46 protein-coding genes and 1 pseudogene (1 of these 47 cut by a window edge) are annotated in these 57,671 nt (G+C 70.2%); 23 read left to right on the forward strand and 24 right to left on the reverse strand.

Annotation, left to right across the window (positions count from 1 at the left end):
• The 3 genes and pseudogenes from ACIRD7_RS35010 to ACIRD7_RS35020 form a co-directional block, all read right to left on the reverse strand.
• A pseudogene (locus ACIRD7_RS35010) lies at positions 1–2,695 on the reverse strand (hypothetical protein); the annotation flags it as partial.
• Positions 2,692–4,260: a hypothetical protein gene (locus ACIRD7_RS35015; RefSeq protein ID WP_403459856.1), complete on the reverse strand. Its 1,569-nt coding sequence runs from the start codon at positions 4,258–4,260 to the stop codon at positions 2,692–2,694. The pseudogene ACIRD7_RS35010 and the gene ACIRD7_RS35015, both read right to left, overlap by 4 nt.
• A 212-nt stretch (positions 4,261–4,472) precedes the next feature.
• Positions 4,473–6,140, reverse strand: a complete 1,668-nt coding sequence (locus tag ACIRD7_RS35020; protein ID WP_403459857.1) for a fumarate hydratase — start codon at positions 6,138–6,140, stop codon at positions 4,473–4,475.
• A gap of 187 nt (positions 6,141–6,327) precedes the next feature.
• On the opposite strand from ACIRD7_RS35020, the gene ACIRD7_RS35025 reads away from it, so the two are divergent.
• Together ACIRD7_RS35025 and ACIRD7_RS35030 are read left to right on the forward strand one after the other, a co-directional pair.
• Positions 6,328–7,011, forward strand: coding sequence for a DUF1707 domain-containing protein (locus ACIRD7_RS35025; protein ID WP_403459859.1), 684 nt, complete (start codon positions 6,328–6,330; stop codon positions 7,009–7,011).
• Positions 7,012–7,186: 175 nt separating this feature from the next.
• Positions 7,187–7,564 carry a WhiB family transcriptional regulator gene (locus tag ACIRD7_RS35030; RefSeq protein WP_403459860.1) on the forward strand — a complete coding sequence of 126 codons (378 nt, stop codon included), beginning with the start codon at positions 7,187–7,189 and terminating at the stop codon, positions 7,562–7,564.
• A gap of 210 nt (positions 7,565–7,774) precedes the next feature.
• Here ACIRD7_RS35030 and glpX read toward each other — a convergent pair whose 3' ends face one another.
• The gene (glpX, locus tag ACIRD7_RS35035; RefSeq protein ID WP_403459861.1) at positions 7,775–8,812 is read right to left on the reverse strand and encodes a class II fructose-bisphosphatase; all 1,038 of its coding nucleotides are present in this window, start codon (positions 8,810–8,812) and stop codon (positions 7,775–7,777) included.
• A gap of 127 nt (positions 8,813–8,939) precedes the next feature.
• On the opposite strand from glpX, the gene ACIRD7_RS35040 reads away from it, so the two are divergent.
• Positions 8,940–9,461: a DUF4245 domain-containing protein gene (locus ACIRD7_RS35040; RefSeq protein WP_403459862.1), complete on the forward strand. Its 522-nt coding sequence runs from the start codon at positions 8,940–8,942 to the stop codon at positions 9,459–9,461.
• Between the two features lie 160 nt (positions 9,462–9,621).
• On the opposite strand, the gene ACIRD7_RS35045 is transcribed toward ACIRD7_RS35040, so the two are convergent.
• From ACIRD7_RS35045 to xseA, 3 genes are all read right to left on the reverse strand, one after another.
• Positions 9,622–10,212 (reverse strand): malonic semialdehyde reductase, encoded by a 591-nt coding sequence (locus ACIRD7_RS35045; protein WP_403459864.1) that lies wholly within the window; start codon positions 10,210–10,212, stop codon positions 9,622–9,624.
• A gap of 189 nt (positions 10,213–10,401) precedes the next feature.
• The gene (locus ACIRD7_RS35050; protein ID WP_403459865.1) at positions 10,402–10,653 is read right to left on the reverse strand and encodes an exodeoxyribonuclease VII small subunit; all 252 of its coding nucleotides are present in this window, start codon (positions 10,651–10,653) and stop codon (positions 10,402–10,404) included.
• A gap of 9 nt (positions 10,654–10,662) precedes the next feature.
• Entirely contained in the window at positions 10,663–11,907 is a 1,245-nt protein-coding gene (gene xseA, locus ACIRD7_RS35055; RefSeq protein ID WP_403459866.1) for an exodeoxyribonuclease VII large subunit, read from the reverse strand.
• A 232-nt stretch (positions 11,908–12,139) separates the two neighbouring features.
• Between xseA and ACIRD7_RS35060 the strand changes: the two genes are divergently transcribed.
• Both ACIRD7_RS35060 and ppgK read left to right on the forward strand, forming a co-directional pair.
• Positions 12,140–13,165 (forward strand): 4-hydroxy-3-methylbut-2-enyl diphosphate reductase, encoded by a 1,026-nt coding sequence (locus ACIRD7_RS35060; RefSeq protein WP_403459867.1) that lies wholly within the window; start codon positions 12,140–12,142, stop codon positions 13,163–13,165.
• A 29-nt stretch (positions 13,166–13,194) separates the two neighbouring features.
• Positions 13,195–13,944, forward strand: a complete 750-nt coding sequence (ppgK, locus tag ACIRD7_RS35065; protein ID WP_403459869.1) for a polyphosphate--glucose phosphotransferase — start codon at positions 13,195–13,197, stop codon at positions 13,942–13,944.
• Between the two features lie 69 nt (positions 13,945–14,013).
• On the opposite strand, the gene ACIRD7_RS35070 is transcribed toward ppgK, so the two are convergent.
• Positions 14,014–14,409: a DUF6542 domain-containing protein gene (locus tag ACIRD7_RS35070; RefSeq protein WP_403459870.1), complete on the reverse strand. Its 396-nt coding sequence runs from the start codon at positions 14,407–14,409 to the stop codon at positions 14,014–14,016.
• A gap of 680 nt (positions 14,410–15,089) precedes the next feature.
• On the opposite strand from ACIRD7_RS35070, the gene ychF reads away from it, so the two are divergent.
• Positions 15,090–16,178: a redox-regulated ATPase YchF gene (gene ychF / locus ACIRD7_RS35075; protein ID WP_403459872.1), complete on the forward strand. Its 1,089-nt coding sequence runs from the start codon at positions 15,090–15,092 to the stop codon at positions 16,176–16,178.
• A gap of 117 nt (positions 16,179–16,295) precedes the next feature.
• On the opposite strand, the gene ACIRD7_RS35080 is transcribed toward ychF, so the two are convergent.
• Entirely contained in the window at positions 16,296–18,554 is a 2,259-nt protein-coding gene (locus ACIRD7_RS35080; protein ID WP_403459874.1) for a peptidoglycan recognition protein, read from the reverse strand.
• A gap of 257 nt (positions 18,555–18,811) precedes the next feature.
• On the opposite strand from ACIRD7_RS35080, the gene ACIRD7_RS35085 reads away from it, so the two are divergent.
• A complete protein-coding gene (locus tag ACIRD7_RS35085; RefSeq protein WP_403459875.1) occupies positions 18,812–19,333 on the forward strand; it encodes an SMI1/KNR4 family protein in 522 nt (173 codons plus the stop codon).
• Between the two features lie 122 nt (positions 19,334–19,455).
• Positions 19,456–21,663 (forward strand): DEAD/DEAH box helicase, encoded by a 2,208-nt coding sequence (locus ACIRD7_RS35090; RefSeq protein WP_403459876.1) that lies wholly within the window; start codon positions 19,456–19,458, stop codon positions 21,661–21,663.
• A gap of 72 nt (positions 21,664–21,735) precedes the next feature.
• On the opposite strand, the gene ACIRD7_RS35095 is transcribed toward ACIRD7_RS35090, so the two are convergent.
• Positions 21,736–22,641, reverse strand: a complete 906-nt coding sequence (locus tag ACIRD7_RS35095) for a LysR family transcriptional regulator (RefSeq protein ID WP_403459877.1) — start codon at positions 22,639–22,641, stop codon at positions 21,736–21,738.
• Between the two features lie 85 nt (positions 22,642–22,726).
• Between ACIRD7_RS35095 and ACIRD7_RS35100 the strand changes: the two genes are divergently transcribed.
• On the forward strand, positions 22,727–23,557 hold the full coding sequence (locus ACIRD7_RS35100) for an oxidoreductase (RefSeq protein ID WP_403459878.1): 831 nt from the start codon (positions 22,727–22,729) through the stop codon (positions 23,555–23,557).
• Positions 23,558–23,738: 181 nt separating this feature from the next.
• Positions 23,739–25,316, forward strand: coding sequence for a S8 family peptidase (locus tag ACIRD7_RS35105; RefSeq protein WP_403459879.1), 1,578 nt, complete (start codon positions 23,739–23,741; stop codon positions 25,314–25,316).
• Between the two features lie 20 nt (positions 25,317–25,336).
• Here the strand turns inward: ACIRD7_RS35105 and ACIRD7_RS35110 are convergent, their stop codons facing one another.
• Both ACIRD7_RS35110 and ACIRD7_RS35115 read right to left on the reverse strand, forming a co-directional pair.
• Complete coding sequence (locus ACIRD7_RS35110; protein ID WP_403459880.1) at positions 25,337–25,705, reverse strand: serpin family protein; 369 nt, start codon at positions 25,703–25,705, stop codon at positions 25,337–25,339.
• Between the two features lie 401 nt (positions 25,706–26,106).
• On the reverse strand, positions 26,107–26,403 hold the full coding sequence (locus ACIRD7_RS35115) for a hypothetical protein (protein WP_403459881.1): 297 nt from the start codon (positions 26,401–26,403) through the stop codon (positions 26,107–26,109).
• Positions 26,404–26,495: 92 nt separating this feature from the next.
• Here ACIRD7_RS35115 and ACIRD7_RS35120 point away from each other — a divergent pair, with 92 nt between their 5' ends.
• From ACIRD7_RS35120 to ACIRD7_RS35145, 6 genes are all read left to right on the forward strand, one after another.
• Positions 26,496–27,722 (forward strand): DUF4190 domain-containing protein, encoded by a 1,227-nt coding sequence (locus tag ACIRD7_RS35120; protein ID WP_403459882.1) that lies wholly within the window; start codon positions 26,496–26,498, stop codon positions 27,720–27,722.
• 159 nt (positions 27,723–27,881) lie between these two features.
• A complete protein-coding gene (locus ACIRD7_RS35125) occupies positions 27,882–28,634 on the forward strand; it encodes a GntR family transcriptional regulator (RefSeq protein ID WP_403459883.1) in 753 nt (250 codons plus the stop codon).
• Between the two features lie 372 nt (positions 28,635–29,006).
• The gene (locus ACIRD7_RS35130) at positions 29,007–29,198 is read left to right on the forward strand and encodes an SPOR domain-containing protein (RefSeq protein WP_328423875.1); all 192 of its coding nucleotides are present in this window, start codon (positions 29,007–29,009) and stop codon (positions 29,196–29,198) included.
• Between the two features lie 30 nt (positions 29,199–29,228).
• On the forward strand, positions 29,229–29,627 hold the full coding sequence (locus ACIRD7_RS35135; RefSeq protein WP_403459884.1) for a (deoxy)nucleoside triphosphate pyrophosphohydrolase: 399 nt from the start codon (positions 29,229–29,231) through the stop codon (positions 29,625–29,627).
• 146 nt (positions 29,628–29,773) lie between these two features.
• On the forward strand, positions 29,774–30,214 hold the full coding sequence (locus tag ACIRD7_RS35140; protein ID WP_403459885.1) for an ATP-binding protein: 441 nt from the start codon (positions 29,774–29,776) through the stop codon (positions 30,212–30,214).
• Between the two features lie 257 nt (positions 30,215–30,471).
• Positions 30,472–33,165, forward strand: a complete 2,694-nt coding sequence (locus ACIRD7_RS35145; protein WP_403459886.1) for a SpoIIE family protein phosphatase — start codon at positions 30,472–30,474, stop codon at positions 33,163–33,165.
• A gap of 32 nt (positions 33,166–33,197) precedes the next feature.
• On the opposite strand, the gene ACIRD7_RS35150 is transcribed toward ACIRD7_RS35145, so the two are convergent.
• From ACIRD7_RS35150 to ACIRD7_RS35170, 5 genes are all read right to left on the reverse strand, one after another.
• Positions 33,198–34,784: a hypothetical protein gene (locus tag ACIRD7_RS35150; protein ID WP_403459887.1), complete on the reverse strand. Its 1,587-nt coding sequence runs from the start codon at positions 34,782–34,784 to the stop codon at positions 33,198–33,200.
• 135 nt (positions 34,785–34,919) lie between these two features.
• Positions 34,920–35,693: a succinate dehydrogenase/fumarate reductase iron-sulfur subunit gene (locus ACIRD7_RS35155; protein ID WP_403459888.1), complete on the reverse strand. Its 774-nt coding sequence runs from the start codon at positions 35,691–35,693 to the stop codon at positions 34,920–34,922.
• Positions 35,690–37,630, reverse strand: coding sequence for a fumarate reductase/succinate dehydrogenase flavoprotein subunit (locus ACIRD7_RS35160; RefSeq protein ID WP_403459889.1), 1,941 nt, complete (start codon positions 37,628–37,630; stop codon positions 35,690–35,692). The genes ACIRD7_RS35155 and ACIRD7_RS35160 overlap by 4 nt, the downstream gene beginning before the upstream one ends.
• A gap of 21 nt (positions 37,631–37,651) precedes the next feature.
• Positions 37,652–38,473: a hypothetical protein gene (locus tag ACIRD7_RS35165; protein WP_403459890.1), complete on the reverse strand. Its 822-nt coding sequence runs from the start codon at positions 38,471–38,473 to the stop codon at positions 37,652–37,654.
• A 31-nt stretch (positions 38,474–38,504) separates the two neighbouring features.
• Positions 38,505–38,795 (reverse strand): hypothetical protein, encoded by a 291-nt coding sequence (locus tag ACIRD7_RS35170; protein ID WP_403459891.1) that lies wholly within the window; start codon positions 38,793–38,795, stop codon positions 38,505–38,507.
• Positions 38,796–39,149: 354 nt separating this feature from the next.
• Between ACIRD7_RS35170 and ACIRD7_RS35175 the strand changes: the two genes are divergently transcribed.
• The 7 genes from ACIRD7_RS35175 to ACIRD7_RS35205 all read left to right on the forward strand — a co-directional run bounded on the left by ACIRD7_RS35175 (position 39,150) and on the right by ACIRD7_RS35205 (position 50,404).
• A complete protein-coding gene (locus tag ACIRD7_RS35175; protein WP_403459892.1) occupies positions 39,150–41,420 on the forward strand; it encodes an ABC transporter substrate-binding protein in 2,271 nt (756 codons plus the stop codon).
• A gap of 330 nt (positions 41,421–41,750) precedes the next feature.
• Positions 41,751–43,667, forward strand: coding sequence for a translational GTPase TypA (gene typA, locus ACIRD7_RS35180; protein WP_403459893.1), 1,917 nt, complete (start codon positions 41,751–41,753; stop codon positions 43,665–43,667).
• Positions 43,668–44,122: 455 nt separating this feature from the next.
• On the forward strand, positions 44,123–45,157 hold the full coding sequence (locus tag ACIRD7_RS35185) for an ABC transporter permease (protein ID WP_403459894.1): 1,035 nt from the start codon (positions 44,123–44,125) through the stop codon (positions 45,155–45,157).
• 131 nt (positions 45,158–45,288) lie between these two features.
• Positions 45,289–47,097 (forward strand): ABC transporter substrate-binding protein, encoded by a 1,809-nt coding sequence (locus ACIRD7_RS35190; RefSeq protein WP_403459895.1) that lies wholly within the window; start codon positions 45,289–45,291, stop codon positions 47,095–47,097.
• Between the two features lie 87 nt (positions 47,098–47,184).
• Complete coding sequence (locus ACIRD7_RS35195) at positions 47,185–48,165, forward strand: ABC transporter permease (RefSeq protein ID WP_403459896.1); 981 nt, start codon at positions 47,185–47,187, stop codon at positions 48,163–48,165.
• 33 nt (positions 48,166–48,198) lie between these two features.
• Positions 48,199–49,260, forward strand: coding sequence for an ABC transporter ATP-binding protein (locus ACIRD7_RS35200; protein ID WP_403459897.1), 1,062 nt, complete (start codon positions 48,199–48,201; stop codon positions 49,258–49,260).
• Between the two features lie 13 nt (positions 49,261–49,273).
• Positions 49,274–50,404 carry an ABC transporter ATP-binding protein gene (locus ACIRD7_RS35205; RefSeq protein WP_403459898.1) on the forward strand — a complete coding sequence of 377 codons (1,131 nt, stop codon included), beginning with the start codon at positions 49,274–49,276 and terminating at the stop codon, positions 50,402–50,404.
• Here the strand turns inward: ACIRD7_RS35205 and ACIRD7_RS35210 are convergent.
• The 7 genes from ACIRD7_RS35210 to ACIRD7_RS35240 form a co-directional block, all read right to left on the reverse strand.
• A complete protein-coding gene (locus ACIRD7_RS35210; protein WP_403459899.1) occupies positions 50,401–51,141 on the reverse strand; it encodes a class I SAM-dependent methyltransferase in 741 nt (246 codons plus the stop codon). The genes ACIRD7_RS35205 and ACIRD7_RS35210 overlap by 4 nt on opposite strands.
• Before the next feature lie 50 nt (positions 51,142–51,191).
• Positions 51,192–52,235 carry an amidohydrolase family protein gene (locus tag ACIRD7_RS35215; protein ID WP_403459900.1) on the reverse strand — a complete coding sequence of 348 codons (1,044 nt, stop codon included), beginning with the start codon at positions 52,233–52,235 and terminating at the stop codon, positions 51,192–51,194.
• Positions 52,236–52,381: 146 nt separating this feature from the next.
• A complete protein-coding gene (locus ACIRD7_RS35220) occupies positions 52,382–53,425 on the reverse strand; it encodes an ABC transporter ATP-binding protein (protein ID WP_403459901.1) in 1,044 nt (347 codons plus the stop codon).
• Positions 53,426–53,451: 26 nt separating this feature from the next.
• Positions 53,452–54,489: an ABC transporter ATP-binding protein gene (locus tag ACIRD7_RS35225; protein WP_403459902.1), complete on the reverse strand. Its 1,038-nt coding sequence runs from the start codon at positions 54,487–54,489 to the stop codon at positions 53,452–53,454.
• Between the two features lie 47 nt (positions 54,490–54,536).
• A complete protein-coding gene (locus tag ACIRD7_RS35230; RefSeq protein ID WP_403459904.1) occupies positions 54,537–55,517 on the reverse strand; it encodes an ABC transporter permease in 981 nt (326 codons plus the stop codon).
• Between the two features lie 120 nt (positions 55,518–55,637).
• Positions 55,638–57,404: an ABC transporter substrate-binding protein gene (locus ACIRD7_RS35235; RefSeq protein WP_403459905.1), complete on the reverse strand. Its 1,767-nt coding sequence runs from the start codon at positions 57,402–57,404 to the stop codon at positions 55,638–55,640.
• An 83-nt stretch (positions 57,405–57,487) separates the two neighbouring features.
• A protein-coding gene (locus ACIRD7_RS35240) for an ABC transporter permease (protein ID WP_403459906.1) crosses the window boundary here: on the reverse strand, positions 57,488–57,671 show its 3' portion. It continues 845 nt past the right edge of the window; 184 of the gene's 1,029 nt are visible here — the last part of the coding sequence; the start codon falls outside the window, past its right edge; the stop codon is at positions 57,488–57,490.

Here is a 57,671-nt window from a genome sequence, read left to right on the forward strand (position 1 = left end):
TGACGGAGGTGAGGGCGCTTTGGTGGTCTCCGGTCTCGCTCTGCCGTACCGCGAGGTTGTTGAGGGACATGGCGAGGTGAGGGAGGAAGGCGGGGCCGTTGGGCCCGTGGGCGAGGTCGCGGTAGAGGGTGACGGCCTCGGTGATGGACGTGAGCGCCCCCTGGCGGTTGCCGGTCTTGCTCTGCTGGACCGCGAGGTTGTTGAGGGACATGGCGAGGTGGGGGAGGAAGGCGGGGCCGTTGGGTCCTTGGGCGAGGTCGCGGTAGAGGGTGACGGCCTCGGTGATGGGCGTGAGCGCCCCCTGGCGGTTGCCGGTCTTGCTCTGTTGGTTGGCGAGGTTGTTGAGGGACGTGGCGAGGTGGGGGAGGAAGGCGGGGCCGTTGGGTCCTTGGGCGAGGTCGCGGTAGAGGGTGACGGCCTCGGTGACGGAGGCGAGGGCCCCCTGGTGGTCTCCGGTCTCGGCCTGCCGTACCGCGAGGTTGTTCAGCCAGGCCGCACGAGCCGCACGTGCCGGTTCGGACGAACCGTCGTCCTTGCCCGGGGCCACCCGCTCCGTGGCGATGAGCGCCAGCCGGCGGAGAGTGCTGTGTCCCAGGGGCAGTGAGGTGGAGAGTTCGGCGAGAGGGAGAGGCGTGTCGTCGGCTTCGGCGAGTTGTTCCAACGCGTGCAGGAACGGGCCGCCCTGCGCCGCGGCGATGGACAGAGCCGTACGCCAGACCTCTGGGGCTTCCTCAAGTGTGGTGTGGGCCATCTCCGCCGCGGCCGAGGCGCTGCCGTCGCTCGCGGTGGCCAGGCGGGACACGCCGATGCAGAGGTTGAGTTGTTCTTCCTTGTCGGCACTCTTCAGGCAGCGGCGGAAGAGTTCTCTGTCCGTCGCGAAGACCGTGGACGCCAGATGGGTGCCGAGCGGGTCGGGGCGTACGGCGAGGGTGCCGTCCTCCGGTGCGACGGGCAGGAGCTTGGACAGCAGGGCGGCGAACTTGTCGCGGCGGGCGGAATCCCGCCCCAGGTCCTTGACCGTTGAAAGGACCTCGTCGAGGCGTTCGGCCTGGGGCATGAGGAGGCTGAGGCAGGCGCCCGCCTCGCGCAGCAGCTGTTCGGTTCGGTCGGAGACCTCTCCGGGGTGGCGTGCCTCGTAGGCTCTCGTCCAGTAGCCAAGTTCGTGGTCCAGGACCTTCGTGTAGAGGCTGTTCTCGGAGGTGGGGCGTTGCTCGTCGTCGTTCGCCGGCCTTCGGCTGTCGAGCCAGGCGTGCATGACGAGGTCGAGGGTGGTCCAGCGGCCGGAGTGCGGGTCGGGCGGCGGGCTGCCGGCCAGGGGGGCGCCGGCGCCGGCGAACGCTCGTAGCGCCGCGCGGTACACACCCGTCTGGCGAGGGTGGCGGTCCGGCAGGGGAAGGGCTCGGAGGGTGTAGCGGTGTCCGTCGTTCTTCAGGGAGTTGACGATGTCGTGTTTCCACCAGCTGCCCATCGTGCGGGCCGTGAGCAGCACGCAGGTGGGCTCCGTGCGCGGGCGCAGGAGCCGCAGCAGGCTGATGACGTCGGCGGACGGGCGGTCCTCGGCATAGTCGACGACGACCAGGAGCGGTGAGGCCACTGTGCTGAGCCAGGCCAGGTCGTGGGGGTCGGGCGAGCCGACGAGGAAGCCGGCGTACCAGCCGGACCGGGCGAACTGGTCGGCCAGCTGGGCAGCGAGGCGGGTCTTACCGCAGCCGCCCACGCCGTGGATCAGCGCGATACGGGTGCGGGGGCCGGCTGGGTCGGGGGCCGTGAACCAGTGGCTGAGGTAGTCGAGTTCGTCGCGTGATTGGAAGCGGATGATGTCGTGCCGGGCCCACAGGAGCTGGAGGAGGCTGTTCGCACCAGGGCCCTCGCCCGCGTCCTCGCCGAGGTCGCCGTCCCCGTCGCTCTCGTCAGACGCGGGGACAGGCAGATAGGGCTCCTTGAGGACGTCGGTGCTCGGCTCGTCCGGAAGGGTGTGGGGATCGCTGTCCGGGTAGCCGAGGCCCACGTCTATCGTGAGGGTCCAGCGGTCCGGGTCCGCCTCCTGAAGCAGCCGCGTGCCATGGGCCACCGCCTCTTCCCAGGAGTGCCGGTCGCGGCGGAGCGGGTCGCCGGCGTCGGATCGGGAGGAGGCGCCGGTGATGTCGACGGCGAGGTAGCCCGTGGTGGAGTCGGCGGTGTCGGCGAGCAGGTCGGTGAAGTCGGGCGGGAGGGTGTCCCAGCGGGGGGCGTCCTCGTCCGTGCGGTAGTCCCGCTGGGCGCGGTTGGACCAGGAGCCGCCGAGCCACACGGCGACCAGGGCGTGCGCGGGCTGCTCCGGAAGGGCGCCGGCCAGGACGATGAGGACGGGGTGGAGCCCGGCGTCCAGACAGGCCCCGGCGTAGGCGATGGCGAGGTCGACGCAGGTCGCGTGTCTGGGTGCCGCGAGGATCTCGTAGGGCGGCCGGATGGTCTGGCGTCCGGGTTCGCTGGTGGCGGGCTCGTCGGCGTAGGTGATGCCGCGCCGGGCGAACGCCTCGTACAGCGCCTGAGCCCGCACGCCGGGGGAAGTGTCCGAGGGGGCGGGCATCTCGGTGCCCAGGAAATCGGAAGGGGCGCCGTGCCCGCGGGATGTGCCGCTCTGGGCCCGCTGGACGTACTGGATCAGGGTGGTGGGGTGCCGGCTCGCCGACCAGCGGGGCCAGCTGCCGCTCACGCGGTCCTCCCGGTGCCCTTGAGGCGCGCGCCGTCCACCTGTGCGCTGACGGTGTCCGAGCCGACGCCGTCCGTGCTCGCATCCGCGCCCATGCCCGCATCCGCGCCCATGCCCGCATCCGCGTCCCCCATATCGATCACGCCGAGGACATCACTGACGGGCGTGATCGGCTGCTGTGACGGTTGGCCGGTGGCGGTGACCTCGATCGTGTACTGGCCTGGGCCCAGCGGGTCGAGTTCGGCGTGCCAGCGCCCGTCGCTCGCCTGGACGCACGGCTGCCGGCGCGGCCGGTCGGCGTCGCCCGTGGCCTGGCCGGTCAGCCGGCGGACGCGTACCTGGACCTGGATCGCGGGGTCGGCCTCGGCCCCGTGCAGGGACACGGTCACCGGGACGGGGAGGCCGGCCGGAGCGGTGTCGTCCAGGTCCAGCCCCAGCCAGGGACGCTCCGGCGCGTCGCCGCGTACGGCTTTGGTGCTCTCGCCGGAGTAGAGGGCGAGCAGGTCGATCACGGCCGAGGGGGACGCGAGCGGCATGTGGCGCTCGGGCAGCGCACGCCAGGCACGGATGTCCTCGTCGAGTTCGAGGGGAATGGCCGAGATCATCGGGACTGTGCCGTCGCCGTGCCAGTCGGGATTCGGCAGCCAGTCCGGGGCAATCCTCGTGACCTCGATCCCCGTCTTGGACAGCATCGCTCGCTGAGGCGTGCCGTGGCCGCGGCCGAAGAAGGCGGTCAGCTGCGGCTGGTCGGGACCCGCCGCGAGTTCGTTCCAGGCGGCCTCGATGTCGGCGTGGACATCGAACGCCGCTCGGGCCTTGGTGGCGAAGCCGGGATCGGCGTCGCCCGTGGTGATCCTGGCGCTGAGCTCGTACGGATACATCGGCAGGACACCCGAGGGCCTGCCCACCGCCCGGTAGCGGGGCAGCAGTTCGTACATGGACGGCCAGTCACGCAGCGTCCCGGTCAGGCCGGTGAACCGCTTGGGGCCCACCCTGACACCGTTCACCAGGACGTCCAGGGCCTTGGGCGCGCCCCGGTGCGGAGTGCCCAGGGTGATCAGCGCGGCGCAGTCGGCCGCGCCGCCCAGCGGGCCGAGCCAGTAGCGTGCGACGAGGCCGCCCATGGAGTGCGCGACGACGATGACCCGTCGCCGCCGGGCGCGGTCGTGCAGGTCGCCGAGGCGGGCTCGGATGTCGGCGGCCAGGCGGGCGGCGGCGTGCTCGATGCTGTACCGGAAGTCGTAAGGGAACAGGACCAGATCGGCCTGCCGGTCCGGGGCGCGGTCGGGGCGGGCGATGTCGACGCGCACGTCGTCGAACTCGTTGCGGATTTTGCGCACGAGTCGGTCGTAGCCGGGCACGACGAACGGTTTGACCAGCGTGATGTCCGGCATCAGAGCGACCGGCACCAGATCGGGATGCGCGTCCAGACTCAGCCGCTCCGGCCGTGCGACGGCACCGGCCAGGCGGCGGCGGTGCTCGTCCCAGCGGGCGGCCCCTTCGGCCGTGCGCAGGATGCTCCCACCGATTCCCGGAACGACCACGACGAGATGCTTCAGATATGCCACGGCGACCCCCCGTTCTCGCCGACCGTCCCTTCCTGATGGCGAAGTGACGGCCATTCAGGGGAAAGACGATAGCGAGGCGGCCCGCCTGTATGGACGGGATTGCCCAAGTCCGGCGGACGGCACGGGCAGGTGGGTGCGGACCTGTGGCAGCCCCGGGGAGGGGGGCGGGTAGAGGCGGCGGGGGACAGTCGGTCCCCGCCGCCCCAGGGGCGCTACGCCAGCCCCGGCCCCCGAACCGGAATCGACGTGAACGTCGGTGCCGGCGCCGGGTCCTGGAAGAAGTCGTTGCCCTTGTCGTCGACGACGATGAACGCCGGGAAGTCCTCGACCTCGATCTTCCAGACGGCCTCCATGCCGAGCTCCTCGTACTCGACGACCTCGACCTTCTTGATGCAGTCCTGGGCGAGGCGGGCGGCCGGGCCGCCGATGGAGCCCAGGTAGAAGCCGCCGTGGGCGTCGCACGCGTCGGTGACCTGCTTGCTGCGGTTGCCCTTGGCCAGCATGACCTTGGAGCCGCCCGCCGCCTGGAACTGCTCGACGTAGGAGTCCATGCGGCCGGCCGTCGTCGGGCCGAAGGAGCCGGACGCGTAGCCCTCGGGGGTCTTGGCCGGACCCGCGTAGTACACCGGGTGGTCCTTCAGGTACTGCGGCATCTCCTCGCCCGCGTCCAGCCGCTCCTTGATCTTGGCGTGCGCGATGTCACGGGCCACGACCAGCGGACCGGTGAGGGACAGCCGGGTCTTCACCGGGTACTTGGTGAGCTCGGCGAGGATGTCGTCCATCGGCTGGTTGAGGTCGATCTTCACGACGTCGCCGGCCTCGTCGAGGTGCTCGTCGGTCGTCTCCGGCAGGAAGCGCGCGGGGTCCGTCTCCAGCTGCTCGAGGAAGACGCCCTCCGCCGTGATCTTCGCGACGGCCTGGCGGTCGGCGGAGCAGGACACCGCGATCGCGACGGGGCAGGAGGCGCCGTGCCGGGGCAGGCGCACCACGCGCACGTCGTGGCAGAAGTACTTGCCGCCGAACTGCGCCCCGATCCCGATCTTCTGCGTCAGCTCGAAGACCTTCTCCTCCAGCTCCTTGTCCCGGAAGCCGTGCCCGAGCGGCGAGCCCTCGGCCGGGATCTCGTCCAGGTAGTGCGCGGAGGCGTACTTGGCGGTCTTCAGCGCGTACTCGGCGGAGGTGCCGCCGACGACGATCGCCAGGTGGTACGGCGGGCAGGCGGCCGTACCGAGCGAACGGATCTTCTCCTCCAGGAACTTCATCATGGAGGCCTCGTTGAGGACCGCCTTGGTCTCCTGGTAGAGGAATGACTTGTTGGCCGAGCCGCCGCCCTTCGCCATGAAGAGGAACTTGTAGGCGCCGCCGTCGGTCGCGTACAGCTCGATCTGGGCGGGGAGGTTGGAGCCGGTGTTCTTCTCCTCCCACATGGTGAGCGGAGCCATCTGCGAGTACCGCAGGTTGAGGTTCAGGTACGCGTCGTAGATGCCGCGGGAGAGGGCCTCCTCGTCGGCGCCCTCGGTCAGCACGTTCTGCCCGCGCTTGCCCATCACGATCGCCGTGCCCGTGTCCTGGCACATCGGCAGGACGCCCGCCGCCGCGATGTTCGCGTTCTTCAGCAGGTCCAGCGCCACGAACTTGTCGTTGCTCGACGCCTCGGGGTCGTCGATGATCCGCCGCAGCTGCGCGAGGTGCGCGGGCCGCAGGTAGTGCTGGATGTCGTGGATGGCCTCCTCGGCCAGCTTGCGCAGCGCCTCGGGCTCCACCTTGAGGAACGTCCGACCGTCGGCCTCGAAGGTGGAGACACCCTCGGCGGTCACCAGCCGGTAGGGGGTGGTGTCCTCTCCCATGGGGAGCAGATCGGTGTACGCGAACTCAGGCATCGGTGCCCATTCCTCACTCGGCAGCTTCGTCGAGGCGCTTTCGCCTGCGGCCGGCCTCCATTGGCAAGCGCCCACCAGCGTAGAACCTGGCTCCGCCGGCGAGCTTGTGAGGTAAGGCTCAGTTCGACGCCGATCGAAGCGCGGAGGGGGGCTATCGCGATCTATCGTGTTTCGGTACGCTGCTGCCGTGGACCTTCAGAAGCGCACCGCACCCGCTGCCACCGCCGAGCTCCGTGCCTCCGACGCCGACCGTGACCGGATCGCCGACATCCTGCGCGACGCCCTGGCCGAAGGGCGCCTCACCGCCGACGAGCACGCCGAGCGGGTGGAGGGCGCGCTGGCGGCCAAGACGGTCGGCGAGCTGGACGTGTTCATACGGGACCTGCCCGCAGCCCACCATCGCCGCGCGGCCCCCGCACCCGCCCCGAGCCGCCCCGCCCCGGGCGCGATCCCGGCCGAACCCGACGACAACGTGGTCGCGGTGTTCAGCAGCGCCGTCCGCAGGGGCCGCTGGCGCGCGGGCCGCCGTATCCACGCGTACGCGATCTTCGGCAGCGTGGAGATAGACCTCAGCGAGGCGCTCTTCGAGTACCAGCAGGTCGTGATCCGGGCGATCTCGGTCTTCGGCAACGTCGAGGTCCGCGTCCCGGAGAACGTCTCGCTGCGCGGCACCGGCGGCGGCGTGCTCGGCAACTTCGAGGTGGACCACCTCGACGCGGAGGACGCCGAGGCACCGGTCGTCCACATCGAGGGCTGGGCCGTGCTCGGCAACATCGAGGGCAGGCCGAAGCGGGGCAAGCTCGTCGAGGACATCCTCGACCGTGTTCAGCGCAAGGTCGACAAGAGTTTGCGCAAGCATCTGGATCATTGACGTTTGTGAAGAAAACGGCCACCGGCGCTGCCCGCGAGGCCGCCGGGGCGCCGCACAGCACTGCGCAGTACCCCCCGAAATCCAGCGGTTCGGAACTGACTGCATAGGCGCGCGCACAGCGGGTAGACCTTGCTGCATCGTCTCTCGCTCGCGAAGCCGTCGTCAGGAGTAGACCGTGCTGCAACCGCCGCATTCGTCCCTGCAGGTAGCTGCCGTTCCGGCCCAGCGGGTGCCAGTGCGAGACAGGGACCAAGACGCCCCATGGCACACAGAGGCCGTGTGCCGCCGCGACGAGGCCGGCCTGTTCTTCGCCCCTTCCAAAGAACCCACCGCGGCGCGCCTCTCCCGTGAGGAGGCGGCCAAGCGGGTCTGCGCCCGCTGTCCCGTCATGGTCGAGTGCCGCGAACACGCCCTGCTCCAGCCCGAGCCGTACGGCGTCTGGGGCGGCCTCACCGCCGCGGAGCGCCGTGTGGTCCTGGCCCGGCGCCGCCGCCGCGACATGGAGTTGAAGAAGGCGGCCAGGGCGGCGGACCGCATCGCGCAGGCCGGCTGAGGGCCGGAGAAGCAAGACAGAAGCAAGAAAAAGGGGCGCCCCCTCCGCACAGGGGGCGCCCAACGCCCTTGAGAGGCGCCAGGAACCGCGCGATCAACCACACCAACAGGTGGTCGCCGAACGATCCGCGGTCCCGGGTTGTCGGGTGCTACACGGCACTGCTTCGCGCGTCTATTTCGCGCGGTCTACTTCGCGCGGTCTATGCGCGGTCTACTTCGCGCGGTCGAAATCGATCGCGCTGTACGCCCGCAGCTTGCTCAACCGGTGCTCGGAGTCGATCCGCCGCACCGTCCCCGACTTCGACCGCATCACGATCGAGTCGGTGGTCGCGTTCTCCGACCGGTACCGCACGCCCCGCAGCAGCTCACCGTCGGTGATGCCGGTCGCCACGAAGAACACGTTGTCCCCGGAGACCAGGTCGTCCGTCATCAGGACGCGGTCCAGGTCGTGCCCGGCGTCGAGCGCCCGCTGCCGCTCCTCGTCGTCCTTCGGCCACAGCTTGCCCTGGATGGTGCCGCCGAGGCACTTCACGGCGCACGCCGAGATGATCCCCTCCGGCGTACCGCCGATGCCGAGCAGCATGTCGACGCCGGTGCCCTCGCGGAGCGCGTAGATCGACCCCGCGACATCGCCGTCGGAGATCAGCTTGATGCGCGCGCCGGCGTCCCGGATCTCCTTGATGATGCCCTCGTGCCGGGGCCGGTCCAGGATGACGACGGTGACGTCCTCGGGCGTGGACCGCTTCGCCTTCGCGACCCGCCGGATGTTCACGGCCACGGGCGCGTCGATGTCGACGAAGTCGGCGGCCTCGGGGCCGGTGACCAGCTTGTCCATGTAGAACACGGCGGACGGGTCGAACATGGCCCCCCGGTCGGCCGCGGCGAGCACGGAGATCGCGTTGGGCATGCCCTTCGCGGTCAGCGTGGTCCCGTCGATCGGGTCGACGGCGATGTCGACCTCGGCTCCGGTCCCGTCGCCGACCCGCTCCCCGTTGAAGAGCATCGGCGCTTCGTCCTTCTCGCCCTCACCGATGACGACGACGCCGTTCATCGACACGGTGTGGACGAGGGTCCGCATGGCGCGCACGGCGGCACCGTCGGCGCCGTTCTTGTCGCCGCGCCCGACCCAGCGGCCCGCGGCCATGGCCGCGGCCTCGGTCACCCGGACCAGCTCCAGGGCGAGGTTGCGATCGGGTGCTTCGCGGGGCACTTCGAGCTCGGACGGCAGATGATGATGATTCTCGGTCATCGACACGCACCTTTCTGATACGACGACGGCCGGATGAGGGTTACGTCCCTGACTCTATCCTCGGGTGCGCAGAATGAGCAGGGGGCCCCACGGATGAGCAGGCGAGGCACCTGCGACGATAGGGGGCGTGGCAGGTTCGAACGCTAAGCAGAAGTCGGTCCGCAACATGGTCCTCTCGCTCGGAGTGACCTTGCTCGCGGCGGGGGTCATCTATCTCTTCGTCCCGCACGAGGACAAGGACCCCGACCTCCCGCGGGTCGACTACCGCGTCGAGCTCCTCACGGCCCGCCGCGCGGCGTCCTACCCGGTGGTCGCGCCGGAGGGCCTGGCCGACTCCTGGAAGGCGACCTCCGTGCGCTTCAAGGGCGACGACTTCGATGCCTGGCATCTCGGCTTCCACACCTCCGGTGGGGAGTACGTGCAGGTCGAGCAGTCGACTCAGAAGCCCTCGCTCTTCATCGAGGAGGCGAGCCAGGGCGGGCGGGCCTCCGAGGTCACGGAGAAGATCGGCGACCGGACGTGGACCCGGTACACGGGTGGCCGCTACGCGGCGCTCGTGCACGAGGGGGACGGTGCCACCACGGTGGTGGCGGGTACGGGGTCGTTCGAGCAGTTGACGCAGATGGCGAAGGCCCTGAAGTCGGAGTGACCGAGCGGCCGAGTGATCGAGTGGCCGCACGCGCATGAGGAAGGCCCCCGGCGAGTGTGCCGGGGGCCTTCTCATGCGCGCGCGGTTGTCGTGCGCGCGATGCGGTGGGGTCGCACCGGGGGTCGGTCGGACCGTGCGTCGGATCAGACCGTGCGTCGGATCAGACCGTGGTCACGACCTGGTCGAAGTCCAGACGCGGGGAGCGCGGGTACCAGGCGTCGGGGCCCGGCTTGCCGATGTTGACGACCATCAGCGGGGTGTGGTCGTCGTCCAGGAACTCCTTGCGGACGCCCTCGAAGTCGAAGCCTGTCATCGGGCCGGCGGCCAGCCCGGCGGCGCGGATGCCGACGATGAAGTACGCGGCCTGGAGGGCGGCGTTCAGGCCGGCGGCGTTCTCGCGGGCCGGGCGCTCGCTGAAGAAGAGGTCCTTGGCCTGCGGGAAGGCCGGGAACAGGGCCGGCAGCTCCTCGTGGAACTCGTTGTCCGCGGAGAGGATCGCGACCAGCGGGGCGGCGGCGGTCTTGGCCTGGTTGCCCTCGGCCATGTGCTGCACCAGGCGCTCACGGGCCTCAGCGGAACGGACCAGGGTGATGCGCAGCGGCGTCTGGTTGAAGGCGGTGGGGCCGTACTTGACCAGGTCGTAGATCGCCTGGACCTGCTCCTCGGTCACCGGCTCGTCGGTGAAGGTGTTCGCGGTCCGGGCCTCGCGGAAGAGCAGGTCCTGGGCGGCGGGGTCAAGAACGAGAGACATGCGTGAACCTTCTTGGGGTGCGTGTACGTCGTAAACGGACCGGGGACCGGTTACCGCTCTCGAAGGTACGCGAAGCAAGTTCAAGCTTCAACAAAAAGCGGGGTGTGGTGATCCGCTTCACATCCCGACCAGGCTGTGGCCTGTCTCCCGCGTGTCTCTGTGCCTGCCTCTGTGCCGCCCGCGCGGCGCCTAGGACGCGTCCTCGCGGTCCTCCTGCGCGGCCTCCGCCTCCGCCTCGGCCTCCTCGGCGAGGGCGGCGTCCAGCCGTGCCCGCGCCCCGTCCAGCCAGCGCCGGCACACCTTGGCGAGCTCCTCGCCCCGCTCCCAGAGCGCGAGGGACTCCTCCAGCGTCGTACCGCCCGCCTCCAGCCGCCGTACGACCTCGATCAGCTCGTCCCGGGCCTGCTCGTACCCGAGCGCCTCTTCCACCTTGCTGGTCATTCGCCCACCCTATGCATCGGTTCGCGCGCCACTTCGTGCGTCGCTTCCTGCGTCGACTCGTACGGAGAACTCACCCTCGGCGACCCGCGCCCGCAGCGCCTCGTCCGCCGTCACCTCGCCCGGATCCCGGACCACGTGCCCGTCGGCCTTCTGCAGCACCGCGTACCCCCGCTTCAGGGTCGCGGCGGGAGAGAGGGCCACCACGCGCGCGTGGGTGTGCGTCAGCTCGGAGGCGGCGCGGTCGAGGTGGTGGCCGAGGCAGCGGCGGCTCCGGTCGAGGAGCGAGGCCACGTGGTCGGCCCGCTCGTCGATCATCCGGTGCGGATCCTCTATCGAGGGCCGCGCGAGGGCGTGCGCGAGCCCGCGCTCCTCCCGGTCGACGAACGCCTCGACACACCGCCGGGCCCGGTCGCGCAGCAGCCGTACGCGCTCGTACTCCTCCCCGACGTCCGGTACGACCTTCTTGGCGGCGTCGGTGGGGGTGGACGCGCGCAGGTCGGCCACGTGGTCCAGGAGGGGGTTGTCGGGCTCGTGCCCGATGGCGGACACGACCGGCGTACGGCAGGAGGCGACGGCCCGCACCAACTGCTCGTCGGAGAAGGGCAGCAGATCCTCGACGCTCCCGCCGCCGCGGGCGACGATGATCACGTCCACGTCCTCGATGGCGTCGAGCTCCTTGACCGCCTGCACGACCTGCGGCACGGCGTGCACGCCCTGCACGGGGACGTTGCGCACCTCGAAGCGGACGGCGGGCCAGCGGTGGCGGGCGTTCTCCAGGACGTCGCGCTCGGCGGCCGAGGCCCGGCCGCAGACGAGTCCGATGAGCTGGGGCAGGAAGGGGAGCGCCTTCTTCCGCTCCGGCGCGAAGAGCCCCTCCGCGGCGAGGGCCTTCTTCAGCATCTCCAGCCGGGCGAGCAGCTCGCCGACGCCGACGGGCTTTATCTCGGTGGCGCGCAGGGAGAGCTGGCCTCGCGGGGCGTACCACTCGGGCTTGGCGAGCACGACGACCCGGGCGCCCTCGGTGACGACGTCGGCGACGGCGTCGAAGACCTGCCGGTAACAGGTCACGCTCACGGAGATGTCGTACGACGGGTCGCGCAGCGTCAGGAACACGACGCCGGCGCCCGGCCGCCGCGACAACTGCGTGATCTGCCCCTCGACCCACACCGCCCCGAGGCGGTCGATCCATCCCCCGATGAGCCGTGACACCTCACCGACGGGCAGGGGGGACTCCGGGGTCGTGTTCACAGCCATGCCGCGAGGGTAACGGCCGGGGCTGACAGTGGGGCTGAGCAGTTCAGCCCGTCCGGCGTTTGAGGACGAGGCCCTTAGGGGCCGAAGCGGGGTCTGGGGGCGGCAGCCCCCAGGGGACGGGACGGGTAGGGGCGGCGGGGGCGAAAACCCTCCCACCCCTCACACCCCACCGCCAGTCTCGCCACCAACCCGTCACTGGCGCGATCTTCGAGCCCCCGAACGCACCCTTACGATGGGACGCATGACTGCTTCGTCTGGCCGCCGTGTCCTGCTCGCCGCCCCCCGTGGTTACTGCGCGGGTGTGGACCGCGCCGTGATCGCCGTCGAGAAAGCCCTGGAGCAGTACGGCGCTCCGGTGTACGTCCGGCACGAGATCGTCCACAACAAGTACGTCGTGCAGACCCTGGAGAAGAAGGGCGCCATCTTCGTCGAGCGCACGGAGGAGGTGCCGCCGGGCAACATCGTGATGTTCTCGGCGCACGGCGTGGCCCCCGTCGTCCACGAGGAGGCCGCGCGCGGCCGGCTGGCCACCATCGACGCCACCTGCCCGCTGGTGACCAAGGTCCACAAGGAAGCCGTCCGCTTCGCCAACGACGACTACGACATCCTCCTGATCGGGCACGAGGGCCACGAAGAGGTCATCGGCACCTCCGGCGAGGCCCCCGACCACATCCAGCTCGTCGACGGCCCGGGCGACGTCGCCAAGGTCGAGGTCCGCGACGAGTCGAAGGTCGTCTGGCTCTCCCAGACCACCCTCTCCGTCGACGAGACCATGGAGACCGTCGACGCCCTGAAGGAGAAGTTCCCGCAGCTCATCTCCCCGCCCAGCGACGACATCTGCTACGCCACGCAGAACCGCCAGCTCGCCGTGAAGCAGATGGGCGCCGAGGCCGAGCTGGTCATCGTCGTCGGCTCGCGCAACTCCTCCAACTCCAAGCGGCTGGTCGAGGTCGCCAAGCTGGCCGGCTCGCGCGAGGCCTACCTCGTGGACTTCGCCAGTGAGATCGACGAGGCCTGGCTGGAGGGCGTGACCACGGTCGGCGTCACCTCCGGCGCCTCCGTCCCGGAGGTCCTCGTCGAGGAGGTCCTGGAGTGGCTCACCCAGCGTGGCTACGGCGACGTCGAGCTGGTCAAGGCCGCCGAGGAGTCGATCACCTTCTCACTCCCGAAGGAACTCCGCCGCGACCTGCGCGAAGAGGCCGCGGCACTGATCGCCGAGCGCACGGGGTCCGGCGGCTCCGGCGACTCCGGGGAGTGACCGTCAGTCCCGCGTCGTAACGTAGAGCCATGCAGATCTTCGGCTTGGACATCGGTGGATCCGGGATCAAGGGCGCCCCGGTGGACCTGGACAGAGGTGAACTGACTCAGGAGCGCTTCAAGGTGCTCACTCCGCACCCGGCCACGCCCGACGGAGTGGCCGACGGTGTGAAGCAGGTGGTCGAGCACTACGGCTGGACCGGGCCCGTCGGCCTCACCTTCCCCGGCGTGGTCACCGGCGGCTCCACGATCCGTACGGCGGCGAATGTCGACAAGAGCTGGATCGACACCGACGCGCGCGCGTTGTTCAGCGACCGCCTGGGCGGCCACCCGGTGACGGTGGTCAACGACGCGGACGCGGCCGGCGTCGCCGAGATGCACTTCGGCGCGGGCCGCGGCCGCCGAGGCACGGTGATCCTCCTCACCTTCGGCACGGGCATCGGCAGCGCCCTGTTCGTCGACGGCACCCTGGTCCCCAACACCGAGCTGGGCCACCTCGAACTGCACGGGCACGACGCGGAGAAGCGAGCCTCCAGCAAGGTCAAGGAAGACGAGGACCTGAGCTGGGAGCACTGGGCGCACCGCGTCCGCAAGTACCTCACCCACGTCGAGATGCTCTTCTCCCCGGAGCTGTTCATCATCGGCGGCGGGGTGAGCCGCAAGGCCCAGAAGTTCCTGCACTACATCGAGGGCATCAAGGCGGACATCGTCCCGGCCGAGCTGCAGAACAACGCGGGCATCGTGGGTGCCGCGATGCACGCGGCGGAGCAGGGCAGCTAGCGGGCAGGCACGGGCGCCGGCTCGTCACGACTGCCGGCGCCCGTCCTCTGGTCCTTCCGTCCTCCGTCACTACCGGCGCCGGGCCGCCGCTCTCCGCGCCACCAGCCGTCCCCTCCGTACGAGCACGACGAGACCGGCGATCAGCGTTCCCCCGTACAGCCAGCCGGCCTCGGTGGCGAGGGCGGTCACCAGGCCCATCAGGTGGCCGCTGAAGCCCCCGCCGTCATCGGCCACCGGAAGCAGTCCGGCGGCGAACGCGATCGGCACGACCACCGGCGCGGTCAGCAGATCGCCCTCGCGCACCCAGAGGGCGGTCAGCGCGCACACCGGCAGGAACAGCACGCCGTACACCGTGAGCGACGCCCCGAACAGCAGCCCGTCGAGGTAGCCGAGCAGCAGCATCACGGCCCCGCAGAACAGGCCGGTTCCGAGCCCGGTGAGCCGGGGATCGGGAAACCGTCGCACGGCCTGCGGCACGGGTGCGGCCGGCCCGGGCCGCCGTACCGCCGCGGCGGGCCGCTCCGACGCCGGCCGACGCTGGCGGACGGGCCGGTCGGAGCGGGCGGCTCCGGAAACGGGAGAGGCTCCGGCACCACCGGACCGGGGCGGTCCACCTGACCTCGACGCTCCGCCCCCCGACCGAGAGGACCATCTGGCGGCCGCCGCCGATCGGGACGCCCGGGTGGCCCAGCCGGACCGTCCCGAACGGCTCTCCCCGGGCGCGAGCCCGCCCTCACCGCGCCTCGTGCGCCCGCCCTCGCCCCGCTCCACACTTCCCCCTGTCCGTCCGGATTCCGCCCGTGCCCGCGCGCACCGGCCCTCACCCCGCGCCGTACCACCCCGGCCCCCGTACCGCCCGAGGCGGCGACGAGGGTGGCGTACCGCGTCGCGATGCATGCCCGGCAGGTCGCGCCCGGTCTTGCTCCACTGCACCAACCTAGGTCGGTTTATGTGGCGAATCCGTCCTCGGACACGCCCGGGGACCGACCTTGGCCAGGTGTTCGACAGGGCGCCGGGGCCGGGCGCGGCACGCCGTAGACTGGTGGATCGGCCCGTGCATCTGCGTGATCTGCAACGAAGATCGAAGAAGGACCGGGCCCCAGCCCAGCCCCCCTGAAGTCCTCTCACGTACGGGAAGTCGCAACGTGTCGCTCACGATCGGAATCGTCGGTCTGCCGAATGTCGGCAAGTCGACCCTGTTCAACGCCCTGACCAAGAACGACGTGCTGGCGGCCAACTACCCGTTCGCCACGATCGAGCCGAACGTCGGCGTGGTCGGCGTCCCCGACCCCCGCCTCGCGAAACTGGCCGAGATCTTCTCCTCCCAGCGCGTCCTGCCGGCGACCGTCGACTTCGTCGACATCGCGGGCATCGTGCGCGGCGCCTCCGAGGGTGAGGGCCTGGGCAACAAGTTCCTCGCGAACATCCGTGAGTCCGACGCGATCTGCCAGGTCATCCGCGCCTTCAAGGACGAGAACGTCGTCCACGTCGACGGCAAGGTCTCGCCCAAGGACGACATCGAGACGATCAACACCGAGCTGATCCTCGCCGACCTCCAGACCATCGAGAAGGTCCTGCCCCGCCTCCAGAAGGAGTCGCGGATCAAGAAGGACATCGCGCCGAAGGTGAAGGCCGTCGAGGAGGCACAGGCGATCCTGGAGAAGGGCGACACGCTCTTCTCGGCGGGCATCGTCCAGGGTTCCGGCAACGAGGAGCTCCTGCACGACCTGCACCTGCTGACGACGAAGCCCTTCCTCTACGTCTTCAACGTCGACGAGGACGAGTTGGTCGACGAGGACTTCAAGGCCGAGCAGCGCGCCCTGGTCGCCCCGGCCGAGGCGATCTTCCTCAACGCCAAGCTGGAGGCGGACCTCGCCGAGCTCGACGAGGAGGACGCCATGGAGCTGCTGGAGTCGGTGGGCGCCGAGGAGCCGGGTCTGGCGACCCTCGCCCGCGTCGGCTTCAACACCCTCGGCCTGCAGACCTACCTCACGGCCGGCCCCAAGGAATCCCGCGCCTGGACCATCAAGAAGGGCGCGACCGCCCCCGAGGCGGCCGGCGTCATCCACACCGACTTCCAGAAGGGCTTCATCAAGGCCGAGGTCATCTCCTTCGCCGACCTGGTGGAGACGGGCTCGGTGGCGGAGGCCCGCGCCAAGGGCAAGGCGCGCATGGAGGGCAAGGACTACGTCATGCAGGACGGGGACGTGGTGGAGTTCCGGTTCAACGTGTGAGTCCACACCACGTCGCTGACGTGGTCGCGCTCGACCTCGAAGTACAAGCGGCAGAGGCCGGGACGAATCCGTCCCGGCCTCTGCCGTTGTCTGCGACCGTCCTTGCCGACGGTTCGGTTACTTGAGGTAGACCAGCCCGTCGGTGGTGATGGTGGGACGGCCGCTGGTGCCGACCACGACGATCTTGACGGTGTGCTGGGCGCTGCTGGACCAGGTCTTCGTCCAGATCGCCTGCCGGTACAGGGTGGTGGAGGACTTCAGGTCGACCGTGCTGACCTTGACCCCGTCGACGTAGACGTAGACCTGCCCCGAGCTGGACGCGCGGGAGACCACCCAGGAGGCGGAGCGGCCGGTGAAGGTCCAGGAGAGGGAGGCGTTCTTGGAGCCGCTGGAGTACGACTTGCCGCCCAGGTAGCTGGTGGAGGAACGGGCCGTCCAGGTGCCGGACTTCACCGCCGAGGTCTCCTGGAGGATCACCGGCGTGTAGGAGGCGGAGGCGGTGCGGTAGTTGCCGGCGAAGTCGTACGCCTGCATCGACCAGGTGGCGGCCGTACCGGAGTTGGCGGTGCGGTTGGACGTGGTGGTGGAGGGTCCGAAGGTGGCCGCCGTCGGCGACGTCAGCTTCACCTCGCGCAGTGCCTTGTCGTCGATGGCCTTCCAGCCGAGGGCGACCGGGACGGCGGTGGTGTTGACCGTGCCGGTGCGCAGGGAGAGCTTCGGCGTGGTGGTGAAGGTCGGGGCGGTCGTCTCCGCGACGACGTTCAGCGCGGCCGTGGTCACGGTCTTGCCGGACTGGTGCACCGCCCGCACCGCGACGGTGTGGCTGCCCAGGGCCAGGGTCGTGTTCGCGGAGGTGGCCGTGCCGGCAGCGGTGGCGACGGTCTTGCCGTCGACCAGCAGCTCGAAGCTCTTGATCAGCGACCCGGGCGTGGTGGCCGTCCACTTCACGCTGACGGCGCCCTTGGTGTAGTACGTCGAGCCGGACAGCCCGGCGCCGCCGACCGAGGCCACCTTCAGGCCCTGCACCGGGCCGGCCGCCCAGGCGCGGATGGTCGGCAGCTGGGCGTACAGGGAGTTGCCGGGGCACTGGGTGTTGTAGCCGTCGCGGTGGGCGGCGATCCGGTTGAAGGTGTACTTGGTGCCGGCCGTGAAGCTGGTGCCGAAGTAGTTCTTCTGGCTCGCGCCGGCGTTGAGCTGCACCGTCCCGGCCGGGTCGGCGCCGTACTGGCCGAGCTTCCAGGCGGCGACGCGGGCGACGGAGGTCAGCGCCGCGTTGGAGGCACTGGTGGAGGTGTACTCGCCGAGCACCGCGATGCCGGCGGACTCACGGTTCCAGCCGTAGGTGTGCGCGCCGAGCACCGGCAGGTCGGTGCCGCCCTTGCGGCCCTCGAAGACGGTGCCGCACTTGTCGACGAGGAAGTTGTAGCCGACGTCGTTCCAGCCGTTGACCTGCGTGTGGTACGCGTAGATGCCCCGCACGATCGACGCCGAGTCGGCGCAGGAGTAGTCGTTGGCCCCGTCGGTGTGGTGGACGAAGACCGTCTTGACGTCGGGGTTGTACTCGGAGGGGTCGGGGCTGAGCGACTCGTCCGCGCCCCAGCCGGCGCGCGAGGTGATCGGCGGCTTGGGCACGGTGGAAGGCGGCGCGGTCGGCGTCGTGGCCGACGGGCTCGGGGACGTGCTGGGCGACGTGCTCGGCGAAGTCGACGGGGACGCCGAGTCGGTGGGCGTCGCCGTCGCCGTCGGTGTCGCCGTGGTCTCGGTCGGCGTGGGCGACGTCGTGGTCGGGTCGTCCGTCGGCGTCACCGTCGTACCGTCGGTGGGCGTGGCCTCCGGGCTGCTCTCCTCGGCGACGAACGCCGCCGGCTCGGTGGCCTTCGTCTCGGCGGCGGTCACCACGCCGGGGTCGACCAGGTTGACCTGAAGCCCCTTGGGCAGCGCGCCGGTGGTGCCGTCCTCATGGGCGACCTGGACCTGGACGCCGTCGGAGGGACCGACCCACAGCGGCTCGGACGCGCCGCGCATCCCGGCCTCCGGGTCCTCCGGCGGGTCGATGTTCACCTCGAGGTCCCGCCAGGCGCTCCACTCGCCGCTTTCCAGGTCGCGGGTGCGCACCTGCGCCGTGCCGTCGAGCCGCTTGACGGCTCCCGTCCAGGAGACGCCGACCAGCGAGAACTGCTCGGTGTCCGTGCGCGGCAGCTCCCGCTTGCCGGCCGTGGCGCCCTTCAGCGCGAGGTCGTAGACCTTCACCGGCCGCTTGGCCCGGCCCTCGGCACCCGCATCGCCGGACGGGCTGGCGACCGCGTAGGTCACCACGCCTCCGCCCCCCAGCAAGACGGCACCGAGCGTCAGCCACGCCCGGCGCTTATAGCTCAACGGTCTGTACGCACGCGTCGTACGACGACTCACGACGAATCCACCCCAGGAGAAGGCCCGTGAGGGCCACGAAGAAAGCCACAGGAGGGACACCCCACGCACAGGTGGCCCGCCCTACCAGCGCATTCCGGCTGGGAAACATCACGCCGTTCGGGATCTTGGTGATGTAGATCACACTGGCTTGCGGCCTGTGCGGGCCAGCAGACTGCCAGGGCGCCGACGGCGGCGGGATCGTGGAAATTCAAAGAGGCATAGTGGTGGCGACGCTTTCAGAGATACAAGCCCTGTTGGGTGAACCCCGGTTCAACTGGTCGGATCCGGCGCCCTGGATCGAACTGGAGCGGGAACTCGGTATCGAATTCCCTGCGGATTTCCGTGAGATCGTGAACGCCTATGGTTCGATCGAGATCAACGGTCAGTTGTATCTGGAGCACCCGGCCGGCCATCTTCTGCACAGCCTGGGAGAATCCATCAGGGACGATCTCGAACTCTGGCGCGACGAGGACATGGTGGAATTTCTGCCGAGTCCGGTAGGGGCAAACCCGGGCGAAATGATGCCGGTGGCGACGGCCACGACGGGTGAGGCGATTTTCCTGCGGATTCCCGACGACCCCTCGTCGCCCTGGCGCGTCGTGGTCCAGGAGTTCGACAGTCCGGCGTGGACTCTCTATGAGATGACGTTCAGCGAATGGTTGCTGGCCTATCTCAAGGGGAGGGATGTGACGTTGTGCGCTCGTGACCGTGCGCCTGACGGGCCGTTCTGGGAATTCCTGCCCTAAGCCATTCGCTCACTGCTGGAAGATTTCGACCGCCGCCCGGCCCACCACACGGCGGGGGCCGGCCGTCCCGGGGATGGCAGGATGCGGGGACGCCAGGAGAGGGGCGAGAGGGGCGGGGCGCGATGGGCCGGAGCGAGCGGGAGGCGGTGGCCGGGGGCCGGCGGCTGTACGAGGCGGCGCAGGCGCTGGTCGACGACCACGCGCGGGCCGTCGAGGCCGTGCGCGCGGCCCTGGAACCGATTCATGACGACCTGGCCCGGCGCGAGCTGGACGCCATCCCGGTGGCCCGGCTGAAGGACCTCACCGAGGGCAGGCTGCGGCTGGGCGAGGTGGAGAAGGGCGGATTCCGTACGGTCGGGCAGGTCCTGGACGCCGGTTCGTACCGGCTGCGGCAGCTGCCCGGGGTCGGTCAGCAGACGGCCGACCAGACCGTGGCCGCCGCCCGCCGGATCGCCGACGCCGTGCGCGACACCGTCGCCGTACACATCGACGTGGACCGGCCGGAGCCCCGCACCACCGCCCTCCTCGTCGCGCTCAACGTCCTGGTGGAGGCGGGTCCCGAGGCCCGCCGGGCCGTCGACACGGCCCGCCCGCTCACCGAGCGGCTCGGACCGCCGCTGGCCGACGCGGCGCCCACGGCCGGGCGGCTGCGCATGCTGCTCGCGGGCCGGACGGGGCGGGAACGGGCGCTGGCGGCCCTGACCGAGGTCCGCGCGCTGACCGAGCAGGCCGCCCAGGACGACGTGCCGCAGCTGCTCGCCCAGGCGTCGGTCGATCTGCTGCGCCGCCCGGAGTCCGAGGTGGCCGCCCTGGTCGACTTCGAGCTCCGCTCCGCCGAGTACTACGGACTGCTCGCCGAGCTCTCGGGCCGTGCCCCCGACCCGGCCGCGGCCGAGGGTTTCCTGCCGGACGAGGTGGCCGAGCGGGTGAGGACGCAGCCGCTCGACGACACGCACCGCCGCGTCTCCCTGCGTGGCTACCAGGCCTTCGGCACCCGTTTCGCCCTCGCCCAGCGCCGGGTGATCCTCGGCGACGAGATGGGGCTCGGCAAGACGATCCAGGCGATCGCCGCGCTGGCGCACCTCGCCGCCGAGGGGCAGAGCCACTTCCTGGTGGTCTGCCCGGCCAGCGTGCTCATCAACTGGACCCGGGAGATCGAGAAGCGCAGCACACTGCGGGTGACCCCGCTGCACGGCCCCGACCGGCAGGACGCGTTCGCCGACTGGAAGGGGCGCGGCGGCGTCGCGGTCACCACCTTCGACGCGCTGCGCGGCTTCCCCGTGCCGGGCGGCGGCGAGCTGGGCATGCTGATCGTCGACGAGGCCCACTACGTGAAGAACCCGCAGACCCGCCGTTCGACGACCGTCTCCGAGTGGGCGGGACACTGCGACCGCGTGCTGTTCCTGACCGGCACGCCCATGGAGAACCGGGTGGAGGAGTTCCGCAGCCTCGTGCGCATCCTCCAGCCCGGCCTGGCCCAGAGCGTCGACGACCACGACGGCGTGGCGGGCTCCAAGGCGTTCCGGAAGGCGGTCGCACCCGTCTATCTGCGCCGCAACCAGCAGGACGTCCTCACCGAACTCCCCGCGCTCCAGCACACGGACGAGTGGGAGGAGCCGAGCGCGCAGGACGACGAGGCGTACCGCGAGGCGGTGCGCGCGGGCAACTTCATGGCGATGCGCAGGGCGGCGTACGCCCGTCCCGAGCGGTCGGCGAAGCTGGAGCGGCTGCGCGAGATCGCCGCGGAGGCCGCGGAGAACGGGCTGAAGGTGGTGGTGTTCTCCGCCTTCCGTGACGTACTGGCCGTGGTCGAGGAGGCGTTGAGGAACGGGCGTAGGCCGACCGAGGCGGCCGACGGGACCGACGGCGGGGTCCACGGCCCCATCTCCGGCAGCGTGCCGCCCGCCCGCCGGCAGCGGATCGTGGACGACTTCGCGGCCGCGCCCGGTCACGCGGTGCTGCTCGCGCAGATCGAGGCGGGCGGGGTGGGCCTCAACATGCAGGCCGCGTCGGTCGTCATCCTCTGCGAGCCCCAGCTCAAGCCGACCATCGAACATCAGGCGGTCGCCCGCGCCCACCGCATGGGCCAGGTCCGCTCGGTCCGCGTGCACCGCCTGCTGTGCACAGGGGGCGTCGACGAACGCCTGGTGCGGCTGCTGGAGAACAAGTCCCGCCTCTTCGACGCCTACGCCCGCCGCAGCGAGGTCGCCGAGTCGACCCCGGACGCGGTCGACATCTCGGACCTGAGCCTGGCCCGCCGCATCGTGGAGGAGGAACAGGCCCGCCTGGCCACGACGACCCCGGCCGAGCCCGCGACGGAAGGGGCGTGAGCCCCGGATACCGGCGTACGGCGACCGACGGCCCCGAACCACGAGGGAGTCACACCCGCCCCGGCCACAAACTCACCCCCGCCCCACCACCCGCCGACAAGCCTCCCCATACGCCCGCACGAGAACCCGCCCCGCGTCCTCCCGGCGCCAGGCCAGGGCATAGCGGCTCGGTGACAGCCCCCGTACCGGACGCGTCACGACCCCGCCCAGCGTGAGCAGCGGCGCGTTTCCCGTCGCGACCAGGCAGATTCCCAGCCCCGCGACCAGCGCCTCGTAGGTCTCCTCGGTGCTCGCGATCTCCGCCCCGATGCGCGGTGGATGCCCGCCGCGCTCCTCCAGGGCCAGCCAGTAGTCGCGCAACGGCCCAGCCCCGCCGGGCAGGGCCAGGAACGGCTCCTCCACCAGGTCCGTGAAGTCGATCTCGGCACGGGACGCCAGAGGGTGCGTCTCCGGGAGGGCGACCAGACGGGGCTCCTCCGCGACCACCGTCCAGCTGTACCGTTCGGCGTCCGGCAGTGGAAGCCAGACGAAGGCGACGTCGGCGTCTCCGTCCGCCAGCCCGGCCGTGGGGTCCTGCCACCCCACCTGGCGCAACCGCAGCACGGTGTCCGGATGGGCGGCGGTGAAGCGTGAGCGGATCGCGGGCAGCAGCCCACCCCGGCCGGGGCTGGTGCTCATGCCCACCACCAGCGTGCCGCGCGCCGCGGCCCGGGCGGCCTCCAGCGCCGCCGCCCCCTGAGACCAGGCGTCCAGCACCCGCCGCGCATGCGGCAGCAGCGCCGCGCCGGCTTCCGTGAGCGTCACGCCCTGCGGCTCCCGGCGGAACAGCTCCGCGCCCAGCTGCCGCTCCAGCGCCCGCACCTGTTTGCTGAGCGCGGGCTGGGACACGTACAGCCGTTCGGCCGCGCGGGTGAAGTGCAGTTCCTCGGCCACCGTCACGAAGTAGCGCAGGTCCCGAACATGAACGTCCATAGCCATAACCATCGGTTATCAGCGTGGGTCTTGGACGGGCAACCCGGTGGAGCAGCAGGCTGGTCACATCACGGCGAGACGAGGAGCTGTCATGAACAAGGTGTGGTTGATCACCGGCGCGAGCAGCGGATTCGGGCGGGCCATCGCCCAGGCGGCGCTCGCCGAGGGCGATGTGGTCGTGGGCGCGGTACGGCGGCCCGAGGGGCTGGACGATCTCGTGGCCGCGCACCCGGACCAGATGGAGGCGCTGCGGCTGGACGTGTCCGAGACGGGCGCCGCGGAGGCCGCCGTACGGGATGTGATCGCCCGGCACGGCCGGATCGACGTCCTGGTCAACAACGCGGGCCGCACCCACGTCGGCGCTTTCGAGGAGACCACCGAGCAGGAGCTGCGGGAGCTGTTCGAGGTGCATGTCTTCGGACCGGCCGCGCTCACCCGTGCCGTGCTGCCGCACATGCGGGAGCGGCGGTCCGGGGCGATCGTCCAGATGAGCAGCATGGGCGGCCAGATGTCCTTCGCGGGATTCTCGGCGTACAGCGGAACCAAGTTCGCGCTGGAGGGCCTGTCCGAGGGGCTCGCGGACGAGGTCGCCGACTTCGGCATCAAGGTGCTGATCGTGGAGCCGGGTTCCTTCCGTACCGCGCTGTTCGAGACGGGGCGCAGGGGGTCCAGCACGGACAGCGGCCTGTACCCCAAGGTGAGCCGTACCCGCGGCCTCGTCTCGGGCGGCGACGGCGCCCAGCCCGGCGACCCGGCGAAGGCGGCGGCGCTCATCCTCGCCGCACTGGCGGCCGACCCGACCCCGCTGCGGCTGCCGCTCGGCGACGACGGGGTCGACGCCGTACTCGGCCACCTCGACCAGGTGCGTGACGACGTCGCGGCCTGGGAGAAGCGCACCCGGGCGACGGCTTTCGCCGACTGACCCTCCCGCAGGGGCCCTGCATCCCGGCGCAGTTCGCCGTGCAGGGCCCTTGTGTAATTCCTGTGGAGCCCTCAATCTTTCGGCTGGCGCACAGGTGCGACACAGATTTGACATGTCCCTGTCTGATACTGCACCCATGCACCCCCCACCAGCGCACCACCGATTGAGGAGGACCCCTCAGATGGCAGTGATGCGTAACTCCCGCGGAGACGCCCGCCGAAGACTCGCCGCCCTCAGCCTGGCGGCCACCGCGGCGCTCGCCGCGAGCCTCGTCTCCGCACTCCCCGCCGCGGCCGCCCCCGAGGGCCGCATCCAGTACGCCGGCGCGGCCAACGCCGTCGCCGACAGCTACATCGTGACGCTCCGGGCCGACCACGCCCGGTCGGGCTCCAAGGCGGGGCGCGACCTCGTCGAGAAGTACGGCGCCGGCATCGAGCGGACGTACAAGAAAGCCCTGAACGGCTACGCGATCGAGGCCTCCCAGGCCGAGGCGAAGCGGCTCGCCGCCGACCCGGCGGTCGCCTCCGTCGTGCAGAACCGCACCTTCAGCGTCAACGCGACCCAGACCAACCCGCCCTCCTGGGGCCTGGACCGCATCGACCAGAAGAACCTGCCGCTGAACAGCTCCTACACCTACCCGGACTCGGCGGGGCAGGGCGTGACCGCGTACGTCATCGACACCGGCGTCCGCATCACCCACAGCGACTTCGGCGGCCGCGCCTCCTACGGCTACGACGCCATCGACAACGACAACACCGCCCAGGACGGCCACGGCCACGGCACGCACGTCGCCGGCACGGTCGCGGGCAGCGCCTACGGCGTGGCCAAGAAGGCCAAGGTCGTCGGCGTCCGCGTGCTGAACAACTCGGGCTCCGGTACGACCGCCCAGGTCGTCGCCGGTATCGACTGGGTCGCCCAGAACGCGGTCAAGCCGGCCGTCGCCAACATGTCCCTCGGCGGCGGCGCCGACACCGCCCTCGACACGGCCGTACGCAACGCCATCGCCTCCGGCGTCACCTTCGCCGTCGCGGCCGGCAACGAGACGACCGACGCCTCCACCAGGTCCCCCGCACGCGTCACCGAGGCCATCACGGTCGGCGCGACGACCTCGAGCGACGCCAAGGCGAGCTACTCCAACTACGGTTCCGTCCTCGACCTGTTCGCGCCGGGGTCGTCCATCACCTCGACCTGGAACTCCAGCGACTCCGCGACCAACACCATCTCCGGTACGTCGATGGCGAGCCCGCACGTCGCGGGCGCGGCCGCGCTCTACCTCGCCGACCACCCGACGGCCACCCCGGCCCAGGTCTCCTCGGCCCTGACGTCCGCCGCCACCACCGGCGTCGTCACCAGCCCGGGCTCCGGCTCGCCCAACCGGCTGCTGTACGTCGGCGGCGGCACGACCACCCCGCCCGGCCCGCGCTTCGAGAACACCGGTGACTACGCCATCGCCGACAACTCCACGGTCGAGTCCCCGGTGACGGTCTCCGGGGTCTCCGGCAACGCGCCCTCGGCCCTGGCCGTCGAGGTCCACATCGTGCACACGTACATCGGTGACCTCCAGGTCCAGCTGATCGCCCCGGACGGCACGGCGTACACGCTGAAGTCGTACGGCACCGGCGGCAGTTCGGACAACATCAACACCACGTACTCGGTGAACGCCTCGTCAGAGGCCGCCAACGGCACGTGGAAGCTGCGCGTGAGCGACAACGCGAACCTCGACACCGGGCGGATCGACGCCTGGGCGATGCAGTTCTGACGCCCAGTCAGTAATTCGTTTCAGTAGCCCTCCTCGTCCTCGCGGAACGGCTCCGGGTCCGTGACCCAGCCGGCCGCGAGGACGAGCCGCGTGTGGCGGTGCACGGCCAGGAAGCCGAACGGGCGGTCGAAGGTGGCCTCGACGGTGGTGTTCACCCAGCGGAGCCTCGGCACCCCCGCGCCCGCCGCGCCGAACGCCGTCACCGCGGCCGCCTCGAACCCGCGCGCGCCGAACCTCGCCATCGCGGCCTGCTCGGCCGAGTCGACGTGGAGCGGATGGCCGCTGATGCCGGGGAAGTGACCCGCGGGCCGGTCGGTCATCGCCGCCGTGAGGCCGAACACCTCGTGGTGGTCGCTCAGATCGTGGCGCGACCGCACGGCGTACGCCACGGTCGTGATGTCCAGCCTTGGCGCCTCGGGCGGAGTTGCGGACTCACGGTGACCTGGTGCCCGCGGGCCGGAATGTCCAGCTCACCCCCTCCTCACAGTGCCCGCCGAAGCTGTGCCTGGGTGGGGGTGGGTCGCGCGGCCCGGCACTGACGAAGCGCCGCTGCCCACCCGAGCCGCCCCAGCGGCACGACTGCGCACTGCTGCGCGGGGTGCCGCCCGTGCAGTGATTGCGCGTACCCCTACGGTCCTGCAGTCGCGTACGGCGGTAAGGGGACGCGTCGGGGGGTGTCCGCCCGCAGTGGCCGGCGTCAAGACGCGGTGCGGACTGTCCCGGGCCCGCCGCCGGTCCGAGGACGGACACCCCCCGGCGCGGCCCCGATCCACAACTCACCCGTAGGGCGCTACGCGTACCCCCACGCAGCCGGACAGGCCGCCGCAGGCATCACAGCGCACCCCATCGCCGCCATCGCCCCCAGCAACTCCCGCGCCGCCCCCGCCGCCTCCTCGGCCGGCAGGCCGACCGCGTCCGCCAGTTCCGCCCGTGCCGTGCCGTCCGCGCCGTCCGCCAGGAAGGCGAGCAGCGGCCACACCCCCGCCGCCGAGAAGACCGTGCCCCCGGCCCCGGCGGCTCCCCAGGCCTCCGCCCACCGGGTGGTCAGCGCGTTGACCGCCCGGATCGTCGCATTCGTAACCGGCATGACATTCCCCCTCACCTCGCGCTTACCATTCGCCCAGTCGTACGCCCGTTCCACCGCTCGGCACCGCCGCCTGAACCAGGAGCACGGTACTCGTGTCCATACCTCCGCCTCCCGGACCCCACCAGCCACAAGGGTCCCCGGAGCAGGCCCAAGGGCCGTCCGCGCAGGGCCCGTACGCGCCGCCGTCGCCCCCGCCCTACGGCTATGGCGCGCCCGGCGCCCCGGGGCCGTACGGCTACCACCCCTATGGGGCCTACGGTCCCTACGGCCGCCCGGTCCCCGTCAACGGCGTCGCCATCGGCTCCCTCGTCCTCGGCATCCTGTGCTTCGTGCCGGCCGTGGGGCTGGTGCTGGGGCTGATCGCGCTGGCGCAGATCAAGAAGAAGGGCGAGCGCGGCAAGGGCATGGCGGTGGCGGGTTCCATCCTGTCCTCCGTAGGTCTGGTGCTGTGGGCGCTGGCGCTGACCACGGGCTCCGCCTCGGACTTCTGGGACGGCTTCAAGGGCGCGGCGAGCGGCGACGGCACCGCCTACGCGCTCGCCAAGGGCGACTGCTTCGACTCACCGACCGGCAACCTGGAGGGGGACGCGTACGACATCGACGAGGTGTCCTGCTCCGGCCCGCACGACGGCGAGGTCTTCGGGGTGCACACCGTGCCGGGCGGCGACTACCCCGGCGACGACGAGGTCAGCCGGATCGCCGACGACAAGTGCTATGCCCTGCGGGACGGTTACGCCATGGACACCTGGGCCGTGCCGAACGAGGCGGACGTGTACTACTTCATCCCGTCCCGGCAGAGCTGGCGGTTCGGTGACCGCGAGATCACCTGCCTGTTCGGCAGCACCGAGGAGAACGGCAAGCTGACCGGCTCGCTGCGCAGCGACCCGACCACGCTCGACGCCGACCAGACCGTCTTCCTGACCGCGACCAACGCCGTCGACGCGGCGCTGTACGAGGAGCCCGAGGAGTACCCCGAGGAGGACCTGGCGGCCAACCGGGCGTGGGCGAAGGACGTCCGCGCCGTGCTCGACGAGCAGATCGAAACGCTGCGCGGGCACACCTGGGCGGCGGACACGAAGAAGCCGGTCGCCGGTCTGATCGAGGAGATGGAGGACGCCCGCGAGGAGTGGGCGCGGGCAGCGGCGGCCAAGGACGCGGACACGTACTACACGCACTACGACCGCGGGTACGAGTACGTGGACGGTCCCACCACCGTCACCGCGCGCGAGGCTCTGGGCCTGGACACCACCGTGCCGACGTACGAGGACGAGTCCGGCAGGGGCGAGGAGAGCGGCGAGGCGGGCGGTCTCGATGTGTGAGCCGAGGTGTGAGCGCGGCTATAGCGGGGAGAAAGTGCCTGCGTAAAGCCCCCGGCAGGCACAAGTCATCACATCGAGTGATTCTCTGGCCTTTGCTTGCACGGGACAACTCATGGTTGCCACGCTGTTGCTGTCTGTACAACCTGATGGGAGCGGCCAGTGACTTTCGGTGAGCAGCCGGCGTATCTGCGTGTCGCGGGTGATCTCCGCAAGAAGATCGTCGACGGTTCGCTGCCACCGCACACCCGCCTCCCGTCCCAGGCCAGGATCCGCGAGGAGTACGGCGTCTCGGACACCGTCGCGCTGGAGGCGCGCAAGGTGCTGATGGCCGAGGGGCTGGTCGAGGGCCGCTCCGGCTCCGGGACGTACGTCCGGGAGCGGCCCGTGCCGCGCCGGATCGCCCGCTCCGGCTTCCGCCCGCCGACCGGTGCGACACCCTTCCGTCAGGAGCAGGCCGACGGCGAGGCGCGGGGCACCTGGGAGTCCCGCAGCGCCCAGGCCGAGGCGAGCGTCGCCGTCGCCGAGCGGCTCGCGATCCGCCCCGGCGACCGGGTGATGTGCACGCGGTACCTCTTCCGGGATGCCGGCGAGGCGATGATGCTGTCCACCTCCTGGGAGCCCCTCGCCGTCACCGGCCGCACCCCCGTGATGCTGCCCGAGGAGGGCCCGCTCGGCGGCATGGGTGTCGTCGAGCGCATGGCGGCCATCGACGTCGTCGTGGACAACGTCACCGAGGAGGTGGGCGCCCGCCCCGGCCTCGCGGAGGAGTTGCTGGCGCTCGGCGGAGTCCCCGGCCATGTCGTCGTCGTCATCCAGCGCACCTACTACGCCTCCGGCCGCCCGGTGGAGACCGCGGACGTGGTGATCCCGGCGGACCGGTACCGCGTCGCCTACCACCTACCGGTGAAGTAGCGCACTCGATTGCTGAAGTAGCGCACTCGTTCGTGAGGTAGCGCACACCTTCACGGCAGTTGCCGTCGGCAGAGCCTCAACTCCCGCCCCTTCCGCCGCCGTTGCAATCTGGCCGTTCTCGCAGGTCGTCACGGGCGTGCGCGGTATGCCTGTGACCGGATGCATCAACCTCTCCGCACGGCGCATTCGAAGCCGTGCGCCCCCTACGACTTGGCTGGTTGCGTACCTCTTTGTGAAAAGCCGTATTCGCTGCGTAAAGGTTAGGCGTAGGCTCGGGCATATGCGGATTGCGGTTTCCTTAGCGGGCGGGGTACGGCGCACGCCGCGAGCAGGACTCGGGTGGCGGTGGGCGGGAAGGAGCGGTGGGGCGCGATGAACGACAGCACGATCACTCTCCCCTGGCTCGTCGTCCGGCAGGACGACAACGGCAATCGCTATCGCGTCGGCCGGTACGCGACCCGGGCGGAGGCCCAGAAGATCGCCGACAGCCTCGACAGCCGTGGACACAAGCAGCTGTACTGGGTCGAGCGCATCGCGCAGAACGGCGACAGCGCGGACCACTGACTCTTTCTGAGCTCCCGTAGGCTCCGGCGCATGACGGAACGGATCGTGGTCGGTGCCGCGTTGCTGGACGGGGGCCGCCTTCTCGCCGCGCGGCGCAGCGCGCCCGAGGAGCTGGCCGGGCGCTGGGAGTTGCCCGGAGGCAAGGTCGAGCCCGGCGAGGCACCCGAGGCCGCGCTCGTGCGCGAGCTGCGGGAGGAACTCGGCGTGGACGCCGAGGTGATCGAGCGCGTGCCGGGCACCTGGCCGCTGAAACCCCCTTACGTCCTGTGGGTGTGGACGGCCCGCCTCCTGCCCGGCACGGGCGAGCCCAAGCCCATCGAGGACCATGACGCGCTGCGCTGGCTGGGCCCCGGGGAGCTGTGGGACGTGGACTGGCTGGACCAGGACGTCCCGGCGGTCCGGGAGGTGGCGGCGCGCCTTCGATCCTGAGCGGGTGCACCGGCGCCCGGAACTTCCCGGATTCCCACCCTGTCGCACACCTTTCGCACGGTACCGGCCCCTGAATATCGGGTATGTGCTCATTAACCCTGCGAAACCGGACATGAGCGAACCCGTTGGCCTGGGAAGTGATCGGCGTGATCGACACCGAAGGCGACCGCGTCGAGTGGAGCTTTCCCGCTGAGGCGGGTGCCGTGCGCGCGGCCCGTGCCGCCGTTCGGACCCGGCTGTGCGACTGGGGCCTGGACAGCCTCGCCGACATCGCGGCGCTGCTGGTCAGCGAGCTGGTCACCAACTCCCTGCGGCACGCCACCGGCCCGATCGGCGTCCGTCTGGTCCGCCCGGCCCACCTCGGTGACGTCCTCCTGGTCGAGGTCTCCGACCCGCTCCCGGACCCGCCGCGCGAACGCGTCGCCCATCTCGAGGACGAGAGCGGCCGCGGACTTCAGCTCGTGGCCCACTCGTCCCGGCGCTGGGGAACCAGACCCGGCCGGAACACGGGCAAGACCGTCTGGTTCGAGCTCGTGGTGCCGGAGGACCCGGGCCGGCTCCCCGGGCCCTGTACAACCCGTCAGTAGGCGTCCAGGCAGGTGTACGCCGGTCCTCGTGCTGTCGAACGAATGGTTCAGGCCAGTGGCAGTTGGCGAACAGCGTGATTCGACTGCGTGTCCGCTGGTTAGAAGTCTGGAAGTGTTTCTGCGGCCGGGACCGAAAACCATCGGGAACGTGCTGTGATCGTGAACACCGTGTTGTGCGGGGCCGTAGTGCTGGATACTGCGGGCAGCCGCCGCCGGTGACCGGTGCCGGGCGCGGTGAGCTGGAGGGGACGGTTCGCGTGAGCGAGATACCAGCGAAGGCCACGGAGTCCGAGGACCCGTCGGACGGCGCGAGGACGAGGGCCGCCGGCGAGCGGTCCCGGTCCACCGATACACAGGCCTCGCAAGCCTCACAGAGCACACAGGCCTCAGCCACCACCGCTCACGACCCCGCGTTCCCCCTCGACGAGCTCCGCCCCGGCGACCCCGTGTGGCAGAGCAGCCCGCCCGGCTCGATCTACGACTACATCAAGGTCGCGTCCTTCTCCATCGGTCCCGACGGCCTGGTCGACCAGTGGAGCCTGCGCGCCGAGCAGGTCTTCGGCATCCCGGCGGAGCGCGCCGTCGGCATGGACCCCATCGAGGCGTTCGTCGACCCGGACCTGCGCGAGCAGGGCCAGCGCAAGATGGCCGAGATCCTGGACGGACGGGAGTGGACCGGCGTGGTCCCCTTCCGGATGCCGGACGACGCCGACGGCCGCCGCGGCCAGGACGGTCTCGCCGAGGTGTACGTGATGCCGACGCGGAGCGAGGGCGGCGAGAAGGCCGCCGTGTGCATCGTCGTGGACGTGCGCACCCTGCGCCGGATGGAGACCGACCTCGCGGCCTCGCAGGCGATATTCGGTCAATCTCCGTTCGGCTTCCTACTGATCGACCCCGATCTGCGGGTGCGCCGGGCCAACCAGCGGTTCGCCTCCCTGTTCGGCGGCAAGCCCGACGACCACCGCGGCAAGGGCGTCCACGACTATCTGTCGCGCCCCGAGGCCGACCGCGTCGCGTCCATCCTGCGCCGCGTCCTGGAGAGCGGCGACTCCATCACGGACATGCATGTCACCGGCTTTCTGCCGGGCTCCGACGAGCGCCGCCACTGGTCCGTCAACCTCTACCGGGTGCACAGCGGCAGCGGCCGCCCCATCGGCATCGCCTGGCTCGGAATCGACATCACCGCCCGCCGTGCCGCCGCGCGCGAGGCCGCCGCCGCGCGCCGCAACCTCGCCCTGCTGAACGAGGCCGGAGCCCGCATAGGGAACTCCCTCGACCTGGAGACGACGGCCCGCGAACTCCTCGACGTGGTGGTGCCCGGCTTCTGCGACCTGGCCACCGTCGACCTCTACCAGGGGCTGCTGGCCGGCGACGAGACCCCGCCCGGCCTCGCCGACGGCAGTGCCGAGCTGCGCCGGGTCGCCTTCGCCAGCGCCGTCTCCGACGCGCCCTTCGTGGGCGGCGGTGTGCCCGTCGCGGTCGGCGCCGTGCACCATTACCCCTTCAACTCGCCCTGCGCCGACGCCCTGCGCACCGCCCGGCCGCAGCACGTGCCCGGCGAGGAGGGCGGCCTCGTGCAGTCCACGCTCGCGGTGCCGATGGTCGCCCACGACACGGTCGTAGGACTGGCGCAGTTCGCGCGGACCAAGGGCAGTGAGCCGTTCGGCGAGCGGGACCGGGATCTGGCGGTCGAACTCGCCGCGCGCGCCGCGGTCTGCATCGACAACGCCCGTCTGTACCGCCGCGAGCACGAGCGCGCGCTGATACTGCAACGGTCGCTGCTCCCGCCCGGGGACCCGGTCGCGTCCGGCCTGGACATCGCGTGCCGCTATCTGCCGGGCGACTCCTCCGCCGACCGGCCCAGCGAGGTCGGCGGCGACTGGTTCGACGTCATCGAACTGCCCGGCCACCGCACGGCGTTGGTCGTGGGCGACGTGATGGGCCGGGGGCTGCGTGCCGCCGTCGCGATGGGCGAACTGCGCTCCGCCGTACGCACGTTGGCACTGCTGGACCTCGAACCGGCCGAGGTCCTCTCGGCGCTGGACGAGATCGCGCGCGGCCTCGGCGCCCCCGGCGGGGTCCAGCAGGCCACCCGCGCGGCCCGCCGCCCACGGGAGGCGGACCTGTCCGAGGTGTACCTGGCGACCTGCGTGTACGCCGTCTACGACTCGGTCACCCGCCGCTGCACCTTCGCCAACGCCGGGCATCTGCCCCCGGTTCTGGTCGAGCCGGGGGAGTCGGCGCTGATGCTCGACGTGCCGCCCGGGATGCCGCTGGGCGTGGGCGGGGAGCCGTTCGAGGAGGTGGAGGTCGAGCTGCCGGAGGGTGCTCTGCTGGCGCTCTACACGGATGGACTGGTGGAGTCCCGCGACCATCCGCTGGACGAGGGCCTGCAGGCGTTCGTCGGCGCGCTCACCGACCCCTCCCGCCCCCTGGAGGACGTCTGCGACCACGTCCTCAACACCCTCGACACCCACCACGGCGAGGACGACATCGCGCTGCTGATGGCCCGCGTCCAGGGCCTGCCCACCGACTCGGTCGGCGACTGGACGCTGCCGCGCGAGCCGCGCAGCGTGGGCCGGGCCCGTGAGTACGCCCGCGGCCAGCTGCTGTCCTGGGACCTCGAACCCCTGGTCGACACGACGGAACTCCTCGTCAGCGAACTGGTCACCAACGCCCTGCGCTACGGCGAGGGCGACATCAGGCTCCGCCTCCTGCTGGACCGCACGCTCGTCTGCGAGGTCTGGGACTCGGGCCTCGTCCAGCCCCGCCGGCGCCGTGCCCGGGACACGGACGAAGGCGGCCGGGGCCTTCAGCTGGTCGGCCTCCTGAGCGCCGCGTGGGGCTCGCGCCGGACACCCCGTGGCAAGACGGTCTGGTTCGAACTGCCCCTCCCGGACGGCGAGAACGGGCTGACGGATCCGGCGGAGGCGTTGCTGAGCCTGTTCTGAGCGGGTGGGTGCCGAGCCGGTGCCGAGCGTGCTCAGGTGCCGGCCGGGCCGCCCCGCCGCAGCCGGCTGTGCGGTCCGCCGAACGCGGCCGCTGCGCCGTCCAGCAGGACGCCGCCGACGATCGCCCCGGCGAGACCGTCGATGTCGGCGGCGGGGCCCTCGGAGGGGTGGCCGTACACCCGGATGTCCTGTTCGGCCAGCTCACCGGCCTGCTGGGCGAGCGCGTCGGCCGTGACGAGGTCGGCGAGCTCCGCACGCGGCCCGCGCCCGGTCGGCCCGGGCACCGGGGGCGCCAGCAGCCGCCGTGCCTCCGCCAGCCGGGTGCGCGCCTCGCCGCCCACGGCCGCACGGTGCGTCGCGACCACGTCGTCCGCGTCGGCGACGGCGCCGCGCGCGCAGACCAGTGCGGCAGCCGGAATCACCCAGGCCCGCCCCGCCGCGACGGGCGCGACGCCCCGGACGATCCTCCGCAACACGTCGAGGGGGTCGTACGGCCGCCCCGACGTCAGCTCCTCGCGTACGCCGGCCAGGACGAGGTCGGCATGGACGACCCGGGCCCGCAGCTCGCCAGGAGGGACGTCGTCGTACAGCTCACTCGCCGCGACGGCCGACGTCGCCACCCCCACCCGCGCCCCCGCGATCTCCGCCTCACCCCCGGTCAACGCGGCCGGCACCATCTCCGCGGCCGTCGCCAAGTCCGCGGCGAGGCGTTCGACGCCGCCGACGAACGCGGTGGCCTGGGCGATGGCGCCCTCGGCGGCGCGCAGGTGGGTCGCGGCGCCGCCGTTGTCGCCGGAGTCGGCGCACTGGCGGGCGTGGTTGAGGTGGGTCGTGGCGAACACCAGGCGGTCCTTGGCCTGCTCGACGTGCCCTGCGACGCCGGCGGTCGCGGCCGGCCCGTACCGCTCAGCGCACGCGCGCAGCACCGCGGCGGCGATCGCGGCCCGCCCGGTCAGCTCCCGGAACCGTGCCTCGGCGACGGCCAGCCCGTGTCCCAGTCCGCCCCCGAGCCCCTCCTCCAGGCCCCGTACCTGATCGAACGCGGCGGCCCGCGCATCCAGCAGCCGCCCCGCCTCCTCGCACCGCCCGACGATCCCGGCCAGTGCGTGCCGCCGAGCCGCGGCCTCCTGCGGAACCCCACCCTCGTACTGCCACCGCATCCGGAACGCCACCGCCAACTCGGCCTCCGCGTCCCGCAGAACCCCCGCGAACGGCTCGACGTGCTCGGCGTCCCCCACCCCGAACCGCCCCGCGACGAACCCCAGCTCCTCGCCGCTGACCCGCACCCAGTCGTCGGCCGCGACCAGCGCGGTCCGCGCCCGCTCGTCGAGCTCCCCGACGGGCGGCTCGGCGGCCTGAACCGGCGCCCCGCCCGGAGTCGTACGCCCCCGTGCCCGCCTCCTGCGCCGCACGAACCCGTACCCCGCGAGCACCCCCGCCGCGACGACGGCCGCTCCCGGCATCACGAAGTCGACGACCCAGCTCCCCTCCTCGTCCCCCTGGGCCTCCGCCCCGGCGACGGGCCGGTCCGCCCCGCCCGAGACCGCGCCCCCACCACTGAGCGTCACCCCGACCAGCCACACCACCCCGACCAGCCCGCCCACCACCGCATGCGCCACCCGCACCGATATGTGCGAGCGCCCACGCCGCGATCGGCGCCGGATCGAGGATGACGTCACATTTCGGAGCGTATGGTCAGCAATGCCCCCGCGCGACCGGGGTGCGTCCAGGGTGGGGTGGAGTGACGAGGGAGGCTAGGACGACCGCCTCCTGATCTTCGACCCCAGCCACACCAGCGGGTCGTACTTACGGTCGACGGCCCGTTCCTTCAGGGGGATCAGCGCGTTGTCCGTGATCTTGATGCCTTCGGGGCAGACCTCCGTGCAGCACTTGGTGATGTTGCAGTAGCCGAGGCCGTGTTCGTCCTGGGCGGTCTTCTTGCGGTCCAGGCCGCTCTCGCTCGCCGCGTCCAGCGGGTGCATGTCCAGTTCGGCGACCCGCATCAGGAAGCGCGGGCCCGCGAACGCCGGCTTGTTCTCCTCGTGGTCGCGGACGACATGGCAGGTGTCCTGGCACAGGAAGCACTCGATGCACTTGCGGAACTCCTGCGAGCGGTCCACGTCCTCCTGCATCATCCGGTACTCACCGGGACCCAGGTCCTCCGGCGGTACGAAGGCGGGGACCTCGCGTGCCTTCTCGTAGTTGAAGCCGACGTCCGTGACCAGGTCCCGGACGACGGGGAAGGCGCGCAGCGGAGTGACGGTGATCGTCTCCTCGCGGGTGAACACCGACATCCGCGTCATGCACATCAGCCGCGGCCGCCCGTTGATCTCGGCGGAACACGAACCGCACTTGCCCGCCTTGCAGTTCCAGCGCACGGCGAGATCGGGGGCCTGGGTGGCCTGGAGGCGGTGGATGATGTCGAGGACGACCTCGCCGTCGTTCACCTCGACCTTGAAGTCCTCCAGGTCCCCGCCCTGCACATCGCCCCGCCACACCTTGAAGCGGGCCTCGTAGCTGCTGCTCACTGGTAGAGCTCCTCTTCGGCGAGGTACTTGACCAGCTCCTCCTTGTCGAAGAGAGCCAGCAGGTCCTGGCGGACGGGTTCGGTGGTCTCCCGTACGAGATTGATCTGGCCGCGTTCCGGGTCGGTGGCCGCGAGGCCGCCCGTCGGGTCGGCGAGGTGGCACAGCAGGTTGACGTTGCGCCACTTGCGGTCCATCGTCGGATGGTCCTCACGGGTGTGCCCGCCCCGCGACTCGGTGCGCTCCAGCGCGGCCCGCGCCACGCACTCGCTGACCAGCAGCATGTTGCGCAGGTCGAGCGCGAGGTGCCAGCCGGGGTTGAACTGGCGGTGGCCCTCGACGCCCGCTCGACGGGCTCGTACGCGCAGGTCGGCGAGTTTCTCCAGCGCCTGCTCCATCTCACCCTCGCGCCGGATGATGCCGACCAGGTCGTTCATGGCCTGCTGGAGTTCCTGGTGGAGGGTGTACGGGTTCTCCGGGGGGCGCTCGTCGTCCTGGCCCGCCGGGCCCTCCGCCGAGAACGGTCGCAGTGCCTCCGCCGCGGCCGAGTCGACCTCGATGTCGCTGACCTCGGGGCGTTCGAAGGCCCGTGCCGCCGCGTGCTCGGCGGCGTGCCAGCCCGCCCGGCGGCCGAAGACCAGCAGGTCGGAGAGGGAGTTCCCGCCGAGCCGGTTCGAGCCGTGCATGCCGCCCGCGACCTCACCGGCCGCGAAGAGGCCCGGAACCCCGCGTGCCGCCGCGGTGTCGGAGTCGACCGCGATGCCGCCCATCACGTAGTGGCAGGTCGGCCCGACCTCCATCGCCTCCGCGGTGATGTCGACGTCCGCCAGCTCCTTGAACTGGTGGTACATCGAGGGCAGCCGGCGCCGGATCACGTCCGCCGGCATACGGGTGGACACGTCCAGGAAGACCCCGCCGTGCGGCGAGCCCCGGCCGGCCTTCACCTCGGCGTTGATCGCCCGCGCCACCTCGTCACGGGGCAGCAGCTCAGGAGGCCGCCGGTTGTTGTCCGGGTCCTCGTACCAGCGGTCGCCCTCCTCCTCCGACTGGGCGTACTTCTCCTTGAAGACGTCGGGGATGTAGTCGAACATGAACCGCTTGCCCTCGGAGTTGCGCAGCACCCCTCCGTCGCCACGCACCGATTCCGTGACCAGGATCCCCTTCACCGACGGCGGCCAGACCATGCCCGTCGGGTGGAACTGCACGAACTCCATGTTGAGCAGCGGCGCGCCCGCCAGCAGCGCCAGCGCGTGGCCGTCGCCCGTGTACTCCCAGGAGTTCGACGTCACCTTGAAGGACTTGCCGATCCCGCCCGTCGCGATGACGACGGAGGGAGCCTCGAGGACGAAGAAGCGGCCCGTCTCGCGGTCGTAGGCGAAGACGCCCGACACCCTGCTGCCGTCCTTCAGGATCCTCGTGACCGTGCACTCCTGGTAGACCTTCAGCCGGGACTCGTAGTCCCCGGTCTCCTTCTTGTCCTCCTGCTGGAGCGCGACGATCTTCTGCTGGAGCGTGCGGATCAGCTCCAGGCCGGTGCGGTCACCGACGTGTGCGAGGCGCGGGTACTCGTGGCCGCCGAAGTTGCGCTGGGAGATACGGCCGTCCTTCGTACGGTCGAAGAGCGCGCCCCAGGTCTCCAGCTCCCACACCCGGTCCGGCGCCTCCCGCGCGTGCAGTTCGGCCATCCGCCACTGGTTGAGGAACTTGCCGCCGCGCATGGTGTCGCGGAAGTGGACCTGCCAGTTGTCGTGCTCGTTGGCGTTGGCCATGGCCGCCGCGATCCCGCCCTCGGCCATCACGGTGTGCGCCTTGCCGAACAGCGACTTGCAGATCACGGCGGTACGGGCGCCTCGCTCGCGGGCCTCGATCGCCGCGCGCAGGCCCGCGCCCCCGGCGCCGACCACGACGACGTCCCACTCCTGCCGTTCGACCACGGACATTGGTTTCAGTCCCCACTCAATCTAGAAGAAGCGCGGATCGTCGAAGACCCCGGACGCGACGAGATAGACGTAGAAGTCGGCGAGCGCCACGCTCACCAGCGACGCCCACGCCAGCTGCATGTGCCGGGCGTTGAGCTTCCCGATCCACTGCCACATGCGGTAGCGCACGGGGTGCTTGGAGAAGTGCTTGAGCTTGCCGCCGACGATGTGCCGGCAGGAGTGACAGGACAGGGTGTACGCCCAGATCAGCACGATGTTGGCGAGGAAGACGAGGGTGCCCAGGCCCATGTGGCCCCACTCGTAGTTCTCGTCGCGGAAGGCGAGCACCGTGTCGTACGTCAGGATCCCGGCGACCAGGAGCGCGGCGTAGAAGAAGTACCGGTGGATGTTCTGCAGGATCAGCGGGAAGCGGGTCTCACCGGAGTACTTCTTGTGCGGCTCCGCCACCGCGCAGGCCGGGGGCGACATCCAGAAGCCGCGGTAGTAGGCCTTGCGGTAGTAGTAGCAGGTCAGGCGGAAGCCGAGCGGGAAGATCAGGATGATGATCGCGGGGGAGATGCCCCACCAGCTCCCGAACAGGTCCCAGTTCGGCCCGGCGTGCATCGGCTCGCAGTTCTCCGCCAGACAGGGCGAGTAGAACGGGGAGACGTACGGCGCCGCGTAGTAGTCCGCGTTCGCGAAGGCCCGCCACGTCGAGTACACGATGAACGCCAGCAGACCGGCCGCGGTGACGGCCGGGGCCAGCCACCAGCGGTCGGTCCGCAGGTGCGGGGCTTCGATCGCGGCGCGCGTACCGGTTCGTACGCCGCCGCTGTTCAGATGGGGTTCCGTACCAGTGGCCAATGCATGACTCCGGTCGGGTCAGGGGGTGGGATCAGGGGGCGCGGCGGTCCCGGGCGCCGAGACCCTCGTCGTCCGTGTCGATCCACAGAGAGTCGTCGTACGGCGTGTCGGGGATGGTGACGAGCTCCGGCCTGCGCTGCCCGGCGGGGGCCGCGGCGGACTCCCGCAGCAGCGCCACGCTCTCGCGCAGATGGTTGGCGTCGGTGCGCACACGGCGCATCTCCAGCCCGCCGGAACCCAGCTGCTGTTCGAGGCGGCCCACGGACCGGGCCAGGTCGTCGAGGCAGCGCTGGACAGCTGTCAGGTCGTCTTGCACGGACATGACGTGACCTCACTTCCGTGGGCCCTTCGGCCCTGGGTGGCAACGTTCATGCGCCTGCGAGTGTTGCGCGTCACACCTGTCGCTGTGAAGGCATGTGCAGCGATTGGCGGATTGCACGCCTCCGACGCGCGCCCGCATGCGCTCTGTGTACGCCGGGGAATCGCAGGGATCGTGCGGGGCGCGTTGCTCCGCACGAGTGACCTTGTGCGCGTCCGCCGACGTGTCGACTCCGCCTGGCGAACCCTTTCCTCTTCAGTGGGGTGCCTTAGATCTGATCAACTCCAAAATACCGCCAAATGTGATCAGAAGGCACTAATCGTCACCGGCGGGAGTGGCTCCCCGGAGGTACCTGAGATGTCCCACGACGGCATCGGACGCAGGCCTGGCCGCAGCGCGGTCATGCGCTCGGTCGTGTTCCTCACGGCGGGGGTGCTCGCGGTGCCCGCGCTCGCCGGCTGCAGCGACCCGGACCCGGCCGGCAAACCGCTGGCCGGGCAGGACATCGCCCCGGCCGGCCGCTCCCAGGTCGCCGACGGCGGCACCCTGCGGTGGGCCGTGGACGCCGTACCGGAGACCCTGAACACCTTCCAGTCGGACGCCGACGCCACCACGACCCGGATCGCGCAGGCCACCTTGCCGTCGATGTTCCGGCTCGACGCGAGCGGGCGTCCGGAGCGCAATCCGGCCTATCTGGAGTCGGCCAAGATCGTCGAGACCGAGCCCAAGCAGGTCGTCCTGTACAAGCTCAACCAGCAGGCGGTCTGGAGCGACGGCCGCGAGATCGGCGCCGCCGACTTCTCCGCCCAGTGGCGGGCCCTGTCCGGCCGCGACAGCGCCTACTGGACCGCCCGCAACGCCGGCTACGACCGCATCGAGAAGATCGAGCGCGGCGGCAACGACCTGGAGGTCCGGGTCACCTTCGGACGGCCCTACGCGGACTGGCGGTCCCTGTTCTCGCCGCTGTACCCGAAGGAGGTCATGGGCACGCCGGACTCGTTCAACGACGGGGCGCGGCGCAAGCTCAAGGTCAGTGCCGGGCCGTTCATCGTGAAGAAGATCGACCGCCGCAACGGCGAGATCCGGCTCACCCGCAATCCCCGCTGGTGGGAGGAGCGGGCCAAGCTGGACGAGGTCGTGCTGCGGGCCGTGCCGCGTGGCGAGCGCGCGGCCCAGCTGGCCGCCGGCCGGCTCGACCTCGCCGAGGTCGACACCGGCGCGGCCCGGCGCATCGCGCTCGCCGCGCCGCCGCGGCCGGTGCCCGCGAGCGCCTCCGGTACGCCGCTGAGTTCCGCCTCGCCCCTGATGGGACCCGAGCTGAAGTCGCTGACCCCCAAGCAGCGACGGGACAAGGTGACGTTCCAGGGCTTCGAGGTACGCAAATCGCTGGAGCCGGCGTACACCCAGCTCGCCCTGAACGGCGGCGACGGGCCGTTCGCCGACGAGCGGGTCCGCCGGGCGGTGGCGCGCGCCCTCGACCGCGAGGAACTGGCGAAGCTGGTCCTGTCCCCGCTCGGCCTGCCCGCCGAGCCGGTCGGCAGCCATCTCGCCCTGTCCGGCCAGTCGGCCTACGCCGACAACAGCGGAGCGATCGGCGAGCAGGACACCGAGGAGGCCCAGGCGCTGCTCACGGACGCGGGGTGGGTGCGGGGCGGCCCGATCAAGGAGAAGAAGAAGGGGGAGGAGGCGGCGGGCAGCGAGGCCGACAAGGGGAAGAAGGGCGAGAAGGCCTCGAAGGGCGAGAAGGCCTCGAAGGGCGAGAAGGGGGAGGGGGCGAAGCCCAAGAAGAAGGACTCGGAGGAGGACGGGGACGACGGGACTTACATCGTCGGGGAGGACAACGGGGAGAGCGAGAGGGCCGGCGGCAAGGCGGACGACAAGCCGGGCGGCAAGGCCGACGACAAGCCGGGCAGCAAGAAGGACGGCGAGGAGGGGCACAAGGGAGAGCACCTCGCCCAGGAGGGCAAGCAGTACGGCAGCAAGCAGCTGCAGCAGGGCGGGGCCCCCGGCGCGTACGCCCCGCAGGGCACCCCCGCACCGGCCGGGGCGGCGGCCCGGCCGCGGGCGAAGCACGGCGAGGCGCTGACGCTGCGCTTCGTGGTGCCGTCGGGTGAGGGCTCGCAGACGCTGCGTACGGTGGCGGACCGGATCGGGCTCATGCTGGAGCGGGTCGGGATCCGTACCGTGATCACCAAGGTCCCGGACGAGAGCTACTTCAAGGACCACATCGCGTCCGGCCAGTACGACCTCGCGCTCTACTCGTGGCCGGCCTCGGCCTACCCCGCGACCGACGCCCGGCCGATCTACGCCAAGCCGGTGCCGGCGGCCGACGGCTCGCTGAACGTCGAGCAGAACTACACGCGGGTCGGCACCGACCAGGTCGACCAGCTCTTCGACCAGGCCCTCTCCACGCTGGACGAGTCGGAGTCGCGGGGACTGATCCGCAAGGCCGACTCCCGTATCTGGGCGGCGGCCGGCTCGATCCCGCTCTATCAGCGCCCCCAGCTCACGGCCGCCCGGACGAACGTCGCCAACGCGGGGGCCTTCGGCTTCGGGACGCCGGTGTACGAGGACATGGGCTTCCTGAAGAAGAGCACGGCGCCGTCGGCGACGGTGGCGCCCAACTGATCTTCTTTCGCCCCCGCCGCCCCTACCCGTCCCATCGTTCTGGGGCTCCGCCCCAGACCCCGCAGGTTTTTCAGCCCGTCCGGCGTTTGAGGACGAGGCCCTTTCGGGGCCGAAAGCGGGGGTCTGGGGGCGGCAGCCCCCAGGGGACGGGACGGGTAGGGGCGGCGGGGGCGAGAAACCGCCCCCCACCTGCACCGACGTATCCCGGCGAGCCGTACCTCAAGCGGCCACGTACCATGGGGTGAGGCCGTGGCGTGTCCAGCCCGGCAGGGCCCGCGTAACACAGACGTACGCGAGAGCCGTCCTCACCACCCGGGAGTACGCCACACCATGACTGCGTTTTCGACGCGTCACGACATCCGCAACGTCGCCATCGTCGCCCACGTCGACCACGGCAAGACCACCATCGTGGACGGCATGCTGAAGCAGGCCGGTGCCTTCGCCGCGCACCAGCTCGACTCCGTCGACGACCGCATGATGGACTCGAACGACCTGGAGCGTGAGAAGGGCATCACGATCCTCGCCAAGAACACGGCGGTGAAGTATCACCCCAAGGACGGCGGGGACCCGATCACGATCAACATCATCGACACCCCCGGCCACGCCGACTTCGGCGGCGAGGTCGAGCGCGGCCTGTCGATGGTCGACGGTGTCGTGCTGCTCGTCGACGCCTCCGAGGGCCCCCTCCCGCAGACCCGCTTCGTGCTGCGCAAGGCTCTCCAGGCCCGTCTGCCGATCATCCTGTGCATCAACAAGACGGACCGGCCGGACGCCCGTATCGACGAGGTCGTCAACGAGACCTACGACCTCTTCCTCGACCTCGACGCGGACGAGGAGCAGATCGAGTTCCCGATCGTCTACGCCTGCGGCCGTGACGGCATCGCGTCCCTCACCAAGCCGGACGACGGGACCGTGCCGACCGACTCCACCAGCCTGGAGCCGTTCTTCTCCACGATCCTGGAGCACATCCCCGCCCCGACCTACGACGAGGGCGCCCCGCTCCAGGCCCACGTCACCAACCTGGACGCCGACAACTTCCTCGGCCGTATCGCGCTGCTGCGCGTCCACCAGGGCGAGCTGCAGAAGGGCCAGACCGTCGCCTGGATGAAGCGCGACGGCTCGGTCACCAACGTGCGCATCTCCGAGCTGATGATGACCGAGGCGCTCACCCGCAAGCCCGCCGAGAAGGCCGGCCCGGGTGACATCTGCGCCGTCGCCGGTATCCCGGACATCATGATCGGCGAGACCCTGGCCGACCCCGAGAACCCGGTCCCGCTGCCCCTGATCACGGTCGACGAGCCCGCGATCTCCATGGTCATCGGCACCAACACCTCCCCGCTGGTCGGCCGCGGCGGCACCGGCAAGGGCGCCGACGCCAAGGCGGCCGTCAAGGACCGCAAGGTCACGGCCCGTCAGGTGAAGGACCGCCTGGACCGCGAGCTGATCGGTAACGTCTCCCTCCGCGTGCTCGACACCGAGCGCCCGGACGCCTGGGAGGTGCAGGGCCGCGGTGAGCTGGCGCTGGCCATCCTGGTCGAGCAGATGCGCCGTGAGGGCTTCGAGCTGACCATCGGCAAGCCGCAGGTCGTCACCAAGGACGTCGAGGGCAAGGTCTACGAGCCCGTCGAGCGCATGACGATCGACGTGCCCGAGGAGCACATGGGCGCCGTCACGCAGCTCATGGGTGTCCGCAAGGGCCGTATGGACAACATGTCCAACCACGGCTCCGGTTGGGTGCGCATGGAGTTCGTCGTTCCCTCCCGCGGTCTCATCGGGTTCCGGACCGAGTTCCTGACCCAGACCCGCGGCACGGGCATCGGGCACTCCATCCACGAGGGCCACGAGCCCTGGTTCGGCACGCTCCAGACCCGCAACAACGGCTCGCTGGTCGCCGACCGCGCCGGTGCCGTCACCGCCTTCGCGATGACGAACCTCCAGGAGCGCGGCGTGCTCTTCGTCGAGCCGGGCACCGAGGTGTACGAGGGCATGATCGTCGGCGAGAACTCGCGCGCCGACGACATGGACGTCAACATCACCAAGGAGAAGAAGCTCACCAACATGCGGTCGTCCACGGCCGATGTGGCCGAGTCGATCGTCCCGCCGCGCAAGCTGTCGCTGGAGCAGTCACTGGAGTTCTGCCGCGACGACGAGTGCGTCGAGGTCACCCCGGAGGCCGTCCGTATCCGCAAGGTCAACCTGGACGCCCGCGAGCGCGCCCGCGCCGCGAGCCGCGCCAAGCACGGCTGAGGTTCCGGCAGTTCGGAAAATCCGGACAGTTGAGCCCGGGCTCCCCCTCCATGGGGGAGCCCGGGTTTTTTTTGCAAGCCGTTTTTCCGTGGCCGAGACTCGACCCCATGTCCGAAATGCGGAGATCCTCGCACGATAGCCATGTAACACGTCCGTTTCGCGCCCTTCTCCCCGCAAACGCTTTGTCCGGATTTTGGAAGATCTAGGCGTGAGCTGTGACTGAATTGAGATTTAAAGACGGTGGTCGGTAGTTGGCTCATGCCAGATAGTTAGCCGCAGCGCTCGGGTCAATGGGTCTCGCACTGTGGGGACAGTGCCGACTCACGAGCACAGGCGGTTGCCTGATCCTCCGTCAGGGGTGTCGGAGGGTGAGGCGCACACCTCCTACGCGCGTCCGGCTGCGGACTTCCGTACGCCTCGCTTTGGCATACCCATACCAGCGAAACGGGCGAAACGTGACAAGTCGTATCGGTATTGAGGGTGGCGGGACCTCGGTCATCGCGGACGGCGATCCATCGCCGGCGGTGAAGGCCGAGGAGGAACAGCTTGTCGGCCGGTCTCCCGGCCAGCTGATGTGGATCCGCTTCAAGCGCGATCGCACCGGCGTGATCTCGGCCTATGTCGTCATCTTCTTCTTCCTGATCGGCCTGCTCGCCCCGGTGATCTCCTGGCTGTACGGCAAGAACCCGTACACGGTCTACGCCGACGAGCGCCCCGAGCTGTTCGACAGCGCGGGCGTGCCCGTGCAGCCCAACGGCGGGATCAGCGGCGAGTTCTGGTTCGGCCTCGAACCGGGCAACGGGTACGACGTCTTCACCAAGCTGATCTACGGCATCCGGACCTCGCTCGGGATCTCGGTCGCCGTCACCCTCGCGACCGTGCTCACCGGGATCCTCCTCGGTGTCACGGCCGGCTACCTGGGCGGCAGGACGGACTACTGGATCAGCCGCGTCATCGACTTCCTGCTCGCCTTCCCCTCGCAGCTCTTCTTCATCGCCAGCATGCCCGTCGTGGTCTCCCTGTTCGTCAGCCCGCGCGACGAGACACCCGTCTACGTCCGGGTGGTCGCCCTCATCCTCGTGATGTGGGTCCTGGGCTGGATGAGCATCGGGCGGATCCTCAGGGGGACCACACTCGCCCTGCGGGAACGGGAGTTCATCGAGGCGGCCAAGGTCAGCGGGGCCCCGCCGTGGCGGATCATCCGCAAGGAGATCTTGCCGAACGTGGTCACGCCGATCCTCGTCCAGGGCACCTACATGCTCCCCAACTTCGTGACCGCCGAGGCCGGTCTGTCCTTCCTCGGCGTGGGCATCGTCGAACCGACGCCGGACTGGGGGCAGATGTTCTCCAAGGCGTCCACGGAACTCGTGATGCAGAACGACATCACCTACATGTTCTTCCCCGGCGTCTCGATGATCATCTTCATCGTCGCGTTCAACCTGCTCGGGGATTCCGTCCGGGACGCCTTCGACCCGAAGACGGCTCGCTGAACCACTGGTCGGCACTTCCTTCGCACAACGGCAGTTCCATCGCACATCGGCAATTCCTTCGTACATCGGCAATTCCTTCGCACTTGGGCTTCCTTGGCACTGGTGACACACAGATGGGTGGTAACTGAGTGATGAGTAGGGGCGGACGCCACACATACGCGGCAATCTCGGTGCTCGCGGCCGGCGCACTGGTGCTGACCGGGTGCAGCGAGGGCGGCAGCAAGGGCGGCGGCAACGACAAGGAACAGAAGGAGAACGCGCAACGGCAGCAGGCCGCCATCGAGTTCGGGGACGAGGCGGCCTCCAAGGGGCCCGCCGCCGAGGTCCCCGGCGCGAAGCCCGGCGGCACCATCTCGGTGCTGGCCCGCGACAGCTACGCCCACCTCGACCCCGGACAGATCTACGTCCAGGACGAGATGGCCGTGTCCCAGCTGCTGCACAGAGGCCTCACCGGCTACAAGGCGACCAGCAACGACGGCAGCAAGCACGAGATCGTCGGTGACCTCGCCACCGACTCCGGGACCACCACCGACGGTGGCAAGACCTGGAAGTACACGCTCAAGGACGGCATCAAGTTCCAGGACGGCTCGGCCATCACCTCGGCCGACATCCGGCACACCTTCGAGCGGCAGTTCGCGTCCTTCATCAACCAGGGCCCGCCGTACATCCAGCAGTGGCTGGCCGACACCCCGGGTGCCGACTACCGCGAGCTGCTGCCGGACGGCCCGTTCAAGGGCAAGCACCTGCCGGACAGCATCCTTGAGACGCCGGACGAGAAGACGGTCGTCTTCAAGTTCAAGCAGCCGCACGCCGACCTGCCGTACGCCCTCGCCATGACGGGTTACGCCGTCGTCTCCGAGAAGGGCGACACCAAGGAGAAGTACGACAAGGCCCCGGTGGTGAGCGGGCCGTACAAGATCCAGGAGTTCAAGTCCGGCAAGTCGATGGTGCTGGTCAAGAACGAGAACTGGGACCCGAACACCGACCCGCTGCGCAAGCAGTACGTCGACCGGTTCAACATCACCTTCAACCAGCAGTACGAGGACTCCACCAAGGCCCTCCTCGCCGACAGCGGCACCGATCAGACGGGCGTCAGCTTCAGCAACCAGGTCGACGCGGGCAACCTGACGAAGGTCCTCAACGACCCGAAGTTGAAGTCCCGTACGGTCTCCGGCTTCCAGCCGTACGTGGGCCAGATGAACATCAACATGGCCCAGCCGGAGATGAAGGACATCAAGGTCCGCCAGGCCATCGCCTACGCCCTCCCGGTCACGCCGTTCGTGCGTGCCTACGGCGGCACCGACGCGATGGAGGTCGCGGGCGGCATCATCAGCCCGACGGTCACCGGCTACGACCCCGACTTCGACCCGTGGGGCAAGAAGAAGAAGCCCGCCGGTGACCCGGCCAAGGCCAAGGCGCTCCTGGAGGAGGCCGGCAAGAGCGGTATGAAGCTGACCTTCGGCTACATCAACACCCCCGAGGGCCAGCAGTACTCCACCGCCATGGCCGCGGGCCTGGAGAAGGCCGGTTTCGACGTCCAGCGCCAGGAGATCCCGGCCGAGACCTACTACGACCAGGTCAGCAAGCTGGACAACAACTACGACATCTTCCACACCGCGTGGGGTGCCGACTGGCCGTCCGCCTCGACCGTGATCCCGCCGCTGTACGACGGCCGCGCGATCGCCGAGGGCGCCCAGAACTACTCGCAGGTCAACGACCCCAAGGTCAACAGCGAGATCGACCGGATCAACAAGATCACCGACCCGGCCAAGGCCTCGACGGAGTGGGGCAAGCTCAACGAGTACCTGGTGAAGGACGTCGTCAACATCGTCCCGACCGCGTACTACAAGCAGACCCAGATCGCCGGGACCAAGGTCGGCGGACTCGTCTACGACGACATCATCGCCGGCGTCGACCCGCGCCGCCTGTACGTCAAGTAACTCCGCCCGCCCGGCACCCGGTGCGTCGCCCCCAGGGGCTGCGCACCGGGTGCCCCCCGGCCCGCCGACGTCTGAGAGCTGCCTGCCATGCTGCGCTTTTTGGTCCGCCGGTCCCTCGGCACCGTCGTCATCCTCTTCCTGCTGAGCATCGTCACGTTCCTGCTGTTCTTCGGGATGCCGCGTGACCCGGCGCTCCTGATGTGCGGCAAGACGTGCACCCCGGCCAACCTGGAGAACCTGCACCGGGTCCTCGGCCTCGACAAACCGATCCCCGAGCAGTACTGGATCTTCCTGACCAACCTGGTCACGGGCAGCGACGACTTCGCCCAGGGTCCCTGCCCCGCCCCCTGCTTCGGCTACTCGTACCACTCCAACGAGCAGGTCTGGGGCACCCTGATGGACCGGTTGCCCACCACCCTCTCGCTCACCCTCGGCGGGGCCGTCTGCTTCCTGATCGTCGGCCTCGGTACCGGACTGATCGCGGCCTGGAAGCGCGGCACGCTCGTCGACAAGTCGTTCACGGCCGGCGCGATGGTGATCAGTTCGATGCAGATCTACTTCCTGGGCCCGCTCGCCCTCGCGATCCTCGTCTACCAGACCCATGTCTTCGACAAACCGGCCTACAACCCGTTCACCGAGAACCCGGGAGCCTGGTTCACGGGCCTGATCATCCCCTGGGTCGTGCTGTCCACGATCTTCGCCTCGCAGTACACCCGTATGGCCCGCTCGTCGATGATCGAGCAACTCCAGGAGGAACACGTCCGCACCGCCCGCGCCAAGGGCATGTCCAGGCAGTACGTCTTCTTCCGCTACGCCTGGCGCGGCTCGCTGATCCCCATCGTCACCATCTTCGGCATCGACCTCGGCTCACTGCTCGGCGGCGCCATCATCACGGAGTACACCTTCGGACTCCCGGGGCTCGGCCGGCTCGCGGTGGAGTCGGTCTTCTTCAGCGATCTGCCGCTCCTCTTGGGTGTGATGCTGTTCTCCGCCACCATGATTCTGCTCTGCAACATCGTCGTCGACGCCGCGTACGCCTTCATCGACCCGCGCGTGCGGCTGGCCTAGCCCGCGCCGAGGAGCTGCTTTGGGAGCACTGACGTGACCACTCTGACCAAGGAAGCCGGCGCCCCCGTGCCGGCCGACGCGGACGCGTTCCTCTCGGTGCGGGACCTGCACGTCAGCTTCCAGACGGAGGACGGCGTCGTACGGGCCGTGGACGGGCTGTCCTTCGACCTGGAGCGCGGCAGGACGCTGGGCATCGTGGGCGAGTCGGGCTCGGGGAAGTCGGTGACGAACCTGACGATCCTCGGCCTGCACAACCCGATGTTCACCACCGTCGAGGGCGAGATCCTGCTGGAAGGCAAGGAGTTGACGACCGCCCGCGAGTCCGAGCTCGAGCGGCTGCGCGGCAACAAGGTCGCCATGATCTTCCAGGATCCGCTCACCGCGCTGTCGCCGTACTACACGGTCGGCCGGCAGATCGCCGAGCCGTACATGAAGCACATGCGCGCCTCGAAGAAGGCCGCCTGGGAACGGGCGGTGGAGATGCTGGGGAAGGTCGGCATCCCCAACCCCCGGCAGCGGGCGAAGGACTACCCGCACCAGTTCTCCGGCGGTATGCGCCAGCGCGCGATGATCGCGATGGCGCTGGTCTGCGACCCCGACCTGCTGATCGCCGACGAGCCGACCACCGCCCTGGACGTCACCGTCCAGGCGCAGATCCTGGATCTGCTCAAGGACCTCCAGCAGGAGTTCGGGTCGGCGATCATCTTCATCACGCACGACCTCGGGGTCATCGCCGACATGGCCGACGACATCATGGTGATGTACGCGGGCCGGGCTGTGGAGCGGGGCACGGTCGACGAGGTGCTGAGGGCGCCGCAGCACCCGTACACCTGGGGGCTGCTGAACTCGATGCCGCGCCTGGACTCCGACCCGCACACCCCGCTGGCACCCATCCCCGGCACCCCGCCGTCCCTGCTCCGCCCGCCCTCCGGCTGCCGCTTCCACCCCCGCTGCACCTTCCAGGACCGCGTGGGCGGCAGCCGCTGTGTCACCGAGATCCCGCTGCTCGGCCCGGACCGATCCTCGGCCTGCCATCTCACGGCGGAGCAGAAGCGCACCATCTTCATCGAAGAGATCAAGCCCCGACTGGGCTAGGAGGACTACGGACATGACAGAGGACCTCGTCCTCCCCGCACCCCGTGAGGCCGCCACCGACGCGCCCGGCGAACCGCTGCTCGTGGTGGAGAAGCTCGTCAAGCACTTCCCGGTCAAGGGCGGTTTCCCGATCCGCCGTACGGTCGGCCAGGTGCAGGCGGTGGACGGCATCGACCTGACCGTGCACGTGGGCGAGAGCTTCGGTCTGGTGGGGGAGTCGGGCTGCGGCAAGTCGACGACGGGCCGGCTGATCACCAAGCTCCTGGAGCCGACGCGCGGGCGGATCTCGTACCGCGGCAAGGACATCACCCGCGCCTCGCGCAGGCAGTTGGCGCCGATCCGCTCCGAGATCCAGATGATCTTCCAGGACCCGTACTCCTCGCTGAACCCGCGCCAGACGGTCGGCAAGATCATCGCCGGTCCGATGGAGATCAACGACATCAACCCGGCGGGCGGCCGCGAGAAGCGCGTCCGTGAACTGCTGGAGATCGTGGGCCTGAACCCCGAGCACTTCAACCGCTTCCCGCACGAGTTCTCGGGCGGTCAGCGCCAGCGCATCGGTGTCGCCCGCGCCCTGGCGCTGGAGCCCAAGCTGATCGTGGCGGACGAGCCGGTCTCGGCCCTCGACGTCTCGATCCAGGCACAGGTCGTCAACCTGCTCCAGAAGGTCCAGCGGGAACTGGGCATCGCGTTCCTGTTCATCGCCCACGACCTGGCGGTCGTACGGCACTTCTCGCAGCGCGTGGCGGTCATGTACCTCGGCAAGGTGATCGAGGTCGGCGACCGCGACTCCATCTACACCCGCCCCCGGCACCCGTACACCCACGCCCTGCTGTCGGCGGTGCCCGAGGTGAACGTCTCCGGCGAGGAGGCCACACAGCGGGAGCGGATCCGGCTGGCCGGTGACGTGCCGTCGCCGATCTCGCCGCCCTCCGGCTGCCGCTTCCGCACCCGCTGCTGGAAGGCGCAGGACAAGTGCGCGACGGAGGAACCGCCACTGATCCAGCTCTCCGGCAACCACGCGGGCCACCTGACGGCCTGCCACTTCCCGGAGGAGCCGTCGATCGAGGCACGGGACGAGGACATCGTGCTGGATCCGGCGCTGGCGGCGTTGGAAGAAGGGGCGGGGAGCACGGAGGACTAGGGCCTGGCCCGGGCCACCGTGATGATCTCGGGGGACGTGGGGGTGAGCGGGCCGCGTCCCCAGTCGCCGTACTGGTCGACGACGGTCAGGCCGACCTCGTGCAGGACGGCGGACAGTGCGTCGGGGCCGAGGAAGCGCAGGGTGGTGCGGCTGACGCGGGGGTCCTGCCAGGTGTCCCCGGCGAAGGTCTCCGTGAACGTCACGCGGTCGCCGAGGACCGGCTGCTCCACCTCGTGCCACATCCGTACGGCGTCCCCGCCCGGCCCGGTCACCTCCCGCACCCGCTCGGGCGTCCACGCCTCCCAGGCCCGCGCCCCCGGGTTCCGGGTCTCGAACACGAACCGGCCACCAGGACGCAGGGCACCGCGTACGGTCGCCAGGGCCGCGCGCAGCTCCTCGTCGCAGACGAGCACTTGAAAGACGTGCCCGGTCATCACGACCAGGTCGAACTCCGCGTCCCAGTCCCGCGTCCGCAGATCCCCGAGCACCCACTCGACGCCGCCGTCGTGCCGCCGGCCCTGTACCAGCATGGCGGCGGCAGGGTCGAGCCCCACGAGCCGGCCGCGGTGGCCGTCGGCACGGGCCCGCCGGAGCAGCCGTCCGGTCCCGCAGCCGACGTCGAGCACGGCACGGGCGGAGGTCACGTACCCGAGGTAGAAGTCGTCGCCCGGACCCCAGGGGTTGAGGGCGTCGTACAACGCGGCGAGGGAGAGATCACCGAACGACCGATCGACCACTCGCGGAAGTGTGCCACAACTGCCCACGCCCTACGGCCGTTTCGGGCGGCTCACCGCACGACCCGCCCCCGCAGCACGATCCGCCGAGGATGCCGCAGCACCGCTGGCTCCCGTCGCGGATCCGCGTCGTAGACGGTGACATCGGCGAGCCCGCCCTCGACCAGCCCCGGCAGCCCCAGGAAGTCCCGGGCCGTCCAACTCGCGGCGCCCACCGCCACGTCGGCGGGCAGCCCGGCGGCGATGAGGTGTTCGACCTCGGTGGCCACGTTGCCGAAGGGGGCGGAATCAGTGCCTGCGAGGACGGTGACGCCGGCGTCGTGGGCCTCGCGGACGCGGCGGAGCATGACGCGGTGACCCTCACGCCAGAGCCGGCCGCGCGGGGTGTCCGGTGTCCGGGGCGCGCGACGGGCGAAGGGCGTGAGGGTGGGGACGTAGGCGGCCCCGTGGGCGGCCATCAGCCCCACGCACTCCTCCGGCATCCCCATGCCGTGCTCGATCGAGTCGACGCCGGCCCGGGAGGCGTTCAGCACCCCCGCTGCGGACTGGCAGTGCGCGGCGACCCGGCCTCCGGCCGCGTGCACCGCGTCGGTGACCGCGCGCAGGACGTCGTACGGCACCGGGTCCGCCTCGAAGTCCCAGTCGCCCATGAGCTTGCACCAGCCGTCGTGCGCCTTGGCCTCGGCTACGGCGGCGGAGACCAGGTCGTCGGTCACGGTGTGGAAGTCGGCGCTCTTCGACAGCCCGGCCCAGGCCAGCCAGCGCCCCGCCGTGATCATGCGTGGCGCGTCCGCGGCCTCGCGCAGCCCGTCCGGGATCTCCCCGAGCAGCCCCGGAAACCGCAGCGCGGTCGTCCCCGCGTCCCGGTGCGCGGCGATCTGCTCGGCGAACGCCTCGGGGTCCCAGCGCGCCTCCTGGTCGGAAGCGGACCCGGGGTGCGTGTGGACGTCGACCAGCCCCGGAAGCAGGAAACCGCCGTCGGCCACGGTCAGCGCCGCGGCGGCGGGGCGGTCGAAGGTGATGCGGTCGCCGAGGATCCAGAGGTCGCGGGGGGTGGCGTCGGGCAGGACGGTGCCGCGCAGGTGAAGGATCGTCACCCGCTTCAACCTATCCCGCAATGACGAGGGCCCGCGCCGGGGAGGCGCGGGCCCTACTGTCCCCTGGAACCGGACGTTCATGGGCTCGGGTCAATGGGCCGGTGAATGTCCGTTCCGTGCTCGGCGGCCGACTGAAAAGGGGTGTGTCAGACCGCCGGCTGGGGGTCCTTGGCCAGACGGGGCGCGGGGGCCGCCTCGTCCGTCTCCGGGTAGTGGCAGGCGGTGAGGTGGCCGGGCTTGTTGCCCTCGACCTGGACCAGCGGCGGCGCCTCGGACGCGCACTTGTCCGTCGCCTTCCAGCAGCGGGTGCGGAAGCGGCAGCCGGAGGGCGGGTTGATGGGGGAGGGCACGTCGCCCTGGAGGCGGATGCGCTCGCGCGGCACCTCGTCCACCGTCGCCTCGGGCACGGCGGACAGCAGCGCCCGGGTGTACGGGTGGCGCGGGTTGCCGTACAGGTCGTCGCGGTCGGCGATCTCGACGATCTTGCCGAGGTACATGACCGCCACGCGCTGCGAGAAGTGGCGTACGACCGCCAGGTCGTGGGCGATGAAGACGAACGCGATGCCGAGTTCCTGCTGGACCTTCTGGAGCAGGTTGACGACCTGCGCCTGGATCGAGACGTCGAGGGCCGAGACCGGCTCGTCCGCCACGATCAGCTTGGGCTCCAGGGCCAGGGCGCGGGCGACACCGATGCGCTGGCGCTGACCGCCCGAGAACTCGTGCGGGAAGCGGTTGAAGTGCTCGGGGTTCAGGCCCACGATCTCCAGCAGTTCACGGACGCGCTTCTCGCGGCCGCCCGCCGGGTTGATGTCGTTGATCTCCATGGGACCGGCGATGATCTTGCCGACCGTGTGCCGCGGGTTGAGCGACGCGTACGGGTCCTGGAAGATCATCTGGATCTCGGAGCGGACCGGCGCCAGCTGCTTGCGGCTCGCGTGCGTGATGTCCTTGCCCTGGTAGGAGATCTTCCCGCCGGTGGGCTCCAGGAGACGCGTGATCAGCCGGCCGGTGGTCGACTTGCCGCAGCCGGACTCGCCGACCAGGCCGAGGCTCTCGCCCTCGTTGACCTGGAAGTCGAGCCCGTCGACGGCCTGGACGTGGCCGACCGTGCGGCGGATCGGGAAGCCTCCCCTGATCGGGAAGTGTTTGGTCAGCCCGGAGACGTCCAGGAGGGGAGTGGTGCTGCTCATGGTGGTGAAATCCCGTCTCTTGTACGTCAGTTGGCCGCGCTGCCGGCCAGGTCGGAGAAGTACTCGCCGCGCTGCTCGTCGGTGAGGTGGCAGGCGGAGCCCCGCCCGTCGGCGATCTCCAGCAGCGGCCGCTCCGACGAGCACCGGCCGCCGTCGACCTTGTCGGCGAAGGCGCACCGCGGGTGGAAGCGGCAGCCCGACGGCGGGTTCAGCAGCGACGGAGGCGAACCCGGGATGGGGTTCAGCGGCACGTCCACCGGGTGGTCCAGGCTCGGCATGGAGCTGAGCAGGCCCCAGGTGTACGGGTGCTGAGGGTCGCTCAGCACCTCCTTCTTCGACCCGCGCTCCACACACCGGCCGCCGTACATCACGAGCACGTCGTCCGCGATGTCGGCGATGACGCCGAGGTCGTGGGTGATGAAGATGATCGCCGTGCCGAACTCCCGCTGGAGGTCCTTGAGCAGGTCCATGATCTGGGCCTGGACCGTCACGTCGAGCGCGGTGGTCGGCTCGTCGGCGATCAGCAGCTCGGGGTCGCAGACCAGCGCCATCGCGATCATCGCGCGCTGGCGCATACCGCCGGAGAACTGGTGCGGGTAGTCGTCGACACGGACCTCCGGCTGCGGGATGCCGACGCGCTTCAGCATCTCGATCGCCCGCTCCCGGGCCGCCTTCTTGGAGCAGCCCGTGTGCTTGCGGTACGTCTCGCCGATCTGCCTGCCGATGGTGTGGTACGGCGACAGCGAGGTCAGCGCGTCCTGGAAGATCATCGACATCTTGTTGCCGCGGAGCTTCTCCAGCGTGCGCTCCGAGGCGCCGTTGAGCTCTTCGCCGTCCAGGGTGATGGAGCCCTCGACCTTGGTGTTGTCCGGGTTGTGCAGGCCGAGGATGGTCAGGTTGGTGACCGACTTGCCGGACCCGGACTCGCCCACGATGCCCAGCGTCTTGCCGCGTACGAGGTCGAAGGACAGACCGTCGACGGCCTTGACGATGCCGTCCTCGGTCGAGAAGTGCACCTTCAAGTCCTTGATGGAGAGGAAGGGCTGCTGATCGGTGCTCGTCACGGGGACGCTCCAGTGAGGGGTGATGCGGGGTAGCTGGTGGGGGCGGGTCAGGCGAGCCTGATGCGGGGGTCGATCAGGGCGTAGCAGGCGTCGACCACGATGTTGGCGAGCACGACGAACGACGCCGTGACCACCATGACTCCGAGCAGCATGGGCAGGTCGTTGTTGGTCGCGGACTTCACGGCGAGCATGCCGATGCCCTGGATGCTGAAGGTCTTCTCGGTGATCATGCCGCCGCCGAGCAGGACGCCCATGTCGATACCGAAGATCGTGACGATCGGGCCCATGGCGCCGCGCCAGGCGAAACGGAAGAACACGTTGGGACGGGACAGTCCCTTGGCCCGGGCTGTGCGGACGTAGTCCTCGTTGAGCTGCTCGACCATCTGGGAGCGCGTCATACGGGTGTAGTTCGCGGTGAAGATCAGCGCCAGGATCAGCCAGGGCAGCAGCAGTCCGGCGAACCACTCGGCGGGGTTCTCGGAGAAGGGCGTGTAGCCGGGCTGGTCCAGTACCTGCCACTGGTACACGAAGAAGTAGAGAGCCAGGGTGCCCACGAAGTAGATCTGCATGGACGAGGCGATCAGCGAGGTGCTGCTGGCGATCTTGTCGGTGGCCTTGCCCTGGCGCAGGGCGGCCAGCATGCCGGCGCCGACACCGAAGACCAGGAACACCACGGACGAGCCGATGAAGAGGGAGAACGTCGTCGGGAACCGGTCCAGGATGGTGGACAGGACGGGCTCACGGTTGACGAACGAGTAGCCCAGGCACGGGGCGTCGCAGTTGCCGAAGCCCGGGTACTCCCGGCCGAGGAAGATGCCCGAGAGCCAGTGCCAGAACTGGACCGGCATGGGATCCGCGATCCCCATGTTGTGGCGGATCAGTTCCAGCGTCTCCGGGGTGCAGAGCTTGCCGCAGGCGATCCGGGCCGGGTCGCGCGGCACCGCGTAGAAGAGCATGAACGTGACCGCGCTGATGATCAGCAGCGTGATCACGGCGCCGAGGAGCCGGCGGACGAGGAAGCGAAGCATGGGGAGTGGCTTTCCTGGGAGGGCCGTCGTGCGGAAAGGCCGGACCGGGGATCACCCGGGGGCCCGGTGGACGAGCCGAGGGTGGGGCGGCACCCGGCCGCCCCACCTCTCAGGTGTGGATCAGGACTTGACGTACATCTTGTAGAGCATGCTGCCGTCGAAGTTCGGGTCCATCTTCACGTTGCCGAGCTTGGAGCCGTGCATGTAGATGCGGCGCATGTACACGTCGGGGATGAACGCGCCGGTCTCGGTGACCTGCTTGTCCAGGGCGGCCCACATCTTGTTGGCCTTCTCCTGGTCGGTCTCGGCGGTCGCGGCCTTGATGGCGGCGTCGATCGCCGGGTCCTTCAGGTGCGAGTAGTTCTGGCCCTGGTCGACGACGTTCTTGCTGTCGAACAGCGGCTGGAACACGGAGTAGCCGGTCGGCCAGTCGGAGGACCAGCCACCCCAGTACACGTCGTACTCGTTGTCGAGCTTGCCGATCTGGTCGTACCAGGTCGTGGAGTCGATGCCCTTGGTGACGACCTCGAAGCCGGCGGCCTTCAGGGCGTTCTCGATGACGACCTTGATCTTCGCCTGCTGCGGGTCCTGCTGGTAGGCGTAGACGACCTTGTAGCCGGACTTGCCGGCCTTCTTCAGGATCTCCTTGGCGGCCTTCGGGTCGCCCTCGGGCTTGGCCAGCTTGCCCCAGACGTCCTGCGACTCGTAGCCGGCGACGAGCGGGCTCATGATGCCGGTCGCGTAGTCACCGCGCACCTTGCCGCCCAGCAGCTGACGGATGCCGGCGGTCGGCCAGGCCTTGATGAGGGCCTCACGGACGGCCTTGTCCTTGACGCGGCTGGTGTTGATCCAGTAGCAGCTGACGCCGTTGCCGAGCTGCTCGAAGACGCGGTCCTTCGCCTCGGTCTGCGCCTTCTGGATGCGCTCCTGCGGGATCGTGCGCCAGCTGGTGGCGTACTGGTCCTTGCCGGCGTCGGCCAGCAGACGGTCGATGGCCGTCAGCTGCTCGATGCCGAAGGTGAAGTCGAACTGGTCCGGGTAGGCGTTGCGGATCGGGTCCGTCGCCGGGTCCCAGTGCTCGTTGCGGACCAGCGTCATCGACTTGTCGGTGACGTGCGACTTGATCTTGTAAGGACCGCTGGAGACCGGCTTCTTGTCGTAGTCCTGCTTGGTGTCCTTCTTCACCGGGGTCGGCGCGTAGGAGTGCATCGCCACGACGTAGTTGAAGTCGGGACGCGCCTCGGACAGGTGGAAGGTGATGGTCTTCCCGCTGGTCTCGATCGACTTCAGGTGCTTGCCGCCGTACGGGCCCGGGTACGACTTGCGGTACTCCGCCGAGCCGGTCAGCCAGGTCTGGACGTAGAAGGCGCCCTCGGTGACGAAGTTGGCGAAGCAGCGCTCGATGCCGTGGCGGACGTCATCGACGGTGACGTCGGAGCCGTCCTCCCACTTGATGCCGTCCTTGAGCGTGAAGGACCAGGTCTTGCCCCCGTCCTTCATGGTGCCCGTGTCGGTGGCGAGGTCGCCGACCAGCGTCATCGAGCCGTCGTCGGCGATCTTGTAGTTGGTCAGCGTGCGGGAGAGGACCATCGCCGCGAGCGAGTTCCACGCGTAGTAGATGCGCTGCGGGTCGAGGTGCGAGAAGTCGTCGTCGTTCAGCAGGTAGACGGTGCCGCCCTTCTTCGCACCGGAGACCTCGGGGGCCGGGCCCTTGGAGTCCTCGGCGGTGCCGATCTTGACGACGGTCGCGTTGGCCTTGGCCGCCTCCTGCTTGCCGCCACCACCGGTGTTGTTGGTGGAGTCGCCGCTGCTGCACGCGGAGAGCACGGAGCTCGACGCGGCCACGACGCCCGTGGCTATCAGGAAGTTTCTGCGCGAGAAGGACATCGCAATCCTGCCTTCGAAATGAGAGTGATGAGAGGGATCCGGCACCCCGGCGCCTTCGCCGTGGTCCTGAAAAGGGCCGGAGGTCAACGCTTGGTCTTCGGGTCCAGTGCGTCACGCACCGAGTCGCCGAGGAGGTTGAACGCCAGGACGAAGATCACCATGGACAGGCCCGGGAAGAGCAGGAAGGTGATGTCGTCCTGGTACACCTTGGCCGCCTGGCCGATCATGACGCCCCAGTCGGGCGTCGGGTCCTGGATGCCCACGCCG

The sequence above is a fragment of the Streptomyces sp. NPDC093568 genome (assembly GCF_044764945.1).
Lineage (GTDB): Bacteria > Actinomycetota > Actinomycetes > Streptomycetales > Streptomycetaceae > Streptomyces.

What these genes read in the sequence shown, in the direction of transcription:
- ACIRD7_RS35135 (WP_403459884.1), top strand. Translation starts at nt 29,229, where the DNA reads ATGACGGAACGGATCGTGGTCGGTGCCGCGTTGCTGGACGGGGGCCGC.
- ACIRD7_RS35170 (WP_403459891.1), bottom strand. Translation starts at nt 38,795, where the DNA reads ATGTCCGTGCAAGACGACCTGACAGCTGTCCAGCGCTGCCTCGACGAC.
- ACIRD7_RS35105 (WP_403459879.1), top strand. Translation starts at nt 23,739, where the DNA reads ATGGCAGTGATGCGTAACTCCCGCGGAGACGCCCGCCGAAGACTCGCC.
- ACIRD7_RS35115 (WP_403459881.1), bottom strand. Translation starts at nt 26,403, where the DNA reads ATGCCGGTTACGAATGCGACGATCCGGGCGGTCAACGCGCTGACCACC.
- typA (WP_403459893.1), top strand. Translation starts at nt 41,751, where the DNA reads ATGACTGCGTTTTCGACGCGTCACGACATCCGCAACGTCGCCATCGTC.
- ACIRD7_RS35060 (WP_403459867.1), top strand. Translation starts at nt 12,140, where the DNA reads ATGGGACGCATGACTGCTTCGTCTGGCCGCCGTGTCCTGCTCGCCGCC.
- ACIRD7_RS35100 (WP_403459878.1), top strand. Translation starts at nt 22,727, where the DNA reads ATGAACAAGGTGTGGTTGATCACCGGCGCGAGCAGCGGATTCGGGCGG.
- ppgK (WP_403459869.1), top strand. Translation starts at nt 13,195, where the DNA reads ATGCAGATCTTCGGCTTGGACATCGGTGGATCCGGGATCAAGGGCGCC.
- ACIRD7_RS35220 (WP_403459901.1), bottom strand. Translation starts at nt 53,425, where the DNA reads ATGAGCAGCACCACTCCCCTCCTGGACGTCTCCGGGCTGACCAAACAC.
- ACIRD7_RS35045 (WP_403459864.1), bottom strand. Translation starts at nt 10,212, where the DNA reads ATGTCTCTCGTTCTTGACCCCGCCGCCCAGGACCTGCTCTTCCGCGAG.
- ACIRD7_RS35095 (WP_403459877.1), bottom strand. Translation starts at nt 22,641, where the DNA reads ATGGCTATGGACGTTCATGTTCGGGACCTGCGCTACTTCGTGACGGTG.
- glpX (WP_403459861.1), bottom strand. Translation starts at nt 8,812, where the DNA reads ATGACCGAGAATCATCATCATCTGCCGTCCGAGCTCGAAGTGCCCCGC.
- ACIRD7_RS35130 (WP_328423875.1), top strand. Translation starts at nt 29,007, where the DNA reads ATGAACGACAGCACGATCACTCTCCCCTGGCTCGTCGTCCGGCAGGAC.
- ACIRD7_RS35050 (WP_403459865.1), bottom strand. Translation starts at nt 10,653, where the DNA reads ATGACCAGCAAGGTGGAAGAGGCGCTCGGGTACGAGCAGGCCCGGGAC.
- ACIRD7_RS35205 (WP_403459898.1), top strand. Translation starts at nt 49,274, where the DNA reads ATGACAGAGGACCTCGTCCTCCCCGCACCCCGTGAGGCCGCCACCGAC.
- ACIRD7_RS35175 (WP_403459892.1), top strand. Translation starts at nt 39,150, where the DNA reads ATGTCCCACGACGGCATCGGACGCAGGCCTGGCCGCAGCGCGGTCATG.
- ACIRD7_RS35090 (WP_403459876.1), top strand. Translation starts at nt 19,456, where the DNA reads ATGGGCCGGAGCGAGCGGGAGGCGGTGGCCGGGGGCCGGCGGCTGTAC.
- ACIRD7_RS35230 (WP_403459904.1), bottom strand. Translation starts at nt 55,517, where the DNA reads ATGCTTCGCTTCCTCGTCCGCCGGCTCCTCGGCGCCGTGATCACGCTG.
- ACIRD7_RS35160 (WP_403459889.1), bottom strand. Translation starts at nt 37,630, where the DNA reads ATGTCCGTGGTCGAACGGCAGGAGTGGGACGTCGTCGTGGTCGGCGCC.
- ACIRD7_RS35020 (WP_403459857.1), bottom strand. Translation starts at nt 6,140, where the DNA reads ATGCCTGAGTTCGCGTACACCGATCTGCTCCCCATGGGAGAGGACACC.
- ACIRD7_RS35195 (WP_403459896.1), top strand. Translation starts at nt 47,185, where the DNA reads ATGCTGCGCTTTTTGGTCCGCCGGTCCCTCGGCACCGTCGTCATCCTC.
- ACIRD7_RS35235 (WP_403459905.1), bottom strand. Translation starts at nt 57,404, where the DNA reads ATGTCCTTCTCGCGCAGAAACTTCCTGATAGCCACGGGCGTCGTGGCC.
- ACIRD7_RS35190 (WP_403459895.1), top strand. Translation starts at nt 45,289, where the DNA reads ATGAGTAGGGGCGGACGCCACACATACGCGGCAATCTCGGTGCTCGCG.
- xseA (WP_403459866.1), bottom strand. Translation starts at nt 11,907, where the DNA reads ATGGCTGTGAACACGACCCCGGAGTCCCCCCTGCCCGTCGGTGAGGTG.